Origin of the sequence: Labilibacter marinus, from assembly GCF_001659685.2 — a bacterium.
In the GTDB taxonomy this organism is placed as follows: Bacteria; Bacteroidota; Bacteroidia; order Bacteroidales; family Marinilabiliaceae; genus Saccharicrinis; species Saccharicrinis marinus.
Genome location: NZ_LXYE02000034.1, coordinates 1 through 57,671 on the forward strand (window position 1 = coordinate 1; position 57,671 = coordinate 57,671).

38 protein-coding genes (1 of these 38 running past the window's edge) are annotated in these 57,671 nt (G+C 36.4%); 28 read left to right on the plus strand and 10 right to left on the minus strand.

Annotated features, from left to right (window positions below; all coding sequences use genetic code 11):
* Positions 1–95: 95 nt before the first annotated feature.
* Positions 96–497, minus strand: coding sequence for a response regulator (locus A8L32_RS13730; protein WP_066631295.1), 402 nt, complete (start codon positions 495–497; stop codon positions 96–98).
* 216 nt (positions 498–713) lie between these two features.
* Here A8L32_RS13730 and A8L32_RS13735 point away from each other — a divergent pair, with 216 nt between their 5' ends.
* Positions 714–3,404: a serine hydrolase domain-containing protein gene (locus A8L32_RS13735; RefSeq protein WP_066631298.1), complete on the plus strand. Its 2,691-nt coding sequence runs from the start codon at positions 714–716 to the stop codon at positions 3,402–3,404.
* 38 nt (positions 3,405–3,442) lie between these two features.
* Here the strand turns inward: A8L32_RS13735 and A8L32_RS13740 are convergent, their stop codons facing one another.
* Positions 3,443–4,747 (minus strand): M18 family aminopeptidase, encoded by a 1,305-nt coding sequence (locus A8L32_RS13740; RefSeq protein WP_066631300.1) that lies wholly within the window; start codon positions 4,745–4,747, stop codon positions 3,443–3,445.
* 351 nt (positions 4,748–5,098) lie between these two features.
* Here A8L32_RS13740 and A8L32_RS13745 point away from each other — a divergent pair, with 351 nt between their 5' ends.
* The 3 genes from A8L32_RS13745 (at position 5,099) to A8L32_RS13755 (ending at position 10,029) form a co-directional block, all read left to right on the plus strand.
* Positions 5,099–7,531, plus strand: coding sequence for a TonB-dependent receptor plug domain-containing protein (locus A8L32_RS13745; protein WP_158027247.1), 2,433 nt, complete (start codon positions 5,099–5,101; stop codon positions 7,529–7,531).
* Positions 7,532–7,589: 58 nt separating this feature from the next.
* Positions 7,590–9,314, plus strand: a complete 1,725-nt coding sequence (locus tag A8L32_RS13750; RefSeq protein WP_143525104.1) for a hypothetical protein — start codon at positions 7,590–7,592, stop codon at positions 9,312–9,314.
* 127 nt (positions 9,315–9,441) lie between these two features.
* Positions 9,442–10,029 carry a Crp/Fnr family transcriptional regulator gene (locus tag A8L32_RS13755; RefSeq protein ID WP_066631309.1) on the plus strand — a complete coding sequence of 196 codons (588 nt, stop codon included), beginning with the start codon at positions 9,442–9,444 and terminating at the stop codon, positions 10,027–10,029.
* Positions 10,030–10,096: 67 nt separating this feature from the next.
* On the opposite strand, the gene A8L32_RS13760 is transcribed toward A8L32_RS13755, so the two are convergent.
* A complete protein-coding gene (locus A8L32_RS13760) occupies positions 10,097–11,071 on the minus strand; it encodes an NAD(P)-dependent alcohol dehydrogenase (protein WP_066631316.1) in 975 nt (324 codons plus the stop codon).
* Between the two features lie 174 nt (positions 11,072–11,245).
* Between A8L32_RS13760 and A8L32_RS13765 the strand changes: the two genes are divergently transcribed.
* From A8L32_RS13765 to A8L32_RS13790, 6 genes are all read left to right on the plus strand, one after another.
* Positions 11,246–11,629: an ISAon1 family transposase N-terminal region protein gene (locus A8L32_RS13765; protein WP_066631317.1), complete on the plus strand. Its 384-nt coding sequence runs from the start codon at positions 11,246–11,248 to the stop codon at positions 11,627–11,629.
* The gene (locus A8L32_RS13770; protein WP_066631318.1) at positions 11,619–12,605 is read left to right on the plus strand and encodes an ISAon1 family transposase; all 987 of its coding nucleotides are present in this window, start codon (positions 11,619–11,621) and stop codon (positions 12,603–12,605) included. Before A8L32_RS13765 ends, A8L32_RS13770 begins: the two co-directional genes overlap by 11 nt.
* A 709-nt stretch (positions 12,606–13,314) precedes the next feature.
* Positions 13,315–13,710 carry a hypothetical protein gene (locus A8L32_RS13775; protein ID WP_066631323.1) on the plus strand — a complete coding sequence of 132 codons (396 nt, stop codon included), beginning with the start codon at positions 13,315–13,317 and terminating at the stop codon, positions 13,708–13,710.
* A 203-nt stretch (positions 13,711–13,913) separates the two neighbouring features.
* Positions 13,914–14,078, plus strand: a complete 165-nt coding sequence (locus tag A8L32_RS23320; protein WP_083631338.1) for a putative signal transducing protein — start codon at positions 13,914–13,916, stop codon at positions 14,076–14,078.
* A gap of 226 nt (positions 14,079–14,304) precedes the next feature.
* Positions 14,305–14,937, plus strand: coding sequence for a hypothetical protein (locus tag A8L32_RS13785; RefSeq protein WP_066631324.1), 633 nt, complete (start codon positions 14,305–14,307; stop codon positions 14,935–14,937).
* Positions 14,938–15,193: 256 nt separating this feature from the next.
* Entirely contained in the window at positions 15,194–17,560 is a 2,367-nt protein-coding gene (locus tag A8L32_RS13790) for a type IA DNA topoisomerase (protein WP_066631326.1), read from the plus strand.
* A gap of 56 nt (positions 17,561–17,616) precedes the next feature.
* On the opposite strand, the gene A8L32_RS13795 is transcribed toward A8L32_RS13790, so the two are convergent.
* Together A8L32_RS13795 and A8L32_RS13800 are read right to left on the minus strand one after the other, a co-directional pair.
* Positions 17,617–18,663: an energy transducer TonB gene (locus tag A8L32_RS13795; RefSeq protein WP_066631329.1), complete on the minus strand. Its 1,047-nt coding sequence runs from the start codon at positions 18,661–18,663 to the stop codon at positions 17,617–17,619.
* A gap of 45 nt (positions 18,664–18,708) precedes the next feature.
* Entirely contained in the window at positions 18,709–19,866 is a 1,158-nt protein-coding gene (locus tag A8L32_RS13800; RefSeq protein ID WP_066631330.1) for a helix-turn-helix domain-containing protein, read from the minus strand.
* Positions 19,867–20,191: 325 nt separating this feature from the next.
* On the opposite strand from A8L32_RS13800, the gene A8L32_RS13805 reads away from it, so the two are divergent.
* The 5 genes from A8L32_RS13805 to A8L32_RS13825 all read left to right on the plus strand — a co-directional run bounded on the left by A8L32_RS13805 (position 20,192) and on the right by A8L32_RS13825 (position 30,429).
* Positions 20,192–21,640 (plus strand): arylsulfatase, encoded by a 1,449-nt coding sequence (locus A8L32_RS13805; protein ID WP_066631332.1) that lies wholly within the window; start codon positions 20,192–20,194, stop codon positions 21,638–21,640.
* 194 nt (positions 21,641–21,834) lie between these two features.
* On the plus strand, positions 21,835–23,256 hold the full coding sequence (locus A8L32_RS13810; RefSeq protein ID WP_066631336.1) for an arylsulfatase: 1,422 nt from the start codon (positions 21,835–21,837) through the stop codon (positions 23,254–23,256).
* A gap of 331 nt (positions 23,257–23,587) precedes the next feature.
* Positions 23,588–26,614 carry a glycoside hydrolase family 2 TIM barrel-domain containing protein gene (locus A8L32_RS13815; protein ID WP_066631337.1) on the plus strand — a complete coding sequence of 1,009 codons (3,027 nt, stop codon included), beginning with the start codon at positions 23,588–23,590 and terminating at the stop codon, positions 26,612–26,614.
* 220 nt (positions 26,615–26,834) lie between these two features.
* Positions 26,835–28,220, plus strand: coding sequence for an arylsulfatase (locus A8L32_RS13820; RefSeq protein ID WP_066631338.1), 1,386 nt, complete (start codon positions 26,835–26,837; stop codon positions 28,218–28,220).
* Between the two features lie 727 nt (positions 28,221–28,947).
* Positions 28,948–30,429 carry a T9SS type A sorting domain-containing protein gene (locus tag A8L32_RS13825; protein ID WP_066631344.1) on the plus strand — a complete coding sequence of 494 codons (1,482 nt, stop codon included), beginning with the start codon at positions 28,948–28,950 and terminating at the stop codon, positions 30,427–30,429.
* A 175-nt stretch (positions 30,430–30,604) separates the two neighbouring features.
* On the opposite strand, the gene A8L32_RS13830 is transcribed toward A8L32_RS13825, so the two are convergent.
* Both A8L32_RS13830 and A8L32_RS13835 read right to left on the minus strand, forming a co-directional pair.
* Complete coding sequence (locus tag A8L32_RS13830) at positions 30,605–31,105, minus strand: hypothetical protein (RefSeq protein ID WP_066631346.1); 501 nt, start codon at positions 31,103–31,105, stop codon at positions 30,605–30,607.
* 47 nt (positions 31,106–31,152) lie between these two features.
* The gene (locus A8L32_RS13835) at positions 31,153–32,295 is read right to left on the minus strand and encodes a hypothetical protein (protein WP_066631348.1); all 1,143 of its coding nucleotides are present in this window, start codon (positions 32,293–32,295) and stop codon (positions 31,153–31,155) included.
* 265 nt (positions 32,296–32,560) lie between these two features.
* On the opposite strand from A8L32_RS13835, the gene A8L32_RS13840 reads away from it, so the two are divergent.
* The 13 genes from A8L32_RS13840 to A8L32_RS13895 all read left to right on the plus strand — a co-directional run bounded on the left by A8L32_RS13840 (position 32,561) and on the right by A8L32_RS13895 (position 51,391).
* The gene (locus A8L32_RS13840) at positions 32,561–34,972 is read left to right on the plus strand and encodes a glycoside hydrolase family 88 protein (protein ID WP_071797471.1); all 2,412 of its coding nucleotides are present in this window, start codon (positions 32,561–32,563) and stop codon (positions 34,970–34,972) included.
* 348 nt (positions 34,973–35,320) lie between these two features.
* A complete protein-coding gene (locus A8L32_RS13845) occupies positions 35,321–36,787 on the plus strand; it encodes an alpha-galactosidase (RefSeq protein ID WP_066631350.1) in 1,467 nt (488 codons plus the stop codon).
* A 237-nt stretch (positions 36,788–37,024) separates the two neighbouring features.
* Positions 37,025–37,981 carry an SGNH/GDSL hydrolase family protein gene (locus tag A8L32_RS13850; protein ID WP_066631352.1) on the plus strand — a complete coding sequence of 319 codons (957 nt, stop codon included), beginning with the start codon at positions 37,025–37,027 and terminating at the stop codon, positions 37,979–37,981.
* Positions 37,982–38,048: 67 nt separating this feature from the next.
* Complete coding sequence (locus A8L32_RS13855) at positions 38,049–39,473, plus strand: sulfatase (RefSeq protein ID WP_066631354.1); 1,425 nt, start codon at positions 38,049–38,051, stop codon at positions 39,471–39,473.
* A gap of 413 nt (positions 39,474–39,886) precedes the next feature.
* Complete coding sequence (locus A8L32_RS13860; protein WP_083631339.1) at positions 39,887–42,289, plus strand: TonB-dependent receptor; 2,403 nt, start codon at positions 39,887–39,889, stop codon at positions 42,287–42,289.
* Positions 42,290–42,304: 15 nt separating this feature from the next.
* Positions 42,305–43,627, plus strand: a complete 1,323-nt coding sequence (locus tag A8L32_RS13865) for a hypothetical protein (protein ID WP_066631356.1) — start codon at positions 42,305–42,307, stop codon at positions 43,625–43,627.
* Positions 43,628–43,727: 100 nt separating this feature from the next.
* The gene (locus A8L32_RS13870) at positions 43,728–44,339 is read left to right on the plus strand and encodes a hypothetical protein (RefSeq protein ID WP_066631357.1); all 612 of its coding nucleotides are present in this window, start codon (positions 43,728–43,730) and stop codon (positions 44,337–44,339) included.
* Between the two features lie 163 nt (positions 44,340–44,502).
* Positions 44,503–47,250, plus strand: coding sequence for a sulfite reductase flavoprotein subunit alpha (locus tag A8L32_RS13875; protein WP_071797475.1), 2,748 nt, complete (start codon positions 44,503–44,505; stop codon positions 47,248–47,250).
* A 163-nt stretch (positions 47,251–47,413) separates the two neighbouring features.
* On the plus strand, positions 47,414–48,289 hold the full coding sequence (locus A8L32_RS13880; protein ID WP_066631360.1) for a DMT family transporter: 876 nt from the start codon (positions 47,414–47,416) through the stop codon (positions 48,287–48,289).
* A 151-nt stretch (positions 48,290–48,440) separates the two neighbouring features.
* Positions 48,441–48,767: a hypothetical protein gene (locus A8L32_RS13885; RefSeq protein ID WP_143525105.1), complete on the plus strand. Its 327-nt coding sequence runs from the start codon at positions 48,441–48,443 to the stop codon at positions 48,765–48,767.
* Between the two features lie 54 nt (positions 48,768–48,821).
* Positions 48,822–49,409, plus strand: coding sequence for a hypothetical protein (locus A8L32_RS13890; RefSeq protein ID WP_066631364.1), 588 nt, complete (start codon positions 48,822–48,824; stop codon positions 49,407–49,409).
* Between the two features lie 476 nt (positions 49,410–49,885).
* Complete coding sequence (locus A8L32_RS23785; protein WP_262495119.1) at positions 49,886–50,017, plus strand: hypothetical protein; 132 nt, start codon at positions 49,886–49,888, stop codon at positions 50,015–50,017.
* Positions 50,018–50,020: 3 nt separating this feature from the next.
* Positions 50,021–51,391: a T9SS type A sorting domain-containing protein gene (locus tag A8L32_RS13895; protein ID WP_066631369.1), complete on the plus strand. Its 1,371-nt coding sequence runs from the start codon at positions 50,021–50,023 to the stop codon at positions 51,389–51,391.
* Between the two features lie 198 nt (positions 51,392–51,589).
* On the opposite strand, the gene A8L32_RS13900 is transcribed toward A8L32_RS13895, so the two are convergent.
* From A8L32_RS13900 to A8L32_RS13910, 3 genes are all read right to left on the minus strand, one after another.
* Positions 51,590–53,854 carry a family 43 glycosylhydrolase gene (locus A8L32_RS13900; protein WP_066631371.1) on the minus strand — a complete coding sequence of 755 codons (2,265 nt, stop codon included), beginning with the start codon at positions 53,852–53,854 and terminating at the stop codon, positions 51,590–51,592.
* Between the two features lie 74 nt (positions 53,855–53,928).
* A complete protein-coding gene (locus tag A8L32_RS13905; RefSeq protein ID WP_066631373.1) occupies positions 53,929–55,716 on the minus strand; it encodes an arylsulfatase in 1,788 nt (595 codons plus the stop codon).
* A 225-nt stretch (positions 55,717–55,941) separates the two neighbouring features.
* Positions 55,942–57,671, minus strand: the 3' portion of a protein-coding gene (locus A8L32_RS13910; protein WP_066631571.1) for a sulfatase-like hydrolase/transferase. The gene runs 103 nt beyond the window's last position; the window shows 1,730 of its 1,833 coding nt (coding positions 104–1,833); its start codon lies off the right edge, out of view; it ends in the stop codon at positions 55,942–55,944.

The following is a 57,671-nucleotide window of genomic DNA, read 5'->3' on the forward strand; positions in this document are numbered from 1 at the left end:
TAGAATTGGTATAACTTAAGGTTTCTGTAAAAAAAAATGTATAAAAAAAGGCCTCAATAAAAATTGAAGCCTTCATATCTTGTTAAAACTTGTTTTTACTTATTTAAGTATTTAGACAAGGTTTCCATTAAAATCTGTAAACGAATTGGCTTAGCTAAGTAATCATCGCATCCTGCTTCAAGGCATTTTTCTCTCTCTCCAGACATTACATGAGCAGTTTGCGCAATAATAGGTACTTCGCTATCTATCTTTTTTATCTCTCTAGTGGCTGTGTAGCCATCCATAATAGGTAGCTGTAAATCCATCAATACCAAATCTATATCGTTATCTTTATACATAACAACGGCTTCCTGACCGTCCTTTGCCCAAAGAATTTTGGCATTCGTTTTTCTGAGGGCGGCGTCAAAAAATATTTTGTTGGTATCCACATCCTCAACAACAAGGATTACTTTGTCTCCCCAATTTTGATTTAGAGAACTGCTTATATTTTCACTCATAATGCGTCAGTAATCAAACTTTGATTGTTTATTAGTATGGCTAAAATAAGCTTTGTTAGGGGATTTACCAAATAATTCAAAAATAAAAATAGATACATTTTTAAAGCATTAAGCTGAAAAAACTATAGGAAAATAGAGGGTTATTTAATTCTTTACTCGTAATTTTGGCATAAGTATTATCTGCACAAGGGATAAGAATACTAAAAGAAGAATAACGTGACTAAATATATATACCTACTCCTATTTTTTTCGCTTTGTAAATTACAAGCAGAAATTAAAGATGACTATAGTTTAAAGGATGAGAATATTGATACAATATATCATCAACTTAGTTTAGAGGAGAAAATTAGAACCATATTAATACAACCTACTATCTCGGCAGTTCAGGAGGATGAAGTGCAGAATAAGTGGCTGGATATAGAAAAGCTATATAAAGTTGAAGGGCAATATACGCCTATGTTGTCTGATATGATGATACGGTCTGCATTTATGCGAGGTGATAATGAAGTGTTGCAACAACAATTTATGAACCTTTTACTTCGCAATAAAGGAGATGGGGTTTACTTTCCAATGCAATCGCCTTATTCCTTGTTGTTTCATGGCTTAAATCATAAGCCAGTCGATTTCTTTCTGGAACCAACTGGACGACTAGTGATTCCTTATTTAAATACAGATAGTATTCAGGATTTTTTTCAAACTAACCTTTATAAGATACCTACAAATATATTATCACAACATAAGGGCTATAAAAACGAAGCACCAAGTTATGGGGCTGAATATGTAAAAGCAGCGGATTGGAAAGAAGTGCAGGATATATTAAAAGAATATGATAAACCTTCGCTGGAGGTGTTACTGTCTCATGGTGGATTAATATATTCTGATGACTTCGTAAATGATTATAATACCTTGTTAAGAGTGTTTACGGGAGGAGTATTACCTGAGAAAATTCTGGAACGAAGTTGTAAAAAACGTTTATTAATTGATGAATTTATACAGCAAAAACCAAGTGCTAAAACATATTTTTCTTTGAGAGAAGAAGTATCGCATGTGGTGAGGAATTTACAAAAGAAAGGTGCAGTATTGCTTCAAAATGATGGAATTATACCAGTTAATAATCTTACCAAAAGAAATATAGCAACGGTTCATATTGGTGTAAAAGGAGCTTCTCCTTTTCAACAAACATTAAATAATTATTGTAGTTTGGATAACTATAGTTTTGAAAAGATACCAGATGCAGAACGTTTGGCTAAGATCAAGAAAGAAACGGCCAAATACAATACTATTATTGTCGCTGTTAATGGAGATTGGTTTGAAGATGGTGTTAATCAATCATTGTATTCGTTTTTACATCAGGTTTCATCAACGGCCGATTTAATTCTAGTTCATTTTGGTTCTGGTAATCGACTAAAGAGCTTACCAGATGGGCATCCATTTAAAGCGATCTTATTATCCTTTGAAACCAATCCTATGGCACAGAGTATTGCTGCGCAAATCCTTTTGGGAGGGATAGGAGCTAAGGGTGTTTTACCTAAAAAAATAAATCAGCAATTTACTTTCGGAAGTGGTGAGGAGACATTTAAAACGCGTTTAGGTTTTGCCCCCGAATATACATATGCAATGGCTGATACCTTAAGCGTGATTGATAAAGTGGTTTATAAAGCTATTCGCGAGCGTGCTACTCCTGGCTGCCAGGTATTAGTGGCCAAAGGTGGAGATGTTATTTACAATAAGGCATTCGGGTATCATACTTATAATAAAAAGCGACATGTTAATGCAACTGATTTATACGATATTGCATCAGTAACAAAGATTGTTTCTTCTATACCTTCTATGATGAAATTGTATGATGAAGGAAGGTATGAATTAGATGATACTTTGGGAAGTATCCTACCTCGTTTAGAGGGAAGTAATAAAGGCAGCTTGCATATTAATGATGTCATGATTCATCAGGCGGGTTTGCAGGCTTGGATTCCTTTTTATAGTAGGGCTATAGATAAAGAAAGGTTGAAAGGAGATGTGTATAATAAGCGATATTCTAGTCAGTACAATGTAAAGTTGGATAAGTATTTATACATGAATAAAACGGCTCGCTACAGAACCGATATTTTTAGGCACACCAAAAGTGATGACTTTAATATTAGAGTTTGTGACGATTTATATATGAATAAGTCCTTTGTTGATTCGGTACAAATGGGAATTGATACTTCTGCAGTGAAGGAAGATCCGAGTTATAGATATAGTGATTTGGGTTATTATTATATGAAAGAAATCATTGAAGATAAGACAAAACAGCCTCTGGATAATTTTGTAGAGAATACTTTTTATCGTCCGTTAGGAGCGGAACGAATGTTGTACAAACCTTTAAGAAAATACACTAAAAAGGAAATTGTTCCCACGGAATATGACAAGGCTTTTAGGAAAGAATTGATTCATGGTTATGTGCATGATCCGGGTGCTGCTATGTTGGGTGGAGTAGGCGGACATGCAGGTGTTTTTGCCTCGGCAGAAGACTTAGCGAAAATACTGCAAATGTATTTGAATAAAGGTAGTTATGGAGGAGAAGAATATATAGACTCAACAGTAATTAAAGCGTTTACTTCAATCGTGAAAGAAGGTAATAGGCGAGGACTTGGTTTTGATAAACCAGTGCTCGATCCTGATATTTCAGGGCCATGTAGTAAAGAGGCCTCTCCTTCATCGTATGGGCATTCTGGCTTTACAGGTACTTTAGTTTGGATGGATCCAGAATATGATTTAATGTATATCTTTTTATCCAACAGAATTCATCCAAACCAGTACAATAAGCAATTGATAAGAACCGATGTGCGTACAAAAATACAGTCGGCTATTTATCGTTCACTACCAGAATATTGGGAGAAACAGGGAAAGGTAAATAGTATCCAGTAAACTGTAATAGATACTGCCAACTGAATACTGCCAACTGTCTATTTAAAATTATAAAAAGTAGTAAATGCTTTGGTAACATAGGTCTGATCCAAAACGCCACCTAACTCGCGAACCGAATGCATAGCCAGCATGGGGTTACCAATATCTACTGTTCTAATATCAATTTGTCCTGTAGAAACATTACCTAAAGTGGAACCTCCTGCCATATCCGATCGGTTGACAAACTTTTGGTAAGGAATACCAGCCTTTTTACAAATAGTCTCGAATACTGCTCCAGAATCACCATCGGTAGTGTATTTTTGGTTGGCATGTATTTTAATGACAGGACCACCATTCATGATTGGGTGCAAAATAGGATCGTGCTTCTCCACCAAGTTAGGGTGAATAGAATGCGCCATATCTGCCGATATCATAAACGAATTATATATGGTTTTATAAAAGTCGTCTTGATTATATCCTAAAGCAAAATTAATGCGTTGCAATATGTTGTTTAAAACAGGAGAACCTGCGCCTTGCTTGGTAACGCTGCCTACCTCCTCATTATCGAAGATGCAAAGCATTTGAGTAGTTTCGGTATTGTCTGAAGCCAATAAAGCCTTAAGTCCACCATATACCATGGCTAAATCGTCGAGCTTAGGAGAACTAATCATCTCATTATTCATTCCCATGATGCAACCCTTCTCAAACTCATATAAGGTTAAATCAAAATCAATAATATCATCCTGCTTTACGTCCAGTTCTTGAGCCAATAACGAAAGTAAATAGTTATCCTTTTCAAAGATTTCGTTTACGATTCCCATCAGTGGAAGCATGTCTTTTTGCCTGTTTAAAGCAATACCATCGTTAACTGTACGGTTTAAATGAATAGCTAGGTTAGGTATAATTAATAAAGGGCGTTTAAAATTAACAAAGGCGGACTTTGGAAACAGTGGATTGTCACTCTTCAAACTCACTCTTCCTGAGATTGACAATGGTCGGTCGAGCCAAGTCATTAAAATAGGTCCACCATAAACCTCGGTATTTAGCTTTAGTAGTTTTTGTTCAACTAACATCTCAGGTTGAGGCTTAATTTTAAAACCTGGAGAATCACTATGTGCACAAACCATCTTTATACCTGTATTTGGAAGCTCCTTGGTTCCTATACAAAATGCAAAAATGGCCGAATCATTTTTAGTGGTAAAGTATTTTTTACCTTTTTCTAATTTCCACGAATCAGTTAAAGGAAGCTCATTATATCCAGCCTCCGTTAGTTCAGTTTTAATATTACTAATAACATGGTATGGTGAAGGACTATCGTATATAAAATCAATTAGCTCTTGGGCTATTTCTATTTCTTTGTTCATATCTAATATTTTTCTGCAATTTAAAAATTCCATTTGTATGTGTAACAACAGATAGATATGAGTTTTGTTAGTTGTTGCATTAAGCGTATCGATTCTTACTTTATTATTGAGGTATAAATATCAATAATGAAGGTATTATATGAAGCGTGATTTTTTTGTTACTCTCAAATTATATTAAAAGATGTAAAAGTCTTTTTATTGAATGGGCTATTTTTTGTGCTTTTTAGGGGGAGGTTTTTTTTCTAGAAGGTAATATTATGAAACATCTATTAATGAAAGTTAAAGTGGGTAACCCTTATGAAACTACCTCGTTATAGATCACTTGAAATGGAAAACAATAAAAAACTGATAATGAAAAAAGTAACGCTATTAACTATTGTGCTTTTTGTTGCAATGGTTATAAATGTACGTGCTCAGGAGAATGAAGCAAATCTTCAGATGGATGATATGTTTGAAATGAGCCTTGAGGATTTAATGAACCTGGAAGTAAAAGTAGGTACTATTTCTGGTACTTCAAATATGAAACTTCCGTTGAGTGTAACTACTATTGGTGAAGAAGAAATTGAGCTATCAAATGCTCAAAATATTCTTCATCTTTTACAAGTTTATGTTCCTGGAGCATCTTTTTGGAGACATAATGAAGGAGCGATGTTAGGTTTACGTGGTATAACATCCGACCGTAATGATAAGATTCTATTATTGGTAAATGGTTTTGTGGTAAATCAAAAAGCACATGCTGGTATCGTATCTGAGTTACAAAACTGGGATATGGAAGATATCAAAAGTGTTGAAATCATTAGAGGGCCTGGTTCTGTGACTTATGGCCCCGGTGCTATTGCTGGTGTAATTAACATTACTACCAAAAGTGCTGGCGATTTAGATGGTGTTAAAATATCTGCTTCATATGCTACTGCATATAAAAACAAAACAGTATCTGCATCTTACGGTTTCGAGGAAGAAAAGGTAAGTGGTTATTTTCATGCCAGTGTTGCTAGTACTGAAGGTTTAGTTCCTGATGGGCAATGGATGAGTGAAATTGGTAACGATTTGTCCATAGCACCACGCGGAGATGCAACGAATTTGCCTGAAGCATATGCTGCTCCTGCACTTTCGTATATGAAAGACTTTGAAAATAAGCCTCAACTAAAGTTTTTGGGTAGCATTAACTTCTTAAACGAATTTACCTTTAATGCACGTTATAACAGAACTGCTTATTCTGCACCAGGCTATGCTTATACACAAGATCAAAAAATTATTGGTTTTGATGAAAATGGTGAAGCTCTTTTAAGTGGGTATGAAGATCGTATGTATCAATCTCAGCAACAGTTAATCGTTAGTTTAAAAAATAACCATACGTTTGGCGCAGTAGATGTGCAAACCGAAGTGGGTTTTGTTGGAGGAGATTACCAACGTACTAATGGTACTTCAAAGAATTACTTACAGGAAGATTATGAAACCTTGAGTAAAGACTTCGATGTAAATGGTTATGATTTTATTTTTAATAACAGATCTAAATTCTCTGAAAATGCTTTTGTAGCCAAGTCTATGGGAGTACATAAAATAAATGATAAATATAAAGTTGCTGCAGGAGTTGAGTATATCAGAACTCGTTTTGGTAAGGGATGGGGTGATGATGCAAGAAATCTAAAGATGGCCAATAACCCAGTATTTTTAAATGGTCCAGATTCTTATTTGGTTCATGATGATTTAGTTGCTCCAGTATGGAGGTATGGTTATAAACACCCTGATACTAGTGTTGAAGGTGAAGATGTACTTTATGTTGGAGATGGATGGAATACCGATGATTTAGGTTTTGTTGCAGAGGCTAATTTAGAGTTTTCTCCGTTGGCTAGTGTGGTATTGTCAGCTAGGTTAGATAAAAACACCTATTCAGATTGGTTGTTTTCTCCTAGAGTAGCTTTTATTTCTGAAATTAATAAAAGTAATATCGCCAAGCTTATATTTCAGCAATCAAAAAGAATTAACAATGCAGAAGTAAACTACTTAAGTAACTTCCTAGATGCAGCGAACACGCAAGAATCTATTTCAAATATAGAGTTGATTTATACTTCTTTATTAGGTGATCATAGCATGTTAAATGTGGCTGGGTACTATAATAATCAGGAAGCTTTAGGGTGGAATAGTTCAATTAATGGAACGAGTAAAGTAGCTGATTTAAAAATGGCAGGGTTCGAAGTTGAATATAAACTTCAGTACAATAACCTGAGAGCAGGAATTAATCATTCGTTTAATAAATTATTAGACTATGAACTGGCAGATGGAGTAAATGAGACTATTCTATCGTACTCAGATTACCTGATTCCTACTGAAACAGGAACTATTAATGTTGGTAATGGAGATGATTTAAGAAATATGCCTAACAATATGAGTAAAATGTATTTAGATAGATATTTCAAAAATAAGAAATATGTGTTTCATACTGAGTTTGCTGTAGTTTGGGGATATCCTGGTGATAAAGATGCACAGAATGTTGCAGCAAGTATGCAAGAGTCGCAAGCAGAAGCTATAGCTATTTACGATTTATATCAAACAGCATTTGATGATCACAACATGTTTGGAAATAACTACTTCTGGAATGCAACAGCATCAGCTAAAATATTTGAAGGTGCTTTGTTAACTGTAGGTGTTAATAATATCTTGGGTGGAAAATCAACAAAATCATATAACCTAAGTAGAGCAAAATCTACAAGTTGGGATCCAACTTTATCTACTTATTTTGTTGAACCAAGATCATATACCGTTAAATTACGTTATGAATTTTAAGCTTGTTAGTAGGTTTAATGGGCTTGTTATTTTTAATATTCAGAATAAATTGAAGAAGATGAAAAACAATAATATATTAAAATTCACTTTCGTTGCGATAGTGTTTTCCTTAATCATGTCTGCTTGCGAAGAGGATGAGGCATTTGATTTCTCAAAACCATTTAATAATACTTTAACTGGCGACATTATTGCTGATATGCACTTGGTTGAAGGTGATTATCAAATGAAATCGGTGACTAGAGTAAAAGATGGTGCTACTTTAACCATTGAAGCAGGTTCAATAATAACTGCAAGTGAAAAAATTATCGATGATAATGGTACTGTTCATTACACCAATTTAATTATTGAACGAGGTGGGAAATTAGTGATTAACGGAACTTCGGATAAACCCGTTACTTTTACTTGTGCCAATGAAGAAGCTGGATCGTGGGGCGGAATTATCATTAATGGTAAGGCACCTGTTGATAATGCTACTGGTGAAGAATTAGAGTATGGTGGCGATATGGCAGATGATAATAGCGGTATGATTAAGCATCTGAAAATTGAATATGCTGGTGAATCTAGCGAAATGTTTGCTTTAACCATGAATGCGGTAGGTAGTGAAACGGTGATCGAAAATGTGCAAGTAATGAATTCTTTAGGTACTGGTTTTGGACTTAATGAAAGCACAGTTGTGCCGAGCAATTTATCTGTAATAGGGAGTTATATTGGAGGCAATATTACTAAGGATATGTACTTAGCTACTGGAAGTTACTTTATGCAAGGAAGTGTTAATGTAAAAGAAGGAGCCACTTTAACTATACATGCTGGAGCTGTTATTACCGTTATTAAAGGTGAATGGCCTGCTTCATTAATAATTGAAAAAGGGGGAAAGCTAAATGTTAACGGAACTCAAACTAATCCAATAGTATTCACCTCAGCTGAGCAAGAAGCAGGATCATGGGGTGGTATTGTTTTAAACGGTATGGCGCCAGTTAGTAAAGTGCATAATGCATACGGTGGAGATGACGAATCGGATAATAGTGGTTCTATACAGTACCTAAGAATAGAATATGCAGGTTTGGATACTGAAAATGCCTTTGCAGCAAATGCTGTAGGTAGCGAAACTATCATTGAAAATGTGGAGGTGTATTACTGTGGTAGAAGTGCTTTTGGTTTTACAGGAGGTACTGTGAATGCCAGATATTTAATGGCCAGTGGCGTAGGAAATACCATGTTTAAATGGGATTTTGGATGGCAAGGTAAAGGTCAGTTTTGGCTTGGGTATAGAAACTCTGCTGATGTTACCCTTGGTGAATGGGCTGGCGGAATAGTTGGTGATGGTGGTTTGGATGATAATGGAGAGGCCATATTGCCTTTGTCTAATCCAACACTTTCAAACATTACTATCGTGAACAATGATGATACATATGGTATTGTTTCATTCCGATATGGAACAAAGGGACTTTTGAGGAACCTTGTTTTAGTAGATAATCCTAAAAAAGGCTTTCAGGTATGGGATGACTTAGCTGCTGGAAATATTAACAGTGGTCTTTTAGATATTGATTATGCATCAACAATGAACCTTGGAAATCATGGATATAATGGCATTGTATTGCCTGAAAATAGATTTGAAGCAAGTGAGAACTTTATTCAAGATGATGCTGAAATAAGTTTAAATGGTTTTGTTGGAACAACAGCAAACGGTACTGACATGAGTTTAGTTGATGCTTGGTTTGAAAGCACAAACTATAAAGGAGCAGTTGCTAGCGATAATAACTGGACTGAAGGATGGACTAAATAATATATTACACAACAATCATAATTAAAAGGTCATCTGAAAAGGTGACCTTTTTTAGTTTGTAAAAATCTCTTTGTAAAACTTTATTTTTAGCTGTATGTTTATTCTATAGCTTGTAAGAAGTAAAACTATGAAAGAAGAACTTAAAAAAATGCTACTTGGCTTTCCGATGCTAACAGAAGAGGAAATGCAACTAATATTAGATAGCTCGGATGTAAGAGCATATAAAAAAGGAAGTATGCTATTAAGAGAAGGAGAGGTAGCAAAAAATTGTTACTCTGTATTAAAAGGGATGGTGCGTGAGTATGTTGTTGTTGATGGAGAGGAGAAAACTACCAATTTTTACACCGAAGGTCAGCCTGTGAATGCGTTTACCAGCGCAACTAGCCAAACCTCTTCTAAAGTAAATTGGGTTTGTTCAGAAAGGTGTGTTTTAGCAGTAGGAACGGAAAGTTTGGAGGAAGAAATGTGCCGGCTTATTCCCAAGCTCGAAGGAATTATTCGAAAAGAAGTGGAGCGTTATACGGGCGAGACTCAAGATGAGCTTGCTTTCTTTATGACTTCTACACCCGAACAGCGCTACCTGCGGTTAATAGAAAAACGTCCTGATTTATACCATCGAGCTCCACAACATCAAATAGCCAGTTATTTAGGTATTACACCCGAATCCTTAAGTAGAATCCGAAAACGTATTTTTAGTAAGAAGGCGGTGAATTAGTCTTCGGTTAATAGTCAGTAGGCACTTGTTGATAGTATTCCAATGACTATTAACCAATAGCTAATAACTACTTATGCACCAACACCACATTGGCTTTTTTGTGGCCAGTATCAATATAACGATGCGCTTCTGCAATTTGATTCATGGGGTACGATTTATCTATTACCTGATTAACTATACCTTGCTCGGTCCATTGCACTAACTCTTGCAACATTGGCTTTAGCTCTTTTACCGGGCGTAGACCTGTAGCACAAAAATCAGCTTTTTTCGAAAGGAATAACTTACTTATCATCATCTGAAACAATAATCCTAAACTTAAAACAGGCGAAATATAAAGTCCGCTTTTTTTCAAGGTTTTTCTGCAATCACAGTAGCTAGAACTCCCTATAGTATCAAAAACAACATCGTACTTATTTTTATCTGAGGTAAAATCATGAGCTGTGTAATCGATAATATGATGTGCTCCCAGCGATTTTACAAAATCGATTTTACCCGTACTGCACACCCCAGTTATATGTGCTCCCATTTGCCGTGCAATTTGAACCGCACTACTACCAATACTTCCTGCGGCACCATTTATTAAAATGCTTTGTCCTGCTTTTAATTTTCCCACTTTCGTTAAAAAGTTTTGAGCTGTTAGAGCGCCATCACACATACATGCGGCCTGCTCATAGCTTATGCTTTCTGGTTTGGGGAGGATTAAATGTGTTTCATTGGTGCAGATATAATCGGCATTGGTTCCAAAGCCCAAGCCCGTTTCTCCAAATACCTGATCGCCCACTTTAAACTGGGTTACCTGATTACCTACAGATTCCACTATTCCCGCATAACCTGTACCTGTAATGGCTGCCTTGGGTTTGGAAAAACCTAAAAATAAGCGAGCAAAACGAGGCGTACCTTGTCGCATCATCGATTCCGCCGTGGTAACGCTCGACGCTTTTACTTTTACAATTATTTCACACTCTTTAGCTCTTGGTTTCTCCACTTCCTGAACCTGTAATACCTCAGGACCACCATACTTTGTACATATAACTGCTTTCATCTTATTGTAGTTTTAAGTTTTTATCTGAAGCAAAGTTACGCTGCAGTTAAGGCTTAAAACGTTGACTTAAGTTAAGAAAAGAAGGAGTGGTATTTATTTCAACTTTTTATAAACAAGAATATGGGATCAGCGGCACAAATTGGGTCTGAGTAAAAAAGTGCTTAGTTTTGCGATATGTCAGAATTAAGCACACAACTATTAGAACTTATCCTCCCAGAAGGTATACTTGATTACTTTATTATTACTGATTTTAAGCAAGAAAAGAGTGGTCAGGAATTATATACAAAACACTTAACTATCTATCTGGAAGAAAAACAAGAAATCCCGCAAGAATACTCGCATTATAAGCATAAGGCCAGTGGCTTTATGAATCCTAAGGAAATACGAGACTGTCCTATTCGTCGCAATTTAGTTACTTTAAATGTGAAGCGTAGACGTTGGGATATTGAGATTGATGGCAAACAAAAGAAAGTAAGTCGTGATTGGGAAAGCGTAGCTAAAGGCACCAGGTTAGATCCTGAGTATGCTTCTTTTTTAAAAGCAATTGGTGGACTGTAATGCCGTAAGCATAAAAAGCCTAGGATTATATTTTGGCGTTAATTCAGATTTATTTAGTCGTCAATATAAAAATAAATTAAGCGATTACCGAGCTTGGGATCAATATTCTCATGCTTGCGAGTATCTTGTTTTCCCCCAGAATATGGGTAAATTTCTCTCCATTGATGAAACTTCTCTTTCTAATGGAGAATTGTATACCATCCTAACAAACAAAAGTGCTTCCGGAAAGAAAGGCACTATCATAGGCATCTTTAAAGGTGTGGAAGCTTATTCGATTATAAGTAGAATACGAGAGCATATTCCCAAGCAGCTTTTACGACAAGTGGAAGAAATTACCTTAGACTTATCTCCAACCATGAATGCTATAGCTAAAAGCTGCTTTGCCAATGCCAAACGAGTTGCGGATAGGTTTCATGTACAAAGTTTAACCTACGATGCTGTGCAACAGATCAGGATAGAGTATCGCTGGGAAGCTATAGAGCAAGAAAATAATGAAATTAAACATGCTCGTGAAACAGATTCCGAATATAGTCCTGAGATACTAAGCAATGGGGATAGTCCTAAACAACTGCTTGCCCGAAGTAGATATCTGCTGTTTAAATCACCAAATGCATGGACTTCATCTCAAAAAGAGAGAGCTAGTATATTGTTTCAAAAGTATCCTAAAATTGCTCAGGCATATGAGTTAGCTATGGAGTTGAAAGAAGCTTACAATCATCGTTGCCAGAAAGAAGTGGATTGGTTAAAGCTAGCACACTGGGCAGAAAAAGTACGTCAAACTGGTTTTAAATCATTCAATACAATTGCTAATACCTTCTTTAATTACTACGACAACATATCTAACTATTACACAAACAGAAGTACCAATGCTGCTGCAGAATCATTTAATGCCAAAATAAAAGACTTTAGAAGACAATTCAGGGGTGTGGTAGATGTAAGGTTTTTCCTTTACAGACTAACCAAAATATATGCTTAGACTTATATAGACCCAACTTTGTACATTGATCCAGAATATGTTTTGGTAAGTTTTTGAATAATAATGTTTTGATTTAGATGATAGAATAGATTTATTTAAATATATAATAGTGTTTGTCTTAAATATTGTGATTATGTTTTTAGATTTTTTTATCTACACATAGATACTTCGATCTTTAAATTGAATATCAAATTTCATATGATAGAAAGATAAAATCTGTATTTGTTTATTGAAATATAATAGTTAGGAATAGTTTTACTTTTAATAAAATATGGTATAATATATAGGAAATGATGTATCTAATTAATAAATGTAGTACTACAAATAAAAATAAGAAACCATAAAAACAAATAAAGAAAACAGAAAATATAAAACAGAAAAAAGATATATAAAGTTAGAGATACACATATGAAATATAGAATACATAGATTAAAAAATAGATAACATTAACTACTAATTAGAGAGGGTATTTATAATGATATATCTATATATTAATGATTTATGGTCAATAGTTAACTATTTTTAATCTCAGTCTATATATAAATAAAGCATTAACTGATATGCAAGAAAATAAACTATTGTTCTATCTTAGATATGCTTCCTATACCTTAAAGCATGAATTTGTCTCCAAACAAAGCTGTGCGCCCACTTTCTCCCTTGATTAGGAAATTATTGCATGTTTATTTATCATTGCATAAAATCACAAAAAATGAGTATAAACAAACCTTTTTCAAAACGCTGGATGTGGATTAGCTTCACCATCTTTATTATTACAGAGTTAATTCTTGGTGGACTAATAGGTGGAGTAGTTATTGGAAGTTATATGTCCATCAACCTACGCTTTTTATTGCAAGGAATATTAAACCTATTGGCCTTTTTTATAGGTGGTTTTATCGTTGGATTAATCACGCCAGGAGTCAGAGTCTACGAACCAGCTGTCGGCGCCTTTCTATCGGTATTAGTCACCCTTTTGCTTACTTTTTTCACGCCATTCTCCTTTCTTCAATTTAGCATGACCAAAGTTCTGATAGGTGGAGGTATTGCTTTCTTTTTAGCCATGACAGGTGCCAAAATGGGAGAAAGAGCTTCAGGGAATAAAGTGTGAGTTAGTGATTAGTTGCTAGGTTTTGGCCTTTAGTTCGGTATGAAAATCAAGCCCCAACGGGGCGTAGTCAATAGCCCAGTCCTTTAGGGCTGGGTAAACCAATGTATATCAAACCGACGCATCGCCTATTGCTTTATTGGGTGAAATTATTTGCGTCGGAAATTGTACAATTAGTTTTTATTAGCTTGAAATAATATATAATCATGGCCAAACGATTAATCACATGCGATAATGCTTTTGAAGCAAACCTTATTAAAGGTAGGTTAGAAAGCGAAGACATCCCATGCATTCTAACCAATGAAAATATCTCGAACCTATTGCCTAGTTATAATCATCTTATGGGTTCTGGAGTGCAAGTATTAGTTTGAGAAGAGGATTTTTCAAAAGCAATAAATCTACTACAAGACGAAAGGAAGGAAAAGGGAATTTACTGCCCCAATTGCGACTCAACTAACATTCAAACAGGATTAGGAAGTAATAAATTTAAAAAGGTGTTCGCTATTTTTGTTTCCTTACTTGTAGTTATACCTTTTAGTAATGTTGGTGTTTCTTATTTATGCAAGGATTGTAAAACAGAGTTTAAATAGATTGAACATGCTCGTAAGGATATATTATACTGTATTTGCTGTGGTATTACTTTTTAGTTCATGTAATAAACGTGATGACCTGATAATAACAACGGTGAATATGTATAATCATTATCGCCTGCATGGAACAAATCAGAATAGAGGAGAGTTTGAGATTAAATATTCAGTTCATAATCTTAATGATTCGGTTATTTGGCTTAAGGTGTTTGAATATTGTGGGCTTCAGGAAAGGTCTATTGAGGTAAGTAAAGAGTTGGGTAAAGAGATTTATGATACTTTAGATTATCAAAATTATTTTTTACAGCTAAAAGGGGACTCTTTTATAGATAGCTTGATAGAAACTAACGATGAGCATTTTGTTTTAGAAATGGAACGTGATTATTTAATTGATAACGATTCATTGAAAGTTATATCGTTTTACAGAATGCATGATGATTTGGATGGAGATAGTCGAATTTATTTTTCGCCAAGAGCAGGAATTATTGCCGAATATGCTATTTCAAATTTTCATGCATTAATTAGCACACGAGTTAATGATATTAAGTTAGAGAAGTATAGAATTGCACTAACGGAAAAGATGATTTCTGATACTACTTTTTTTCCAATTCCATCCGATCGAACTAAAACCTTTAAGAATTAGCCTTTATTAATTAAAGAAGTAAATCAAGCCCCAAAGGGTCGCAGTCAATAGCCCAGTCCTTTAGGGCTGGGTAAATCAATGTATATCAAACCGGCGCATCACATATTACTTTATTGGATGAAATTATTTGCGTCGAAAATTCTATAAACTTGAATCAAACAACTATTGATTTTTTTCGATTAGTAAGCTGGTAGAACTCATCCCTAACAATCATTTTTTATTATCTTCGTGCTTCCACAAAAAACAGGAATAAAGAATGCGCGTTTGTATTGCAGAGAAACCGAGTGTTGCAGGAGAAATAGCCAAAATTGTTGGTGCCACCGATAGAAAAGATGGATATTACGAAGGTAATAACTATCAGGTAACATGGACTTTTGGTCATTTATGCACACTCAAAGAACCGCATGATTACTTACCTGAATGGAAACGTTGGAACCTAGGAACGCTTCCTATTATACCTTCACAATTTGGCATTAAAGTCATCCCTAATAAAGGGGTAGAAAAACAGTTTAAAACCATTGAAACCCTAATGAAGACCGCCACCGAGGTGATAAACTGTGGTGATGCTGGGCAAGAGGGGGAAGTGATTCAGCGATGGGTTCTTCAAAAAGCAGGATGCAAAGCGCCATTGAAACGTTTATGGATTTCTTCCTTAACAGAAGAAGCAATTCGCGAAGGATTTCAGAAGTTATACGACAATGCTAAGTTCGACCCGTTATATGCTGCAGGTAGTTCGCGTGCCATTGGCGACTGGCTGTTAGGCATCAATGCTACTCGACTTTATACCATCAAATATAGTCAGCCCGGAACGGTATTATCTATCGGAAGGGTGCAAACGCCAAGTTTAGCCCTCATTGTAAACCGATATTTAGAGATTGAGAATTTTGTTCCGCAACCTTACTGGGAATTAAAAACGTTATATAAAGAGGTAACTTTTAACTCTACCAAAGGTAAATTTTCGAGTAAAGAGGAGGGAAGTTCAGCCTTAGAAAAGATAAAAGATAAACCTTTTGAGGTAACCGATTTTAGTCGTAAACCTGGAAAGGAAGCACCACCACGTTTGTACGATTTAACATCGCTGCAGGTAGAGTGCAATAAAAAGTTTGGCTTATCAGCCGATGAAACCTTAAAAGGAATTCAGTCGCTTTACGAGAAAAAGTTGACTACTTATCCGCGTGTAGATACCACTTATTTAAGTAATGATATTTATCCTAAAATAGAAGCTACATTAAAGGGCTTAAAGCAGTACAGTCAATTAGTTGAACCTTTGTTAGGAAAGAAAATACGTAAATCGAAAAAAGTATTTGATGATAAAAAGGTAACGGATCACCATGCAATTATTCCAACAGGGATGACTGCGCCGGAGCATCTTTCGAGGGATGAGAAGATTATTTACGATACGGTTGCACGTAGGTTTATAGCCAACTTTTATCCCGATTGTGAAGTTTCTACAACCACCATTTTAGGAAAGGTGGATGATGTAAATTTTAAAACATCAGGTAAGCAAGTATTAAAAGAAAATTGGCGTGAAGTATACAAGTCGGTATCTGGCAGAAAGGATACGGAGGACAACATATTACCTGAGTTTGTAAAAGGAGAGAGCGGTCCGCACGAACCAGATTTTCAGGAAAAGGAAACGCAGCCACCCAAGTATTACACCGAGGCAACCTTATTGCGAGCCATGGAAACGGCCGGCAAGCAAGTGGATGATGAGGAGTTAAGGGAGCTGATGAAGGAAAATGGAATTGGCCGACCTTCAACGCGTGCGAATATTATTGAAACCTTATTTAAGCGAAAGTATATTTATAAGGTTCGAAAAAATATATTACCTACGGCTATGGGCGTTAAGTTGATGGAATTTATCACCAACGATCTGCTAAAATCAGCCGAGCTAACGGGACTTTGGGAAAAGAAACTTCGAGATATCGAGAATGGAGAATACCAGGCTGGCGATTTTATGACGGAGCTTAAGCAGATGGTTTCTGACCTTGTTTTTCAGGTACGAAATGACTACACCAAAGGCAAAATCATTATAGAAGAAAACGACGAAAAAGAAATAAAACCCAAGCCCAAAGCTAAACCTAAAAAGGAGGTAGAGTTAAAATGTCCTAGATGTAAAGATGGTACGATGCTAAAAGGTAAATCTGCCTGGGGCTGTTCAGCTTATGCTACAGGCTGTAAAACTTTAATTCCGTTTGAGTTTTTAGGTAAAAAGATGACGGATAAGCAGGTAGAAGCCTTAATCTTAAAAGGTAAATCTCCAGCTATTAAGGGTTTTACTTTGGAAGGTAAAAAGGTAAACGGACAAGTCTGTTTTGATGATAATTTTGCCTTAAAACTTGAGGAAGAAGCGGCTAAAGAACTACTCTGCCCTAAATGTAAAACAGGTCATATCTTGGAAGGAAAATCTGCTTGGGGTTGCTCTAATTACAAAAACGGCTGTCGTGTATTAATTCCATTTGAATTTCTTAAAAAGAAGATTACCAAAGCCAATATGGAAGCACTTGTCTTCAAGGGCAAAACGAGTAAACTAAAAGGCTTTAGTCTATCGGAGGAAGAAACCGATATTGCTGGTTTTATCGATTGGGATGAAAATCATAATTTGAGGTTTAATAAAGGGTAAAATAGTGGGCAGTCTTCAGAAGGCAGTTCTCAACCCTTTAAAATATTATTTAATGCTTATTGGAAATTAAGATGAATGGGGATAAGGTAAAGCTGTTTGACCGGTTCTCCGTATAGGTAAGCAGGTTTCCACTTTGGCATCTGACTAACTATTTCAAGTACCTTTTTATCAATGCTAGGACTAATACCTTTTCTAATAATAGGATTTTCAACAGTACCATTATGCATAATCATGACCTGAACTAAAAGTTTTGTTCTAGTATTTTCAGAATCAATCGAATTAATGTTGAGTCGTTCTAGTATAAACTTCATTAGTTCTTGCTGTCCTCCAATATACTCAGCGTGAGAATTCCAGTTGTCAGTATTCTCTAAACTATCAGCAATAGATTTTGCTTCATCAAGAAAGTCGATACCATATTTTTTGTTAAGATTAAATATCATCACAGAATCATAGCATTCGTAAAACGCTGTAGAATCGGTAAAATACCAATCGATGTTGTAATATTTCTTTAATACATGTAGATAACTGTTTTCTGTTGGATAGAATGCAACTGAATGAAATGAATATTTCGATTCGAAGAAATCCAATTCAGCTATGGTAGATGCTTTCTCACAATCTTCCATTTCATGAATGTTCAAATTCTCAACTTTTCCATTAACAATATTACAATTCCATGATTTCGAGTAAATGTTGTTCCAATTTTTAACATTAAAACCTATATAAGTACCAAACTTTGCAATTATTTTACTAGTGTACCAACCTGCATAAACTTTCCCATTAATAACATTTTCTTTCCCAAAGATATCCTCTAGTTCATAATAATATTCTTCGCAACCGTTCATTAATTTAATTAAAAAAAGACTGTCTTTTTCAATTCTCCAAGTTCCAACATGGCCTCGCCAACAATCGCTTGACGTACAAAAATCATTATCAAAGCTAAAAATTCGACTTTTAATTACGGAATCAGTTTCCATTAAAGCCTCAAGAGGATAATAATCGATGAATAAAGTATCGGATTCATAGATTAATATATCAGCGCTTTGCTCTGTAGCATAAATAGAAAATGTAAAGAAGACTAGTAAGCAGGTAAATATGACTTTCATGATGGTTTGATAAAGTAGGGTAATCTAAAAACTAATAGCTAACAACTAATTACTTACAATTTCAATATCCACCAATTCACATTGTAAATCGGTTCGGCCAATACCTTCAACTTTAAAAAGGGCATTAAAATAGGAATGGCTATTGGGGAGGTTCTTATCGAACTCTTTTAGCCAGTCTTGGTTGGTGAAGTTCTTAACAGCTGCCAAAACCCCAATATCGTTGTTGCTGGCGAAGTAAATGATATGTTGTCCGCTATCTGTAAGCTTATTATAAGATACCATCACATAATCTTGACGTGAATTTTCGGTATGTGTTCCTCTAATACTTTTTCCTGTAAGGGCATTTACAATTTTGCTTCCATCGTATTTAAATTTCTCCGAATCCTTAAGGAAAATTCCACTTAGCACATCCATTGTTCTAAACGGACCAATGTAAATGATGTTATTATTCTTTAAATTATTGATGGTGGTTTCCGATTCCACTACCACCTTTAAATCTTTTTTATGCGAAGAGAACCATTGAGCTAGTTGAGCAGAACATACGGGTCCCATTTTAGTCATAAAGCTAAAAGGAGCTTTTTCGTAATTCGCTTCGATATTATCTTTTGTTTTTACAAAATCATCAAAATCCTTATCTGAATTTACTTCGTTGTGATATGTCACTATCCTTTCTTTGTTTTTCCCTTTACTTACCACCATAAAGTGGTCGCCAACACAACAAATGGTCGCTGTGTTACTCTTAAAAAAACTATCCCAGAAAAAGCTCTGTTTAAACTGTGGTTTAATCAATAAAAACAGCAAGATTAAAATGATGGGTACTGTAATATACAATCCTAGAAAGTGATGTAGTTTATTCGTTTTAGCAAGTGTATTATTCTTTTCAACGGAAAGATTATATTGTCCTTTTTTGATGGTAAAAACAATCTTGTCTTCAGCGCCTTCAGTTCTATAGTATTCCTCTAGTTTCTTCCTCAGGTTAAACATATAAACCCTAACCTTGCCATCGTATGAAACTGGCTGGTTTTTATCTCCAAACAACTCAAGCTCAAGCACAGATTCTTTTACATGCTCACCTTTTAGATAACATTCAACCAGAAATTTTAAGATTCGTATATTTCTTTCAGACCCAGCAAAAACCTTGCTTTCATCCATCGTTTTAATAGCTTCCCAAAGAATTTCTTCCGATATATTATTTGCCTGCATAATGCCTTCCTAGTTTGAAAATCAAATATAATATTTTTATCCATGGCTATAGAGAAGTTTGCTTTTAGGCAGGTTTTAAATACAAATAATACAACATCGTTTACACAGAGACACAAGATTTGAACCAAGGAGAACAAATGCAGGATGCTATTCTTAATGAAAAGTAAATCAATTAAATAAACACGTTATGATACCGTTTTTAACGGGGTGGTAAGGCGTTAATATCAATAACAATAGGTATTTTTGAATAAAGCAATTACGAAAAGAGTTGAAAGGATTATAGTATCCATTCATTAACCTAAAATATACTTAATACATATTAGTTATGAAATATACACTTTTATCAGTTTTAGCTGTTGTTTTGTTTTCGTGTGCAAGCAAAGGCGATAAATCAGAATCTACAAAGGAAATTAGCAAACCTAATATCATCTATATCTTGGCCGATGATTTAGGATATGGAGACTTAAGCTGTTATGGTCAAACAAAGTTTAATACGCCTAATATTGACAAACTAGCAGCTGCAGGAATGAAATTCACGCAGCATTATACGGGTTCTGCGGTTTGTGCTCCTTCGCGTTCTTCTTTAATGACAGGGCAGCACACAGGTCATACGCCAATTAGAGGAAATAAAGAACTAGAAGGCAGAGAGGGACAAACACCTATGCCTGCTTCTTCGGTTACCGTGGCTGAGTTATTAAAAGATGCGGGTTATGTAACGGGTGCTTTTGGTAAGTGGGGACTAGGTTTTATAGGCTCAGAAGGTGATGCAATAAATCAAGGATTTGATGTTTTTTTCGGGTATAACTGTCAGCGTATGGCGCATCGTTATTACCCAACTCATTTATGGAGTAATGATGAAAAGGTGATGTTAGAAGGTAATAATTGGACAAATACAGTTACCTACGCACCGGATGTTATTCAAGATGAAACCTTAAAGTTTATTGAGGACAATAAGGATAAGCCATTTTTTGCCTATGTACCATTAGTATTACCACATGCAGAATTAATCTCACCAGATGATTCATTATTAGCCAAGTTTAAAGGCAAATTTGAGGAAGTTCCAAAACTAGTTACCGATAGTTATACTTCTGATTATGGTCCTGATATTAATACCAAAGAGTATTGCTCACAAGAAACTCCTTATGCAGCTTTTGCTTCAATGGTGGTTCGTATGGATGTATATACAGGTCAGATTATGGATAAGTTAGAAGAGTTAGGCATTGCAGATAATACCATCATCATGTTTGCTAGCGATAACGGACCACATACTGAAGGAGGAGCTAATCCGGCATATTTTAATAGTGGTGGTGGTCTGCGAGGCGTTAAACGTGATTTATATGAAGGTGGTGTTCGTACTCCATTTGTGGTTTCGTGGCCTAATAAAATTAAAGCAGGAACTGTATCTGATCATATTTCTGCTTTTTGGGATGTACTACCAACCTGTGCTGATATTGTAGGAGTTGAAACTCCAAAGTCGGAAGTTGATGGTATTTCATTTTTACCAGAATTATTAGGAGAAAACAATCAGAAGGAACATGAGCATTTATACTGGGAGTTTAATACTCGTGGAGGTCGTAAAGCGGTAAGAATGGGAGACTGGAAAGGTGTTTTGTATGATATTAATAGCAAAAAACCACGAGCCATGGAGCTTTATAATTTAGCCGAAGATGTAGCTGAAACAAATAACATTGCAGATCAACATCCAGAAATCATTCAGCAAATGAAAGAAATTATGGAGAAAGAGCATGTTGATTCAGAGTTATTTCCAATTTAAGGAACTGTAAAAATGTAAATCAAGCCCCAAAGGGGCGAAAGCTAATAGCCTAGGGCATCGCCCTAGGTATATAAAAATGTAAATCGGGACAAGCACAAAACTCAGTTTTATGCAAAGGTATTTTGTGCCGTACATATCTGAAGTGTTAAGAGTAAGAACCTTGTGTAAATATTGGGATACAAAACATCTGTCAAATGAAAACACTACTAATAATAAGTCTGTTGGCAATAGCAACATGCCTTTCTGCAGGTAATAAAAAGAATCAAAGACCAAATATCATCTATATGTTAGCAGATGATGCTGGTTACGGAGATTTTAGTTGTTACGGACAAACGGCTTTTCAAACGCCTAACATTGATAAGTTAGCTGAGCAAGGCATGAAGTTTACTCAGCACTACAGTGGTTCTACAGTATGTGCGCCATCACGTTCTACTTTGCTAACGGGATTACATACAGGACATAGTCCAATTAGAGGAAATAAAGAATTGGATGGCGAAGGACAAACGCCTGTGCCAGCTGAGTATGTAACATTAGCTGAAATCCTGAAGGATAAAGGTTATGCAACAGGAGTCTTTGGTAAATGGGGTTTAGGTTATCCGGGTTCCGAAGGCGATGCCAATATGCAAGGTTTCGATGAGTTTTATGGTTATAACTGCCAGCGTTTGGCGCACCGTTATTATCCTCCTTATCTAAATCATAATCAAGATAAAGTTGATCTACCGGGTAATGATTGGACAAAAGCAATCACTTATGCGCCAGATTTAATTCAAGATCAAACGATTCAGTTTATTGAGGATAATGCCAAGAAACCATTCTTTGCTTACGTACCGTTTATTATGCCTCATGCCGAGTTAATTGCTCCAGATGATTCCATTTTACAAAGTTTTAAAGGAAAGTTTGAAGAGACACCTTATAGAGTAGAAGATGGATATGCATCAGATTATGGTCCAGATATTATTCCTAAAAAATACTGCTCGCAAGAATATCCTAAGGCGACTTTTGCGGCTATGATGGTTCGTATGGATTTTTACGTGGGGCAGATTGTTGAAAAGTTAGAAGAGCTAGGCATTACAGATAACACGATTATCATGTTTGCCAGCGATAACGGTCCACATGGAGCAGGAGGAGCAGACCCTGCCAACTTTAATAGTGCTGCTGGTTTTAAAGGCATGAAGCGTGATTTATACGAAGGTGGAATACGTACAGCTTTTATTGTAAAGTGGCCGGCTAAAATAAAAGCGGGTTCAAATTCCGATCATGTTTCGGCATTTTGGGATGTACTACCAACATGTGCTGAAGTTGTTGGAGCAGAAGTAAAATCAGAAACGGATGGTATTTCTTTCTTACCTGAATTGCTCGGCAAAAAAGGACAAAAACAACACGAATACTTGTATTGGGAGTTCAATAATAAAGGAGGTAAGAAAGCTGTGAGAATGGGAGATTGGAAAGGCGTGATATATAAACTCAATAAAGGCAATGCTAAGCTTGAGTTGTATAATCTTGCTACAGATAAGGAAGAAAAGAATAACGTTGCCAAACAGCACCCCGAAGTTGTCGATCAAATTTTACAAATTATGAAAGAGGCGCATGTCGATAATGAGCTGTTCCCAATATAATATTTGCTTTTAAAGCCCGATTTCTGCGTTATTTTTGCAACGAAAACAGTCATTTACAAATAGTAAACTCCTTTATTTTCGTTGCTTCGAAAGCCTTGAACTCGAACTTTAGAATTCAAATACACTTATTTTTAGATGTAAATAATGCCCTGTAGGGGATAAATAAATTAGCCTAGGGCAAGGCCTTAGGTATAAGAAAGGCGCAAAGCGGCACAATCACATAGTTCAAAATATAGCTATAGTTCATTTTGTGCCGAAACTAACTAAACAAAAAGAAATAATCACTCAAGTTTCACTCCAAGTAAAGCTTTGAGTATTGTACTTATAAGAAATGAAAAATCTACTATTATTAATTGCTCTTGTGTTGTCTTTCAACGCTGTGGCTAGAGAAAGAATTAGCTTTAACCAAAGCTGGAAATTCAAACTTGGTGATCATCCAGGAGCGGAGGCTGTAAAGTATAACGATGCGGATTGGCGGGTATTAAATGTGCCGCACGATTGGAGTATTGAAGGAGAATACAGCGAGGATAATGCCATGGGCGATCAGTGTGGATATTTACCTGCTGGTATTGGGTGGTATAGAAAAACCATTGAGGTGCCTGCAAGTTGGAAAGGGAAACATGTTGAGGTAGCCTTCGATGGGGTATTTATGAATAGCGAAGTATATGCCAACGGTAAAAAACTAGGACTAAGACCTTATGGTTGGATATCGTTTGCCTACGATATTAGCGAAGAAGTCAAAAACGCTGATAAAATCACCTTTGCCGTAAAAGTGGATAACGACAAACAACCTTCTGCACGTTGGTATACCGGAAGCGGAATTTATGCCAATACATGGATTGATATAAAAGAGAATACGTTTATTGCTAGAGATGGTATTTTCGTCAGAACAGAAGGAAATAAAGTTACTATCGATACCGAAGTATTTAATAAGCAAGCAAAATCTGCAAAGTCTTCAGTAGTATCTTCTATTAAAGATGCGGATGGAAATGTTGTAGAAACTGCAACAAGCAAGGTAAAAATTGAAGGAGATCAATTGGTTCAGCAAATGATAACCTTATCTAATCCACACCTTTGGTCTGTAGAGAATCCGTATTTATACACGCTAGTTACAGAATTAAAAGTTGGTAAGAAAACACTCGATAAAGTAGAAACACGTTTTGGTGTACGCGATGTAGAGTGGAAGCCAGAAACGGGTATGTGGATCAACGGTAAAAACGTAAAGATGCAAGGAATCTGTAATCATCAGGATGCAGGAGCATTAGGAGCTGCAGTGCCTGATAAGATTTTGCGTTTTCGTATTCAGCAATTAAAGGATATGGGTGTAAATGCCATTCGTACTGCACATAATCCGCAAACGCCGCAGTTTTACGATATGTGTGATGAGATGGGGATGTTAGTGATGGATGAAATCTTTGATGGTTGGATGAAGAAAGCAGCTAACGATTATGGGGCGCATTCATTTGATGAGTGGTGGAAGACAGATGTAAAAGATTGGATCAAACGCGATCGTAATCATCCTTCTATAATAATTTATAGTGTGGGTAATGAAACGCGTGGAGAAGTAGGTAAGGATTTAGTAGCACAATGTCATAAGTATGATAATACACGTCCGGTTACCTCTGGTCACTCAGCATCGGAATATATGGATGTACACGGTGTAAATGGTAGTAGCGAGAAGATGGGCTGGTTCGATGAAATGGAGAAAGACCGTGTTTTTATTGGAACGGAGAATACACACACTTGGCAGGTTCGTGGTTTTTATCGTACCCAAACTTGGTATAGAGATGGATATCCTAATAAACGCCAAAAACCATATTATTATCCTGACTTAACAGAGGAAGAAATATTTACTTACGATTGGACAAATGCTGCTGGAAGAAAAAACTTTAAACAGATTTTTAATTCGAGTTACGATAATGCGATGGTTCGTTTAACCTCGCGCCAGAATATTGAGCAGTTACGCGATATACCGTATTATGCTGGTTCGTTCCGTTGGACGGGGCACGATTATATTGGAGAAGCAGGTTATGTGCATGGTGGTTGGCCTTTTAAATCGTTTATGGGCGGAGCTATTGATATGGCCAACTTCGAAAAGGATTTATTTTACCTATACCAAAGCCAATGGACTAGCAAACCAATGGTTCATATATTGCCACACTGGACACATCCTACTTTAAAAGAAGGAACGGAGATTCCTGTTTGGGTATATTCTAATTGTGAGGAAGTGGAGTTGTTCTTTAACGATAAGTCGTTGGGTAAACAAAAGCCAGGTAAGTCGTGGGATAAAATGCAATGCCAATGGATGGTGGGGTATAAGCCCGGAACGTTAAAGGCTGTAGCTTATAATAATGGCAAGGTAATCGCCGAAAAAGTGATTAGAACAGCTGATGCGCCAACTCAAAACTTACTTTCTATCGATGGTGAGGGAATGGCCAACAAAACTGGAGATATCGTTCAGGTGCGCGCGACTGCAGCGGATGCAAAGGGTGAGTTTTATCCTTACGGAGAAAACAGAACGCACTTTTACGTGATAGGAGCAGGATATATTAGAGCGTTGGATAACGGAAGTCCTATAGATGTTGAGAAGCATTTTGAGGCAAAGGATAGAATTGCCTTCTATGGATTAACCCGTGCTTATGTAGAATCGACTGATGATAATGGTGATATAAATCTATTGGCCAGTTGCATTTTGGGTGAGAAAAAACAAGAGACTTCAAATAAAGTAAGTATCGATACTAAAATATTAAACCTACGAGGAGCTAAAGCTAAAGCAGATATCAAAGTATATTATACTACCGATGGAAGTAAGGCAACACAATCATCTAAACTTTATAAAGGAGCCTTTGAGGTGGAGTTAGGATGCACGGTAAAAGCCTTGGTGGTTTTAAATGGCAAGCCAGTTCAAAGCATGGAAGAGCGCTTTGCCATGGACGAAGGATTTGTGTTTGATGGCGTTGCGGTTGCGGCTAACTTAGGCGGTAATCAAGCCGAAGATGCTTCATACGCCATCGCAAATGTGAATAATCTCGGAAAGGGTTTTAATGGTAAAGGATATCTCGATTTTGGTAGAAATGCCGGAGGTTGGGTTGAGTGGTATCAGGAAAATGATGGTAGCCCAGGCGAGTTCGAATTGAAGATAAGATATAGCGCCTTTGATAAGATCAGGCCTACATACAAAGTTAAGTTGAGTATCAATGGCAAGGATCAGATAATTGCTTTACCCGCCAATGGTGCTTACAGAAAAACTTGGCAAGTATATAGTGTTAAAGCCAACTTAGGCTTTGGAGCCAATACCATTAAAATAACAGCCCTAGAAGATGATGGCTTATGTATTGATGAGTTGGTAGTGGAGTAAATGTCTATATATTATTCTCCTCTTTTTAAAGAAGAGAGCTGGTTGCTATTTATTAAAGATGTAAATATGCCCTGAAAGGGCTACATATAATAGCCTAGGGCATCGCCCTAGGGGGTGAAAAAAGGATATATCGACGCATCAATAATGTAAGATTTATACAAAAAAGCTTTGCGTCGGAAACTAAATAACAATATTAAAAACCGTATAAATTTAATTCAATATGAAGGTGTACAAAAGAATATCAGTTTTGCTTTTGCTATCTGTGACATTATTTAGCTGTCAGCAAAAAGCAGAAAAGAAGGAAGTAAAAAAGCCCAATATCCTGTTTTTGTTAGCAGATGATTTAGGTTACGGCGAATTAGGCTGTTACGGACAAAAAGTTATTAAAACACCTGTATTGGATAATATGGCTGCCGAGGGAATTCGTTTTACTAACTTTTACGCTGGTAACCCGGTTTGTTCACCTTCCAGAGCAGTATTGATGACAGGAATTCATTCAGGTAACAATGCTATTAGAGGCAATAAAGGCGAGTTTGACAGAGGTTTTGATAGGGTAGCCCTGCGCAAAACCGATGTTACTTTGGCGGAGATGTTAAAAGGAGCTGGTTATCAAACAGGTTTTGTGGGTAAATGGCACATGGAAGATCCTAACGACTTAAGCACATGGGCTTATAACCGAGGTTTCGATTATGCGGCTCAGGAGCAATGGAGTTCGCCATTTGGAGGTGCAAAATACACGGTCGATTGGGAATATATCAATGGATTACAGGATTCTGTATTTTATAATATGGATGATTTTAACTGTAAGGATGAATTCCGAACAAACCTTGCTTTCGACTATCTGGATAAGATCAATAAAGACGAACCGTTCTTTTTATTTATGAGTTATAGAGCGCCACATGCTCACGAGTATGACTTAGGTAACAAAACTTTATATGCCGATAAAGGTTGGCCCGATGTAGAGCGTCGTCATGCAGCAAAAATTACTTTGCTAGATAAACAAATCGGTCGTATGCTTAAAAAACTGGAAGAGATGGGCGAGTTAGATAATACGCTAATCCTATTTACCAGCGATAACGGACCAACAGGAGAAGGCGGTCACGATTATGAGTTCTTTAATAGTAATGGCGATTTACAAGGATACAAACGCGATACTTATGAAGGAGGTATTCGCGTTCCTACCATGGCTTGGTGGAAAGGAAAAATTAAAGCTGGAACGGTTTCTGACTTTATTGGAAGCGGACAAGATTTTATGGCTACATTAGCTGAGGTAGTAGGTGTCGAAAAACCAAAACAGGCCAATGGGATTTCTATTTTGCCTGTTCTTACGGGCGGAGAGGAACCTAAGAGAGAGTTCTTAAATTGGGAGTTTTTTAAGCCTTCGCATGCCGCTGATGGTTTTCGTCAGGCGGTACGTATTGACAATATGAAGGCCGTTCGTTACGGAGTAGATAATCCTATTGAGTTGTACGATTTAGATAAGGATATCTCGGAAGCAAATAACGTAGCATCGCAGTACCCAGAGTTGATTAAGCGAGTGGATAAAATCTTTAAAGAGGAAAGAACAGCCAATGAGCACTTCCCATATGGAGGTTATAAAAAATAGTTTGTAAATATCGTTTGCCCGGTAGATATTGAAATGCGATAAGTGTATCAGTATAAGATATGTTTATGGCATTTCTTGTAAATAATAGAATCACCCATGATACATATGTTCATGATCGGAAAAACCATTTTTTTTAAGTGATAAACATCTGCAAAAACCATCAAAATCAAAAAAATATCACACGAGCATACAGGGAATTCGCCTGTAAACAAAATAAAGTTGCAAGTCGAGCTCCCGACATCAGCAACGTAGCTTGGGACCCACATTTCTTGATATTGAGAAGACAGAATTGGAACGAAGTGGAAATCATGAACTCCAAAAATATAGCTTTGTGAACTAAAGTTGTTTGAGCGTTAGCGAGTTCTTTCTGTCTCAAAAGCAAGAAAATTGTGGGTAAGCGAGTGCTGCAGTCGGCGGACTTTTTGTCCACTTTTTTGACTGCAGAAAAAAGTGGAAGCCTTGCGGCTCGAGCCTAGAAAAGCATTGTTTCATAGAAAAATGTATTTTCTATTTTAAAAGCAATTTCCCTGCACGAACATATGTTTAAAGCTTCTCCAAGCTAATTTTTACCCAATAAACATCTGTTAACGAGTACAGGAAGGTATGTATGTCGGCTCTATCTGTTAATGTGTAGTGGTTTTTCCTGTAACGAACATTGTACAAACCCATAGGAACATAGTAGTCCTGCGCTTTTATTTCCTTTATATCAAACAATTAAAACAGAGTGATGATACAAAAATATACATTTATATTATTAATAGCTGCAAGTTTGGGTTTGCAAGCTATGGCTCAAAATGAAGCCGATTTTTACACCGAACCTAGCACTTATGGGGTAGTTAAAAATCTGGTTGATGATTACCATGCCGATGGCTCGGATGACGAAGATGACAGCGCGGCGCTTCGTAGTGCAATTGCTGATGTTACGGCTACTACCAATGGAGGTAAAATTATAATTCCGGCTGGTACTTATTATTTCACAGATGTCCAGATGAACTCCAATGTTCATATCGAAATAAATAAGGATGCTATTATTAAACCAGCACCTGTATCAGACACCAAAAACCACCGTATTTTCGATTTTACCAACAGTAGCAAAGTAATTAAAAACGTGAGTATACAAGGTGTAGACGGCAGTTTTACCGTAGATTTACGAAACCTAAGCAATAAGAATTTTGCGGTAGTACGTTTTAATAATGCGGAGAATTTTCTGCTTTCAAATTTTATTGTTCAGGATGATATTACCAAATTTTCGTGTGTAACGTTTGGATATGGAAAAATTGGAGATACCTATTATTCTCCCACCAATGGTGTAATTAAAAATCTAACCGCTTACAATCAGCATTATGGTTACGGAGTAATTCAGTCGCAGGCTTCGGTTAATGTGTTGTTTAAAAACTTATGGGGCGATGGAGGTGTAACACTGCGTTTAGAAACAGGCTACGATAAAATGAATGAGCTACAAGTGGGCGGAAATTTTGATACCTACGGGCGCGATATTTACTGTGAAAATGGAAATGCTGCTTATATGATGTCGCCACATGCCATTCAAAACGGACATGTAGATATTGATGGAGTTACTGCGGTTAATTGTGGTTTTGCTGTGCGAATTGGCGATGGTTATGTAAAAAAAGATCAGGAAGAAATACCCGGTATTCAACCCGGAACCTACGCCAGTACAAGCGTTGTTAAAAACGTTACGGCCACCTATGGAGCCACTGCTCAGGTAAAAAGCAAACACTTTAAATACATGCCTTGTGTTTTGCGTTCTTTAATTGCGGAGGATTATAATCCAGATGGAGAGAGTTATTCTGCACCTGCTATTTCTGCCGTAATAAATACCGCAGAACATGCCGCAGAAGGGACTTATCATGTTGAAACAACTAATGTAAGCAATATCGGTTTTGCCGAGCAGCCACATGCTATCGTATACTATGAAGTAGATTGCGATGAAAACAGCATAGCAAACAACCAATATTCAAAAAGCATTAAGGTTTTTCCTAATCCCTTTAAGCAGTCATTTACAGTTGATGTTGAGCATGACTTCGATTTTAATGAAATTCAGATATTGAATATGCATGGCAAAATTGTGCATTCAGAATCCTTTGTAGGCAGCACACAAAATCTTCAGGTTGACTTAGCCAAAGGAATGTACTGTGTAAAACTAATAGGCAAAAACAAAGTGGGCGTAAAAACAATCATTAAAAATTAAATTTCCTACGCTACTCGTTAGGTGAATATGTACATGTAGTGGATATTCACTTTATGAGTAGTTCAATATAAACATCTATTTCGCTTTCAGATTTATTCTAAATATTGAATTAATTGTTGTGTGTTCGAAGAGTACAAAAGATGTAAATTTATATTGATTACTCATAGGATAATAGTTATAAAACTCGGTCTAGATAATTCCATGAATGAAAGAGTATATTAATCAATAGTACAATGGAAATTCCTATAAGAATACTGACTTTTTCTAACTTTAAGATGTTGATATTCTTTTCAGGGAATCTGTATTTCTTTTGAAGTATAAAAAAATATAAAAATAAACCCAGCGGAGCAATCAAGAATAGATAAAGGTTCTGGTCAGTCCATAATACTTCATATCTTGTTAGTAAGTATTGATTTGCTGGATACAACATGATTAATGTTCCAGTAAGCTTGTAGAGTAAAACGGAACGCCTATCATGTTTGAATAAATAATACCCGGATGAGATTAAAAGAATGCCCATAATAAATTGATAAATTAAAGATATCATGGGTGTCATAACAAGGAATAGAATACTTGAGAAATTATAGGCATAAATATACCATGCTGACTCAAGTAATAACTTTATTCCTATAATGATTGAAAAGAAAGCAGTAAATATTTCAATTCTACTTCTCATATGCTTAATCTCCTATTAATTATTTCGCTCCCCATCGCATGGGGAGATTAAAAAGGTACTACCCATAATAACTCCATTTTTAAGCTGGTTCTTTCTCTCCCATGAGCTTTAAATAAAGCAGTGAAGTATTTGTGATTTTCCAGATACTGATTGGTAAAATACTTTACAGAATCCTTATTGGTGAAGTATTCTATGGAAGCTGATACGCCCATATCATGATTAGAGAAAAATACAAAATGCTTAGTACCCATTGGGCCTGGATATTTTGATACGATGGCGTAATCTGTTATTTTCTCTGTAGACGAAATATTCAATATGGTGTCATTCTTATTAGGTAAACCTTTAACTTCTAAGGTATATCTGCCTACATTAAAATGTTCATTGGCATCATTAAACAAAGGAATAAATTTGTTTTTTGTAAGTAGTGGACCTGCATAAATAGCGTTTCCATTTTTAATATCGTCTAATGAGGTGTTTGAATTAAACTTGATATCAAACTCTTTATTGTATGGAGTAAATAGTTGCGAAATGTTGCGAGAGGCAAATACGCCCATGCCAGTAAAGTATTGGTAATGTGCAGGAAATAGCTCTTCTTTTAACTCAGGTTTTTGCTCTAACAAAGAATAATACTCTTCTATGGAGTTAACCGTATAATCTCTGGTAAAACCATCGCTTCCCGTGATGGTTTTACCCTTCATACCAAAGGCATCACCAATAAATAGCGTTACAGATTTATCTTTATAGAGAAAATCTTTCCATATCCTGGGTTTTCTAGGTGGAATTTTATCAATGAGCAAGAGTAAAATAATCAAGGATAGTAATGCATAACCACCTACGTCCTTTAAGTTAAAGGTATTGGTTTTAGGCTTTACCTTTTTCTCAAACCTAATGCTATATTGCCCTTTATCAATTTTAACTATCCAAGTATTGTCTTTACCATCATCTTCGTAATAACTACTCAGCTTTTTTCGAAGATTGTACATACTCACTCTCACACGAGTATTCGACTTGTCTGATTTTCCTTTTTTACCGAAAAATTCCAAATCAATAATATCCTCTTTTAAAAAAGTATCTTCTATTTCGGCCTTTACTAAGTATTTTAAAAGTGCCGAGCTAGTTGTTGCTTTCTGAAAAGTTTTACTTTTTATAATATCATTAATTAAGGCCAGTTTCTCTTCTTTTGATAGCATTCTATTCTGTTTGTCTGTCTGCTTAGTTTAAATATGCTAAGATGCCATTGTTTTTAGCTTCTGTTTTGTAACTTAAACTATTTTAGCTTTTTAAGTAATTTATTAACCGTTACAAGTACCGTTACAGCAAGGTTAAAGATAGTATGATTTATCTGATTTAGCTTTATTTGTTCAGAGATTAAATAATGAGGACCTTATCCAATATGGATTAACCCCAATATAATATTATACATAAAAGCCTATTTAGTAATTATATATTAAGTCTATGAAATTGAAATTATCTTTATTACTACTGTCTGTTGTGGCACTTTTTTCGTGCAGCAATAAACAAGAAGTTCCATCCTCTCAAGAGGTATTTGATTTAACCAAAAAAGTAGCCAATTGGCAATTAGAAACTTGGGAAGATCAAGGTAAGTACAGGGCTTTACCTCCCAAAGAAGACCGTAAAAAGTGGCATCATCGTAACCAATATCACGATTTAGAATGGTTAGGGGGAGCATTCTATGCAGGTCTATACCAGTTCTCAGAAATTGATGATAGTAACAAATACGAAGATTGGTTGACGGAATTGGGTATGAAGTATCAATGGAAACTGCACGACAGAAAGTATCATGCAGATGACCATACAGTGGGGCAGTTTTATTTGAGTATGTATAACCTCACTCATAAAGGTTTTATGTTACGTCCTACCATGAAGCAGTTCAATCAGATTATGACTGGTGATAAAAAAGATGATTATCATTGGGATTGGTGCGATGCATTGTTTATGGCTCCACCTGTTTGGGCTCGTTTAGCCAAGGTAACAAGTTTAAAAAAGTATTTGAATTACATGGATAAGCAGTATCACATGACTTATGATGAATTATGGGATGCGGAAGAGCAATTATTTTTTAGAGACAAAAGTTATTTTGATAAGAAAGAAAAAAATGGAGAAAAAATATTCTGGTCGCGTGGTAATGGCTGGGTGTTTGGTGGATTGGCATTGATGATTCCTGATTTACCTAAAACTTGGGATGGAAGAGATTTCTACGTTGATATTTTCCAGAAAATGGCAGAGACCTTAAAAAGAACTCAACGCGCAGATGGAACTTGGTCAGCAGGATTGTTAGGCGATGTGAAGGATTATCCGAATATTGAAACCAGCGGAACGGGATTTTTTACTTTTGGACTAGCATGGGGAATTAATAATGGTATTCTGGATAAAGAAATCTATGAACCTGTGTTATTGAAAGCATGGAGTACTTTGGCAAGTGCAGTTACCGAAGAGGGAATGGTAGGCTATGTTCAACCCGTTGGAGCTGCTCCAGGTTTAAGTTACCCAGATTATACCGAAGTTTATGGTACAGGAGCTTTTTTAGCTGCAGGAACAGAAATGTATAAGTATATAGAACAGTTTTACCCTTCGCAAGATAAGGAAGAGACGGTGGTAGACTATACTACTTTTATGACCAATGGCGGTTGGTGTTGGTACCAGGATCCACGTGCTATCATCAATGATGGAAAACTAATTATTGCTGGATTAGATGGACAAAACGGAGATGTAAATTTAGGGGTTTACGATTTATTGGGTGATAGTGTGCAAGGTCAAGTTACTTTGCACAAAGAGCTTCAGGTGGACGATCATGATGTTCCTGCTTTATATGCTCGCAGCGACAATAGTATTTTGGCGGTTTGGGCTAAGCATGGGAATGAAAAAATCCATTATTACAATATTTCATCTTCTGATGATTATTTGCAGTGGGGCGAAAGAATGCAACATAATCATGAGTACGATGACCATAGAGGGGTGACTTATATGAACCTTTATTATTTAAAAAATGAAGGCAAGTTATATAACTTATATCGTGATGGGGAAACCTATAATCCAGCATTTATTACTTCTGATGATGAAGGAAAAACTTGGGGTAACAGAACTCATTTTATAGCCAATGATGTAACTGGTCGTCAGCGTCCTTATTGTAGATATGCTCAACCAGATGAAAATACGATTGGTATTTCATATACCGATGCGCATCCGCGTCAGTACGGAAATAGCGTTTATTATGCGCAGTATAGAGATAGTGCATTTTACACTGTGGATGGAACTAAGATAAAGGATTTAAAGGATGGTCCATTGCGCACATCTGAAGGAGAAAAAATTTATAAGGGAAGCGAAACTAAATTGAAACCAGCTGGTTGCGAAAGTGTACCTAATAGTGGTTGGACTTGTGCCATGGGACAAGACGCAAATGGAAATCCTCATATTGGATATTCTTTGTATTTAAGCAATAGTGACCATCGTTACAGAATTGCCTCATGGGATGGAGAAAAATGGAACGATAGAGAAATTGCCTATGCAGGAAACTGCTTGTATTATGTAGAAAGCTCGTATACTGGCCTCATGGCTTTTGACCCAGAAGATCCTACTAAAGTGTATATTTCAACGGATGTAAATCCTTCAACGGGAGAAGATTTGGGAGGTAAACACGAAATTTATGGTGCCACTATTGGTGCAAGCGACGATATTTCAAACATTCCATGGGAAGCTATTACATCAGGTTCAACACAACGTAATATCCGACCAATCGTTGTGGCCAAGGAAGGTTATAAAGCTTTATTGTGGTTACATGGAGACTGGAACACTTTTGTTAATTATGATGTAAATGTTGTTGGTAAGGTTTTAGAATTTCCTAAATAAGGGATAGTAGAACTCTCATAAACGAAGTTGATTTATTGGAGAATAGTAATTTCTATTCGCTCCAAAAAAAAAGTTTAGTTATAGCGCATTTTTTTAACTTCTAGAGTTGAAAAATGCGCTATTTTTTTTGGGGTTTATATTTTACTTTTTTACTGATTGATCTTAGCGTAAAATCCGACTTGTCAAAAGACGATAAATCAAGAAGCTTTTGCACAATGAGTTTTTATAGGGTTCTAGAAGTTGTATTTTTTAAAATTGTACGCAAACACACATGTAATGTACTCCCATATATCTAAAAAATCTTCTTAACTACCATCTTTAGCTAAGTAAATACATGAAAAGTTAAAGATGACAAATAGACGAAGTTTTATAAAAAAAGCAGGTTTAGGAATGGCAGGAATTGGAATGGCAAATGCTGTTTCGGCTCAAACGCCACAAAAATCTAAAATAGAAAAGTCGGAAGATGGTTATGCTACAGGAAGCATTGCAAAAGCCAAACGCGATATTGAGAAGGTTCAAATAAAGGTTCAGGCACCATTGCTAGTTCCGTATAACAGCTCTGGCAAACCCGAAGAAAAAGGGACAGGTTATAACTTTTTGCGGAGTGAGGCCTTTGCGCACAATCCCTTTACTATTAATTGTGGTGGAATTTCAGGTTCACCTGTTGTAATGGATGCCAACGGGAAGTTTGTTGGGTTTATGACCACCTTTGGTTTAGAGCATTCTGTATTTGAGTTTGATGGCAAGGAAACGTTAACCATTTATGTTCCTGAGGGGCAAGAATTGTATATAGACGAAAGTGGAAAAGGAGATGAAGCCTGGAAAGAATACAATACCCTGATGTTTGAAAAGCTCAGGTTTATGCCCCTTAAAACTGTTCCTAAATTTTGGGAAGATGTTGAATATTGCACTTGGGTAGAACAGAAAATACAATCCAAAGTACGGAGAGGTCATTTTAAATTATTAACCCACGATTTTGTAAAGGATTATTTGGATAAAGTCATCGCTTTGGGATATCCTAAAGGTAAGATGACGTTGGATCACGGTTGGGGTTTATTTCCTGATGGCAGCATTGAATCAGGTTTTGGTTCATGGGTTCCAGACCCAAAGACCTTTCCAAATTTTGCGAAGACTATGGGGATGATTCAGGAGAAAGGTTTTACACCTGGGTTATGGATTGCTTTTCCGAAGATTCATCACAACTCTACCTATGCGAAAAAGTATCCCGATATGTTGGGCGATTGGCGTTCAACCAAAGCATCCGATCCTAAAGCAGAACGTTGGTTAAATCCTCGAGCAGATATTTATGAATTTGCCGCAGAAGTGATTTATCGTTATTATAAAATGGGCGTGATGAAGTTTAAAATCGATATGTCTTATAACACCAAGTCCGACATGATTTTTATTCATAAAGAGCTTTATCGAGCAGCCAAAGATATTGACAAGAATATTGAGATGGAGTTTCATGTACCTGATATCTTCTTTGCCAAACATGCCGATGTTATCAGAACCAATGATATTTGGATTAATAACAAGTATGACTGGCCATCCCGCGTAAAAATGCACTACGAAGTAAGTTTAAAATCGTGCCCTGGCCGTGGTATTAATCTCGACCATATTGGAGGAAACGATACAGCAGGGATTACGGAAGAAAAGTGGTTACAACATTTAGCCATGTATAAAGGAAAAACTGGATATCCTTTGGTCTCTGTTTTACCACATCATTTCGGTCAAAAATGTATCGATAAAACTGGTGAGTACCTATGGGATTATCATAAAAATGGAAGAAAGATAATTTCTGATTTTTATAAATAAGCAACGAAGAAGCTACTTTAAGTGTTTAAGAGTATTAAGGTTAAAGACACGAAAATACGAATGGGAAGAGTGTAAAGCATCTTTTAATACGTCTTATTTTCGTGTCTTACCTAGATATAAAAAATAATTTTGATGTTGAATAAGCTAACATACTTGCCTTACTATTTTTTATTAGACTATAATATTCAAAATCTTATTGTTAATATTACGGATTAAACCCTTGAAAAGTAAAATCTAATGAAATTATTGCCGCTTATTCTATTCGCTTTTATACTGGCTTCTTGTACTTCTACTAAAAAAGAGGTGGGACCTCTACACCATAAAAAAGTAATGATTCTTGGAAATAGTATTACTCAAAACGGTCAGTATGTTGGTTTTATAGAGTATTACTTACGAAAGAATTACCCTCACGAAAAACTTGATATTATCAGTATTGGCTTGTCTAGCGAAACGGTTAACGGGGCATCTGAAGACGACCATCCTTTTCCACGTCCTTGCATACATAGTCGTATTGATTCGGCTTTAGCCAAAATAAAGCCAGATGTGGTGATGGCTTGTTATGGAATGAACGACGGTTTGTTTTCTAATTGGGATGAAGGACGTTTTGATGCTTACAAAAAAGGCATTCAAGAATTAAAAATGAAAGTAGAGAATAGTGGAGCTAGTCTAATTTTATCTACGCCTACCATTTTCGATTCTGAAATAGTTAAGTATAAAACATCGAAAGACGGTGAGAGGCATTCTTATAAAGCTCCTTATTACAAATACAACGAAGTGTTGGGCAAATTTGCAGATTGGTTGTTGAGTCAGAAAAGCGAGCAGGTTCCGGTCATTGATTTGCACCACTATTTGAATCCTATACTGGCTAAAACAAAAGCTTTACGTGAGGATTCAACTTTTATTCCAGATGGTGTGCATCCCGATAAGGCAGGACATTTTTTAATGGCTAAAAAAATATTGATGGATTTGTACCCTGAAGTAGAAGTTGGAGAGCCTTACCCAACTATTCATCAGCTAAAAAAAGATTCCTTATATCTATATGTCTCAGAACGAAGAAAATTAAGGTCGAAAGGTTGGATGGAGTATGTTGGTTATACGAGAGGTAAAGTAGTTAAGCTAGATGATATTGAACCCACTCAATTAAGAGTAGAAGAGTTAGATATCAAAATTAAAGAATGGCTTAAAAACAACTAAAACAGACATAGTCTGAGTGTATGTTCTTGTTTAAATCAGAATATTAAGATTTTGAATTTTTTCTATTATGAAAGTATTATTCCCTTTTATAGCACTTGCTATTATCATTTTGTCTTCCTGTACTGCAAAATCAAAAAGTAAGCAGCAAAAGCCAAATGTTTTATTGTTATGCATTGATGATTTGCGTCCTGAACTGAAATCTTTTGGTAAGGACTATGTGCATTCTCCAAATATAGATGCTTTAGCAGAAAAAGGCAGGTCTTTTCAGCATCACTATGTAAATGCACCCAGTTGTGGCCCTTCAAGATATACCTTGCTGACTGGCACATACGGACCAGGAGGTAACAATGCCTTATTTTTACGAGCTAAGGATATTGCTCAGGGAAAAGAAGTGACACCTTCTATGCCAGAGTGGTTTAAGCAAAATGGTTATACCACAGTTTCTGTGGGTAAGGTTTCACACCACCCTGGAGGTAGAGGTGGAGTTGACTGGAATGATAGTACGCAAATTGAGATACCAAATGCTTGGGATAAGCATTTGATACCAGTGGCCGAATGGCAGCATCCACGAGGTGTTATGCATGGTTTGGCGCATGGAGAAATAAGGGTGAAAGCCAACGAAATGGATGTTTACCAAAGTACTGAAGGTGATGATAATATTTATCCGGATGGAGCTATAGCGCAAGAAGGAATCGAGCAATTAAAGAGTTTGACTGCTGGGGATAAACCTTTCTTTTTAGCCATAGGACTTATAAAACCGCACTTGCCATTTGGTGCTCCTGCAAAATATATGGAGTATTACAAAAATGCCAAACTTCCTGCCATTGAAAACCCGATAAAGCCTAAAGGAAAAACCACTTGGCATAAATCAGGCGAATTTATGAAGTATAATCGTTGGGGTAAGAACCCTAATGATGATGCAGAATTTGCCGATGAGCTTAGACGTCATTATGCAGCTTGCGTGAGTTATGCCGATATGCATGTGGGTTTAATTATGGATGAACTTAAAAAGACAGGGGCGGATAAAAATACCATTATTGTACTTTGGGGCGACCATGGCTGGCATTTGGGTGAGCACGCCATTTGGGGTAAGCATAGTTTGTTTGAAGAGTCCTTGCGTTCGCCATTGATTGTGTATACACCCAATGAAAAAATGCTTGGAGGAAAAACGGATGCAGTAGTTTCTACATTGGATATATTTCCAACGCTATGTGAGCTAACAGGAATTAATAAACCCGAATTTGTGGATGGTACTTCTTTAAAGCCATTCTTGTCCAATGCTAGTCAACAGGGACATTATGCCATTGCCTATAAAGGTAGTTTTACTACCATTCGAACAGCCACGCATCGACTAACCGTTCACAAAGATGGAGCTCTTGAGTTATACAATCACCAGTCAGTAGAAAAAGAAACTCAAAATATTGCCGAAGAAAATCCAGCGTTGGTAGCGGAGTTAAAATTATTATTAGCCAAAGAAGGGTTTACGAAGTAGTTTGTTCCCTGTTTATAAAAGGGGCACGGTACAGTTTATACGGTTTAAAAGGCTGCAAGTATTGGTGAAATTTATTGTCCAGGATCGAGTAGGGAAATTGTAAGCGTATTTATCTTGAGATACTTAGTTTTGTGGAGGTGTGCGATAGTAATACCTCAATAATGCGAAATAATAATGAATCATCAATTTTATAATTTTCGTATGCTTCTCCCTATATATAGTTATCAATAAAAATATTTAAAGACACTCTTAGTGAGCTTCTTACTGTGTCTTTTTATTAATTTCTTGCATTCGAATAACTCATTTAACCAACTTAATTACCTATAAGTAGGTATTGTCCTCGCTTTGTCTCTCATCTACATTTGTCCAATATTTATTTAGATTAATTCTAAGGAAGAGGGACGAACGAAAAGATGAAGAAACTATTTTGTTATCGCATTATGCTTGTTGTGGTTTGTGGCATAGTCAGTAATACTGCATGGGCTCAAAACAATTCTTGCACAATAAGAGGAACAATTAAAAACACTAAGGGACTTCCCGTTTCTTTTGCTACCGTAGCCATTAATAATTCTGAAGATGGTACTGTTACTGATATTGATGGCGCATTTTTACTCGTTACAAAGCATTCAGGAAAAGCCGATTTAACCATCCGAAGTATAGGTTACCTGCAAAAAACGGTTGATATAAACTTAGTTAATGGAAAAAGTTTAAATATTCGTCAAACGCTTGAAGAAAGCTCGCAAGATTTAGATGAAGTAGTAGTTAGTGCCAACAGTAAATCTACCCTGATTAAACAAAAAGGTTTTGCCGTAAATACTGTTGAAACTAAAGGAGCTTCGTTACAAAATGTGCAGTCCAATGAGCTGTTGGATCGAATGGCGGGTATTCAGGTAAAGCAAACGGGAGGACTTGGTTCGCGTATTTCATATAACCTGAACGGATTAACAGGTAATGCTATCCGTTTTTTTATCGATGGTATTCCAATGGATTATTATGGAGCGTCTTATTCCCTAAATAGCATTCCTCCTTCTTCCATCGAACGTATTGAGGTGTACAAAGGTGTGGTTCCCGTTAATTTGGGTAATGATGCACTTGGTGGAGCGGTTAATGTTGTTACGCATGGAGGGACTAAAAATGATATGGATTTTTCATACTCCCTAGGTTCGTTTAACACACATCAGGCTTCAGTAAATGGTTTATGGCGAGATGAAAAAACAGGTTTTACCCTCAAGGGAAATGCTTTTTACAATTATTCCGATAACAATTATAAAGTAAGAGATGTAGGTGCCTATGATGGCGACCCAGCGTTGGGAAGAATTAAATATATTGATGCGGAAAGATTTAATGACGCTTATGAATCATATGGAACCAAAGTAGATATTGGTTTTACAGAAAAAAGCTGGGCAGATATATTTTTGCTGAGTTTGGTTTATTCGGATATGGATAAGGAGATTCAAACAGGATCTACCATGGAAGTGGTTTATGGTGAGCGTAAGTACGAATCGTCAACATTGGCACCCAGTCTTAATTATATCAAATCCGACTTTTTAACAGAGGGCTTGGATGTGAATTTATTTGGTATGTATTCTCATTTAAATCGTCAGATTATTGATACTACCTCCAATGAGTACGATTGGACTGGCTTAATTAAAAGTGATATTATCGATTTTACCAATCCTGGCGAAGCTGGTGACCCTACTTTGAATGAAGATATAGAAACATCACTTATAAACCGCTTCAATGTTAGCTATCAGATAAATAGTAAGTTGCATGTAGGCGGCAATTACATCAGAACCGATTTTAATAGAACGAGTGATGATGTGCTTTTAACTCCCAAAGAAAGAGAACTTTTAGACGATAAAGGATATATTAAAAATGTGGCAGGATTAACGCTTGAAATGAATGAGCTTGTTCCGAATGTTAAGTCTTCTTTTTTTGTGAAGTATTATGCTCAAAATGTAAATGCCTTATTTCGAAACTCAAGCACTAGCTCTATTGAGCAAGAGCAGGTTACCAATAAATATCAGAACACAGGGTTTGGTTTTGCCAGTTCGTACAAGTTTGCCGAGAAACTTAGATTACAGATTTCGGCAGAGAATGGAGTAAGACTGCCAGAATCTCAAGAAATATTCGGGAACAATGCGGAGAATATTAGCACCAATTACAATCTAAAGCCAGAGCGCAGCATTAATGCTAATGTTGGTCTTAATTATTCCACTTCGCCATTTGTAAAGCATCACTTAGCTGTAAATACAAATTTCTTTTATCGTGATACAAAAGATATGATTCGTCAAGCTAATTCTGTGAGTGATGAAGATTATGCCTTTGAAAATTTAGAAGATGTATTGAGCACTGGTGTGGATGTAGATATGAATTATACCTACGATAAAAACCTCCATTTGCGAATGTCTGTTTCTGTGTTAAATGCCAGATTTAATACCCAGTTTGATGAAAATGGAGCAGAGTACGCCTATTACAGAGACCGATTAAGAAACGAGCCCTACTTTTACTTTAATTACGGGGTAAATTATCGCTTTAACGATTTATTATTTAACCAGTCGATAACACAATTATCCTACTCAGCCAAATACATACACGAGTACTATAGAAACTATGCCAGCTTCGGTTCGGCCAATAAGGATATTATACCTACGCAATTTTCGCATGATGTTGGCATAACAATAAGGTTTCCACAGAATCATTATTCCATTAGTCTGGATGCAAAAAATATTTTCAACCAAACCCTATACGACAATTTTGCCCTGCAAAAACCAGGTAGGGCTATCTATTTAAAAATCAATTATTCAATTCATTAATAATAAATAATAATCATGAATACAAAACTATTTAAGCCCTTTGTAGTAGCTGCCTTTTTAGGGAGTCTGTTTTTAAATATCGCATGTAGCGATGATAATGATGATACACCTTCAGGAGAGAATCCTGACCCAACAAAGATATATACTCTAGCCCAGGAAATTAACAATGGAGATAGAACAGCAACAGCCTATATTCAAGGATTTACCGATTTAACCACAGGAACGGATATAAATGTGGCAGCCAATGGATATGAAATTCAATCGACTGTTGCGGCACGTTTATTTTCGGTAAACGACGGACATATATTCAATATGGATTATGGTAGTGCTGATTTGGCTAAGTTTTCGGTGGGCGAAAATACCAACTTTAAAATGACGAATGAAGCAGCTGCCGAATATGCCATTGGTACAGTGCACCCTAGGTGGAAACCGGTGAACAACACAACCGCATTATTGCATAATGTATCTACCGAAACTATTACAGATGCAGCAGGTAATTATGTGGAGGAAAAAGCGACCGCTAGAATTATGTCGGTGGACCTAGAGGATCTTTCTTTTGGTGCTATTCAGGAATTTACTATTCCTAAAAGTCAAACAGACATAGATAATGATTTTTATACATTCAGAATTGATGCACCAGTAGTTGCAGGTAGTAAGGTATACTACGGTTTACAAAAGTTTGAGTATAACGAAGATGGTTTGCGAATTGGAGGAAACCATTTAAATATACAAACGCTAGTGGTAGATTATCCATCTTTAGAAAATCCGGTTCTTGTAGAATCAGGAGTAAGTGGTGTAGTAGGAGCAACCAATGGTTACAGAACACCTTCGATGCATATTAATGAGGATGGAGATGTGTATCAATTAACAGGTTCTGGTCCTTTGGTGCATGCAGTACAGGATAAGGATACTTATTTTTTAAAGCTGAGTAATGGAAGTTATGACGATAGTTATTCATTTAACCTGAGTCAAGCTTTGGGACAAAATATTGCATCAACAGGCTGGTTTTATGTAGCAGACGGCATAGGTTATGTAACGTATTACGATGTAGATGAATATATTTCAACTGATGGTGATTATCAGAATATTTACTGGGGAGTTGCTCGAGTTGATTTAGTTAATAAAACTGCCGTTGCCTTAAATGTTCCTGCCGACCTTTATTTATTAGAATATCAAAATGTTGTTATTGAAGATGGTAAAATGTTTATGGTTCTAGCTCCAGTTGGGGGAGATGGTAATGTATACATCTTTAATTCTTCTTCGGAAAGTGCCGATGGATTTGAAATAGGTGCATCGGTAAAAACAGGCGCAAGCTCATTTTATATTGGTGTGTATTAATAAAAGCTTAAATATTAATAATATAACTATTAAAAGATACCTCTGGAAGACAAACCAGAGGTATTTCATCATTTATACAAAATAGTAAAAACAAAATATCATGAAGAAGATAATAATAGCATCATTCCTTATAATTGGCATGTTAGGATGTAGCTCGGAGCAAAGGAAACGAAAAGGACCAGATTACGCTAAACTAAAACAAGAGCTTAACTTAAGTAAACAACAAGAAAGTCAGTTTGATAAAATAACAGCCTCACATCAAGCCAAGTTGGAAGAAGCGTTTGCAGCAGCACGTTCGGCGGGAACCATGAGCAAAGAAACTATGTTGCCAAAGATGAATCAGATTTATGCCGCTCAAGAAAAAAAAATGAGTCAGTTTTTAAATGCAGAACAGATTCTAGTTTATGCCGATTTTATGGAGAAAAACATACCTGGTAAAGCGGGGTATACTTCTAAAATTATGGCGCAATTAAAATCGGAACTTCAATTAACAGATAAAAAGTATGATATGGTGGTTGCCATTAATCAAGCTTTTGAAAAATCGTATAATGGAGCACACGATAAATACCATGGTGACCACGAGGCAGCAAAAGCATACTGGCAACAGTTTGATAAAAGCCGTAAGGAAGCCATCAAAACCATATTATCGGATGAAGAATACCAGCAATATTTAAATGTGGTAAAAGATGTAGTTTTTAGAAGCGAACATTAAAATAAGACATATCTAATCATCAACTTAATTGGCACCTCAATAAGTTACTCTGACATTATTTAAAGCTTTTGAGGGCTGATTAAATTCTTTGGATTCTACTTTAATAACTTCCTATAACAGTAGCTAATTATTAGTAATAATTCTTCAAATAAATCCTTTCTTAGTGTTTAAAAGAATAATAAGTAAACTGCATTTATATCTTGGTCTGTTTGCAGGTATCGTCATTTTTATGGTTTGCCTAACGGGCGCATTATATACCTTTCGTACACAAATTGAAAATGGCATCAATTACAATAAGGTATTTGTAAAAGCTCAGGAACAAGAGCGTTTACCTCTGAATGTTATAGCCGATAAATTAGAGCAACAAGGACTTGAAATGACCAGTCTTACCTATTATGATGCCAAAAACAGAAGTATAGAGCTTTATTATAAAGATATAGAGGGAACTAGTTCCGGTTTTTTATATATAAACCCATATACAGGAGAATCGTTAGGTGGAAGGAACACTGTATTAAGCGGCTTTTTTAATGTGGTATTATCCTTACATAAAAATTTGCTGCTAAGTAATATTGGGCGCACATTGGTAGGGTATTCCATTTTAATATTTGTATTTATGCTGCTTTCTGGCTTTATATTATGGTTGCCTCAAAGGTGGAAAGCCATAAAAAGAGCTTTATGGATTAAAAGAAAAGAAGGGACTTCTCGATTTATACTAGACTTACATAATGTATTGGGCTTTTATTCCATCCCTATTTTATTATTGATTTCAGTAATGGGTTTGTATGTGGCATTCCCGTGGGTAAAAAGTGCGCTTATTGTAAGTATGGGAGGAAGTCCTGTAATATCGCAGGGGTCATCAGATGATAATACAGAAGTCAATGATGAATTATCCGCTTCGTTTGCTGCCTCATTGGCCAAAATAATCGAGCAAAAGGAGGATGAGACAAAGGAGTTAAATCAGCATGTTTTATCTTTAGATAGCATAGTATTGGTTTGTAACGAGCTACTTCCTTACTCAGCTATCACTACCATAAACCTACCTGATTCAGAAAATAATTGGATAAAAGTAAGTAAGATTAACCGCGAAAATTTTTTAAGAGCTTTACTACCGGATGTGGTGGAATTAAACAAAAAAGGGGAGCTTAAACACCTGGAGTTATTTAAAGATAAAAGTCTTAGTGAGCAGTTTATTGCTTTGTCGCTGCCTTTGCATACAGGTGAAATTTTGGGATGGCCAAGTCTTATATTGTATTTTATAGCTTGTTTAATAGCCACTTCCTTGCCTGTAACCGGTACGTTGTTGTGGTATAGGCGACAAAAAGCCCAGACTAAGTTTAAATTGCCTAGGCAAGGTAAAGCAAACAGCAAAGGGCAAGCAGGTACTATTCAAAAGAATTGGTTGATTGTGTACGCTACCAAATCGGGTAATTCAAAGCTAGTAGCACAAAAGGCACAGCATTATCTACAAAAACATCATATTCAGGTTAGATGCGAGAATATGGCGCAGATGGATTTGAGTCAACTGACGGTGTTGAGTAAGTTAATGGTGGTGATGAGTACCGATGGGGAAGGTGTTCCTCCTTCTTCGGCGAATGCTTTTTTCAATTACTTGGATAAAGAAGCATCGCAGCTAGGGCATCTAGAGTATGCCATTTGTGCATTGGGCGATTCTTCTTACGAGCACTTTTGTGAGGCAGGTAAATTGTTAGAATCCAAGCTGACCCAACTTGAGGCTAAAGCCTTTGTTCCTTCGGTACATTGTGATGCTGATTTTGGAGAGTATGCTTCAGAATGGATCAAAACAGTTACACAGGCGCTTTTACCAAAGCATTCAGAAAATAGCCACTTAGCGGATATGCATATGGATATCGCGCAGGAGTACAGAGCAAGGGTTCATCGGGTAGAACGCTTGTCAAAGACATCGGATAAACCGTGTTATCATCTGGTTATAAAATCGGATGAGCCAATCAATGAAATTAAGCCTGGCGACTCCATTGAAATTAAGCCTGAAAACCCTGATTGGATTGTACAAGACTTATATATGAAGTTGGGCGATGAGTTGCAACCCGACTTATATCCGTATTTAAAAAAAGAAGTAGAGTTGACTTCCTTAACCAGAAAAACGGCCTCACAATATCAGTTGCTTACTGCGGATAAAAAGTTAAAAGCCATGATGGATGATAAAATAAAAGCCAAGGAATATTTTTCAAAGGCTAATTTTATCGACCTGTTAAATGATTTTCCTACTGAGCTAGAAACATATCAGATAAAACAAGTATTACCACGCATTAAAAGTCGATTTTATTCTGTTGCTTCATGTACCGATGCGCATCCCAACGAAATTCATCTCACCGTTAAGGCCATTCGCTTTTTATTTAATAATAGTCAACACGAAGGTGCTGGTTCCATCCAGATAACCGAGAAATTAAAGGAAGGAAGCGCTTTGTCGTTCAAGCATTATTCAAACCTAGAATTCAGACTTCCTGAAAGTATAAAGCCTATTATTATGATTGGGGTGGGAACAGGAATAGCACCAATCATGGCTTTTTTGCAGAACTATAAACATCGTAATATTAAAAATAAATGCTGGTTGATTTGGGGTGATAAAAACAGCCAAAGCGATTATTTGTACGAAAAAGAGTTGGCTGCTTATAAACTGGATAATACCCTGAAAAACCTAGATGTTGTATTTTCTCGTGATGGAGATAAAAGGCTGCATGTACAAGATATATTGCCCAATTATAAGGGAGAAATAAGCAACTGGCTACAACAGGATGCGCACATTTACGTATGTGGTTCTATTGATATGGCTACAGAAGTAAAAAGCACCTTATCGGCCATGCTCAGTTCAAATGCCACCAGCATGGGTAAGCTGTTAAAAGAGCAGCGTTATCATGAGGATGCGTATTGATGGGGTTTAATGGCCAAAGGTCTTAATGCAATAGTCCAGTGCGAAGCACTGGGAAAAAATCAATAAAAACTAGGAGTCTGAAGGACTCAAAGTATAAATTCATACCCTTCACCACGCAAACCATATAAAATGCTATTTTTGATCCTGAAAAAATGGTGCTAGCATGACTAAAAATACGAATATAAAAAACCTGATTGAACTCAATATTGCAGTTCTTCTCATCAGTACTTCGGGTCCTTTGGGGCGTTATATTGATATGCCAGTAACCATTACCATTGGCATCAGAGCATTAATAGCGGGTATATTGCTTTTTTTATTTTGTAAGTGGAAAGGTTTTAATCTTCGTATAGAAAAGAAGGATAGAGGAATATTAGCTTTAAGCGGTCTGTTGATGGGGTTGCATTGGCTCACCTATTTTTATGCTTTGCGACTTTCAAACGTGGCTATCGGAATGCTTTCTATGTTTACCTTCCCCGTTATTACTTCCTTTCTGGAACCGCTGATTCTGAAAACTCGATTTCAGAAAATACAGATATTATTAGGTGCTTTGGTACTGTTGGGCGTGTACTTTTTAGTGCCCGAATTCGATTTTGAAAATGACTATTTTAAGGCCATTGGCATGGGGGTATTATCGGCACTGCTGTATTCATTGCGTAATATCATCACCAAAAATAAAGTGAGTAATTATAACGGCTCCATTGTTATGATGTACCAGTTAGCCGTAATTGCCATTTGTCTTTTGCCCTTTTATGCTGTGTTCGATATCCAAATTATCGCAGGCCAGTTAGCGCCTTTAATTGCGTTGGCTTTGGTAACTACCGCTATTGGGCATACCTTGTTTTTATATACTTTCAATAACTTCTCGGTGGCATCGGCCAGTATTATGAGCAGTTCTCAGCCTATCTACGGAATTCTGGTGGGTATTTTCTTTTTAAATGAATATCCTGATATGAGTTCTATAATTGGAGGTTCGCTTATTCTTACTTCGGTTTTATTAGAAAGCTTAAGAGCTTATAAGAAAGGGGCGAAAAAGGTATAAAAATTAAAGGGACAGAGGAATGTTTCGCATAGGGCGGAGAGCTTTTTTATTGTTTTCTCTCTATTGGCATCGTTATATTTCTGGTCTAATTACTTAACCCCTGCCATATTAAAGATGTATGAAGCATTCTACAATACCTAAAACTAATGTAATGAGAAAAACAATATTAACAGGCCTAATCCTCTTTACTGTAATTTTTAATTCATCGACTCAGCAATTCTACGAGGGAGAAAGTTACAAAAGGCAGCATGAAGTTTCTGATGCTAAGGTTGTATGTGGAATTATTGATACACAACATGATGTGGGTGGGTGGCCTCAACTAAAAAGTATGCCTGCTCCAAAAGATACAGACCATGACGGCATGCCTGACAAATGGGAGGATAAAAATAACATGGATAAGTTAAATCCTGATGATAGAAATAAAGTTTCATCGGATGGATATACCATGTTGGAAGTATATTTAAATAGTATTAGATAATAGCACGGCAGCATATCCAATTTATCGTCACATATAAACTTGAAAAAAAGGAAAATGAATAATATAACATTTGTAATACTAATGATTGGGCTGTCTTTTAGCTATGCTGTAAATGGACAATCGAATAATAAATATGAGAAAATTTGGAGTTCAACAGACAGGTTAACAGAATCAGATTTTCAACTTGATATTGAGTCTTCAGATTCAAATCCCTGTTTCGCTCAGTTTTCTATGAATTACTCTGTAACGGGTTTAGATTTTATGACTAAAAACTTCAATAAGAAAGTTGAAAACATAATGTATATGAATGCTTCCTGGTTAAACAAAAATGCGACTGACAAGCAAAATTTCATTCGGTTTCAACAAATATTATTCGACCTCTCAGAAGTATATGCGAGAAAATTCAGGAAACAATTACTCGTTAATAGAAAGAAAATTACGCAAGGAATTCAAATTGTTGAAGAAATAAATAGTCAAATAACAAAAGAACTTACCGAAGAACGAGCCCAGTTTCAGAATGAAAGTAATGGGGGCAGAAAGATTGAAGTTTATGACCAATGGGAAAAGAAAATTGAAAGTGAACTTAATGCTTTAATGGAGTTTAGACATGAAAATAGTAAAAAGATTAAAATTGAAAAATAGAATAGCCTACATATAATAAATTACCTAGAACCTTTTAAAGTCAATAACTCACAACAAAGCCGTTGAATTGGTAGCGCATCACTTATAGTGGAATTTTGGTTTCAAATTACATTTAATATGAAGAAGGAAATTCCTGGACGAAATGATTCAGGCCTTTACGAGAATTATGAAAATTGAGTGGCGCGTTTACAAAATACTGCAAGTGATATAATCAGAATTAAGGTGCGTAAAAAAAAATACCTGAAAGACTTATAGAGGGTGTTTGATAACTATATTTTTTCCCCTGCTTCTTTTATCAAAACACCCCCTAATATTGCACCTCTCTCCAATTATTTTTGTTTTCAAGAATTATAATAAGGGCTGTTCATCATGTTGTATTAAAATTCATTATTTCAAAATTACATCTCTTATAGTATAAGTATAAAACCTGCATGGATTAATTTCTGTGAGATACCGTGTAACAAATAATTATATCAATGAGAGCTACTTTCTATAACGGAAATAAAACATTTTCTGCAGAGCCAGCAGAAAAGCAGGATCCTAAATCAGATGAGGTAAGAATTAAAGTTGCCTATTGTGGTGTAGTTTGTAAAAACCTTAAATTTTAAAAAATGAAATACAAAATATTTACAATAGCTACATTGTTATTTGTTACAACAGTTGTGCTCTCTCAAACAAAAAGCGCAGCTACATTAAGGTTAGAAGCGCATCAATCAAGCGGTAATTGTGATGTTGATATTCCAACAGATAATCCAGATTGGAATTTAGAATTTGAGGTAAGAGATTTAACCGGTGATTTAGCTCCGAATGATTATTATACAAGACGTGATCCAAGTTCAGTATTAAAAGTAAATGGTAAATACTATGTCTGGTATTCTTATAGTTTAACTAACGGAGTCGGTAAGGTATCGGCATGGGATTTAAACGACTTGTATTTTGCTACCTCAACAGATGGTTATCATTGGACGGAACAAGGTGTAGCGGTTGCACGCGGACCAGAAGGTTCATACGACCACAGGTCAGCTTTTACTACTGAAGTTTTTTACCACGATAATATATTTTATCTAGTTTATCAAGCTTCAGATACTGAAGAAAACCTAAATAGCAATAATACCGTTGCTATGGCTTATTCAAGCTCAGCAGATGGACCTTGGACTAAACTGGAGGACCCTATCCTTTCTCCATCATCTGAACAATCAGTAGCATTTGATAAAAATACGGTACACGACCCATGTATTATTTATTTTAAAGGTAAATTTTATATGTATTACAAAGGTGAAGGTAATGAATCAGCCGTTTGTAGTTACGATACTCAAATTTGGGGAACGAGTAATAAACAAGTTAAATGGGGTGTTGCTATTGCGGATAATGTTACCGGACCGTATGTTAAGTCAGCCTATAACCCTATTACAAATACTGGACATGAAGTTTGTGTTTGGCATTCTGGAGAAGGCTTGGGTATTATGTTACACCAAGATGGACCTGAATACGGTACAACACAATATTCTTCGGATGGTATAAATTTTGAAATCATGGGTAAAGTTGATTTTCCTTTAAAAAATCCGCGTAACTCTACCTATCCTGAAGCTGCAGGTTTGTATAGATCAGAAACATCTAATAATTCTCCAGTGTCTGGAGTTTCTTGGGGTGTGAGTCATGTTTTAAACTGGGGAGGTACATATGGATCGTGGATGTACATACGACGTTTTGACCTTAAAAATCCTCCTGCTAGTATAGAAGATATTAAAAAGATATACGGCGTAAATATTTATCCAAATCCAGCAACTGACACTATTAATATAGGTAATTTTAACGGTGGAACAGTGGTGTTATATAGTATTAATGGCGCGATATTAAAAGAACTTGATGCTTCTCAAATAAAAGATGGTATTGATGTGAGTGCTTTTACTTCAGGAATTTATTATTTGTTATTTAAAACAGAGAAGGGAAATTATGGAACAAAAGTGATTATAAAATCATAGATGTTTTTTTTATACAAAAAGGGTTCAAATATCCATGGGTATAAAGGTACAATGGTAATGAGCTGCACAAAGGGTCTAGAGGTTTTAGGATTATAAAGGCCAAAGGTCAAATAAAAATAGAGACAGGATTTAAAATAAAACCTGTCTCTTACTTATCAATTAATCTTATGTTCAGTTTCAACTGTTATAACTGAGCCTTTACTCCACTATTACTTCATCTATTTCCCAGGTGCCGTTATAGGTATTTACGGCTGGTTGAATTGCTATTTGCATTAGCTTTTCGTTCACCTGCTTAAACTTGGATAAAGAGATGGTGTAGGTTTGATATTCCGTATCGTTGGAAGAAATAGGAACACTAATCCATTCTTGGGTGCTCCAATCAACAGGATCTGTGGCATTTCTCCAAAAATCGCCATCCATATTTCTGGAGTAAACCGCCAATTTTAAATGATTTGCATAACTGTTATTACGTATTTTAATGGTTATTTTCGACAGACCTTCGGTATTGGTAAACAACCAAGGAGCACTCTGAATAAGCGCTTTGGGTTCTGTAATTTTACCTGCTAAAACACCATTGTTCATATATACATTGGATCCTCTTAGCGCTTTCCAGCCCATGGTGCTATTGTCAAATTTAAACGGACGGCCAGGTCCTGGATACCAACTATCGCTTTTAGGAATACGGATAGTTCCATCTGGGTTAAAGAATACCGGCTTTAAGCTGGCTCCTCTAAAGAACGCACATATATCGTGGTTTTCCTGCAATACATACTTTTGTCCGTGCCAATCGAAAAAGCTGGTATGTCCACCGCTTAAAAAAGCTCCCTTAAAGGTATAAGGGCCATATAAATCATCCGACATAGCATAACGAGCACCAAATACCAAGTAGTACTTTTCCTTCCGCTTAAATAAAGTAGGTTTATCTTCCGATCTAAACTCCTTGCCGTCTTCGTATTGAATAGGAACTAGTTTAGGTTCCGATTCTAAACTCTTCATATCTTCGGCTAAAGTGCTCATATAATATTTACCCACACCAAAAATAATATGGTATTGACCATCTTCAGCCTCAAAAATTTCAGGATCGTATGGATGTTCAGGAACAATATCTTTAGGTAGTAAAGGTTTGCCAAGTAAATCTTTATACTCTCCATTAATCCTATCCGCGATTGCTACACCTGTATTAATATTTCTGTTGGAGAAAAACCAATAGTATTTTCCATTTCGCTTGGTAATATCGCCAGCCCAGCAGTTGGGTTTATCCCCAATATACAGGTCTTTAGGATGAATACTGTTGTGGTATTTAAAGGTGCGTAAATCGGATGACGACCATATTTCCCATCTATCCATAGGGAAAGATCCTTGCGGTTCCCAACTTTTATCGTGACCACAAATAAACCATAAGGTATCATTTTCGACCCAGGCATGCGGATCGGCCATACCATGTTCAGGCACCATAATATCTACCTTGATGGCGCTTGGGTCGTATCCTGCAGCAGCATTAGATCGGCGTAATAATTCGTTGCGCATTTCTTTGGCATGAAGCGCAAAAGCTGCTTCGTTACGCTGTTCAACTTCGGGGTAGTTTAGTCCGTTGTCGGCCATGTCGTTTAATGAAACGCCGTAGTTACCCAATAGTGCCCAATAGGTTGCACAGTCTGAATCGTCAACACGGTTTTTATTGAATTTACCATTGCGGAATATGGTTCCCAGCTGGCTCTCGGTAAACAGATCGTAATAAGCTTTTCCTTTTTGTGCCTGCTCCACAATACCATACTGGCCAATGCCTCCGCATTCGTAAAACTTAAAGCGACCATTTAAAGCCATTTTTTTAATGTAATCGCAGGCAATAGGATCGCCAAAACAGTTGTGCGTATGTTCTGGATTTTTAATGGTTCCCACATGAAAGTTAGAACTCGTCCAATGGCTGATAAAACGAATTTTATTCAAAATATCAGTCCTGTTATGTGCTACACAATAGCTGACTAAAATAGCCTGTTCCGTTAGTGGCCCAAAACATAATACGTTGATGATTTCGTTGCTTTTATCCAGCTCTTTATATAAAGCTAAAATGCTTGGGTAGTTCTTTAAATCGTAGGATTTATCCCATCTAAAATTTTCGCCCTGGCCTTTTACCGATGATTCCATAAAACGAATTTCTTTTTGGTATCCACCGATGTATTTATTTAAGTTGGGCAAATCGGCAGCGTATGCCTTGCCGTAAGTTTCCTGTGCCCATTTACCTTGGTCGGGCGTATCCTTATTCCAATGATGCGATGTGCTCGCCATTACAATAGCGCGGGTATCAAAATTATTAGACATCAGCAGGTAACTGGCAATGGCAGAAATATCATCAGGATCGTTGATGTTTTCACCACCATCACTAATAACCCAAACTACAGGTTTTTGAGCACTTAGAGGCAAGAGTATGGTGAATAGGATTAACGTTAGAATTTTTTTCATCATGTTTTATATTCGTATTAGGATTATTTATCTAATATTTATGTTTCTCGGTTTCTATCAAATGTGTAAACTCATCACTATTCACCATTGTAAGTGATATAGGTATAATACACACCGTATTGCTTTTTACCTTCAATAAAATCGTTTACTAATAGTGTTTTACCTTTTTCCAGAAAGACATTAAAAGTTACTTCTACATCTTCTTCTTTGATGTCTTTTTCAAGGATTTGATTGGCAATTTTAATACGCACCTTTTGGGGTTGAATCGTTTTATACGTAAACCAATCTTTAGGATTCTGTGCTGGTACACCCCATATTTTACCAGGGCATTCTATCGGCCATCTTCTGCATGAAATGGTATATTGTCCGGCTCTATCCACTTTAAGTGCGTGGGTGTTATTTACATTTTTCATTCCTGCTGCAACCTGCTCGCTTTTCCAAATGCCGCGCCCTTCGCCAATGGCATGCTGAATAGTGAGGTTAATCGGGTTTTGTTTAGGGTTACCAATAATGTTTAAGGGTAACTCATTGTATTCCGGATTGGCCTTGCTTACTTTTAAAAAATCATCGTTGTCTTGTAATAATTCTTGAACTTGAGTGGGGTGTTGACTAGCCAGGTTATTCAACTGCATTCTATCCGTTTCAATATTATAATATTCGTTGCCGTTTACTAATCGCCATTTGTTGTTAACAATACAGGTTTGATTAACATCCATCGGAGGGCGCCAATCTTGTCTGCTATGTACATAAATGTTACGCTTGGGTAATTTTTCTGTTTTCTTTAACAGGAGAGGAGAAAAATCAAGACCGTCTAGCTTCATGCTTTCCGGAATATTCAGTTGGCACAAACTGGCCAGGGTAGGAATTAAATCTACATGTGCAGTAGCTTCAGCTATATCACGGCCTCCTTTTACTTTGCCATCTTTCCAACGAATAAAGAAAGGAACGCGGTGGCCACCTTCTGTGCGATAACCTTTACTACCACGCAGTCCCATATTATAACCAACTTTTCCGTCTTTACTCACTCCATAGGAGCTTCCATTATCGGTCATGTAAATTAAAATAGTGTTGTCGGCAATTTTATTCTTTTTTAAAAAGGCCTCTAGTTTGCCAAAATTTTCATCAATATTGGTAATCATACCATAAAACTCGGCACTCACTATTTTGTCTCCCACTAAATGTTTGTATGGCTTGGCATATTTTTCATCTACATATAACGGACCGTGTGGTGCATTGGTAGGTAAGTAAATAAAAAATGGTTTAGCTTCATCTTTTGCATCCGAAATGTAGTTCATCGCTTCCTGAAACCAAATATCGGTGCAGTATCCTTTAAACTGAGTGGGCTTATTGTTTACCAAATAAACATCATCAAAATAATTGTTTCCCCAATAATCGGATAGCTCGCCCACGCCACCAGCTAAATGTCGAACCACATGTTCAAAGCCACAATCATCGGGCCTTACGGGATAGTTATCGCCCAAATGCCATTTACCAAAAATAGCCGTTTTATAGCCGTTTTGTTTAAATACGTTGGCCATTGTTGGCGCATCTTCCGATAAGGCATCTCGTCCTTTGTAAGTAGCCCATGCACCATTGTTTATCGGATAACGGCCGGTCATAATAGCTCCTCTGGTAGGCGTACAAACCGGACTTACATGAAAGTCGGTCATTCTAACCGCATCTTTATAAAACTTATCAATGTTAGGCGTTTTAATCCAAGGATTTCCATGACAAGCTAATTCTCCAATTCCCTGGTCGTCGGTAAGTATTAGAATAACATTGGGTGCTTTTTCATTTTTTGAGGGTCTATTGGAATAGGCATTTATAGAAACGATAGCCAATAGAAGTAAGATTTTTATTTTCATGATTTAATATTTAATACAAGCTAATTCTAATTTTCAAAAGTAGGCGTGTATATCTCCAAGTTCGATATTTTTCACTATACAAAAAATCTACAAAGGTTATTTTTGTTATCGTTAAGCTTAAAAAATGCACAATTATTAATTAATATCTTATTAATTTGCCTATAAACAGAAAGCCCTGACTAATTAATCACTAGTCAGGGCCTTTTTAGAATTTTATTTAAAACATTATTTTTTCGGAATAATCTTCGTTGGTATTTTCAGTGTTTTGTCATCAGCACCAAGAGCAAATTCGCTTCGTGTCCATTCATTTTCTTTTTTCCAGTCACATTCCACTCTGCCATCGCCTAAAACAATATTACCTAATTTTTTTCTGAGGAACTCGGCCAAAGCTTTGTACTCTTTTTTATAAGCCACATTAGTCTGTTCGTTGGCATCTACTCTTAAATCATATAAGGCCATCTCAGCTTTTTCGGGTGTTGTTTCCATGGCCCATTTAATATCCTTACCCATGGTTTTTACCGATGGCTTAGCGTTACTTTCTCTAACTCTCATAGAAAAGGCAAAATCCTTAGAGCGTATATAAGCTCTGCCGCCATATACATGGTTCATTTCTCCAAGTACATAAGCTCTAGGTTTTTGTTTTCCACTGATGATATCAGCTAAGTTAAAGCCATCTAAATACGCATAGGCCTGATTGGAGATATCCATATTAGCAGCTGCAAAAAAGGTAGGTGCAAAGTCAACAAACTCTACATAATCATCCACTACTTTTCCTTCAGGAAACTTCTTTTTATCCGAAGAAACAGCAATGACGGTAGTGTGATTTGATTTATCGTAAGGGCCAAACTTAGCACTGATACCATTTTCGCCCAAGTGCCAACCATGATCGCCACAAGCCAATATAATCAAGTATTCTTGCTGATTGCTTTGGCAGTAGTTTTTAAAGGCCTTAATACTTTCTCCAATTAATGAATCGCCAAAGGCACAAAATGCATAATAATCGCGGATGAGCTGTTGTTTCTCATCGTAATTCATAGCATCTACTTTCATTTTACTATATAAGCTTTGTAGTTGCTTGGGTAATTTTTCCAATTCCGATTTATCAAATTCAGGAATGTTATACACCTTGCCCTTAAACCTATCTCTGAATGATTTAGGCGGTAAAACCGGCGAATGGGGGAAGTGATGGCCCAAATGAATAAACTGCGGTTCTGATGTTTTGGGTCCTTCTAATTTTCTTCCATCAACTGAAGTATAGGATTTATTGGCGTTACTTAAATAGTTTTGAAAGGATTGACAAATTCGAGCATCAATAGTTTTAGAAGCAGACTGTGGACTTTCGCCACCTAAAATCATATTGGTTTGCGAACGTGTGTACGCTCGTAATATATCTTGTTCTTGGTCAAACTTCTTTTTAACAACTTTATCTTCCTCAGTCAAATCGGCTCCTTTTCTATCGGTATAATAACTAAGTTTTGATCCATCTGGATAATGCCAAACTTCTTGTTTTCCAGGGCCTAATTTTTTATTGTAAATGGTATTCGGGTAGTAATCGGTAAAACCATTTTTTTGTAGGTTGTTTTTAGTGTCTACCACCACATTGTACAAGTTAGGATCGTTCCAGGTTAAGCCAGGGCCCCACTCAAAAACACGAACCCCTATTTTTCCCATACGGGCTGTATTGTAACCTTGCTCGCGCAATACTTCAGGAACCAAGGGGTTGTAATGAGTCGCTACATTATGCGTTTGCTCAAAACCATATATACCCGAATGATGAGGGTATTTACCCGTGTGCATAGATGCCCTGGAAGGAGCACAAGCTGGGGAATTGCAATAGGCATTAGAGAATAAAACACCTTCTTTGGCAAAGGCATCAATATTTGGAGATAGTACATAGCCTAAAGTGCTTTCTTTAGAGCCTGTAGTAGCTTCGTTAAAACAAGCCAAGGCATCAG

What these genes read in the sequence shown, in the direction of transcription:
- A8L32_RS13880 (WP_066631360.1), top strand. Translation starts at nt 47,414, where the DNA reads ATGACTAAAAATACGAATATAAAAAACCTGATTGAACTCAATATTGCA.
- A8L32_RS13755 (WP_066631309.1), top strand. Translation starts at nt 9,442, where the DNA reads ATGAAAGAAGAACTTAAAAAAATGCTACTTGGCTTTCCGATGCTAACA.
- A8L32_RS13830 (WP_066631346.1), bottom strand. Translation starts at nt 31,105, where the DNA reads ATGAGAAGTAGAATTGAAATATTTACTGCTTTCTTTTCAATCATTATA.
- A8L32_RS13805 (WP_066631332.1), top strand. Translation starts at nt 20,192, where the DNA reads ATGAAATATACACTTTTATCAGTTTTAGCTGTTGTTTTGTTTTCGTGT.
- A8L32_RS13745 (WP_158027247.1), top strand. Translation starts at nt 5,099, where the DNA reads ATGAAAAAAGTAACGCTATTAACTATTGTGCTTTTTGTTGCAATGGTT.
- A8L32_RS13845 (WP_066631350.1), top strand. Translation starts at nt 35,321, where the DNA reads ATGACAAATAGACGAAGTTTTATAAAAAAAGCAGGTTTAGGAATGGCA.
- A8L32_RS13820 (WP_066631338.1), top strand. Translation starts at nt 26,835, where the DNA reads ATGAAGGTGTACAAAAGAATATCAGTTTTGCTTTTGCTATCTGTGACA.
- A8L32_RS13860 (WP_083631339.1), top strand. Translation starts at nt 39,887, where the DNA reads ATGAAGAAACTATTTTGTTATCGCATTATGCTTGTTGTGGTTTGTGGC.
- A8L32_RS13800 (WP_066631330.1), bottom strand. Translation starts at nt 19,866, where the DNA reads ATGCAGGCAAATAATATATCGGAAGAAATTCTTTGGGAAGCTATTAAA.
- A8L32_RS13765 (WP_066631317.1), top strand. Translation starts at nt 11,246, where the DNA reads ATGTCAGAATTAAGCACACAACTATTAGAACTTATCCTCCCAGAAGGT.
- A8L32_RS13905 (WP_066631373.1), bottom strand. Translation starts at nt 55,716, where the DNA reads ATGAAAATAAAAATCTTACTTCTATTGGCTATCGTTTCTATAAATGCC.
- A8L32_RS13750 (WP_143525104.1), top strand. Translation starts at nt 7,590, where the DNA reads ATGAAAAACAATAATATATTAAAATTCACTTTCGTTGCGATAGTGTTT.
- A8L32_RS23785 (WP_262495119.1), top strand. Translation starts at nt 49,886, where the DNA reads ATGAGAGCTACTTTCTATAACGGAAATAAAACATTTTCTGCAGAGCCA.
- A8L32_RS13865 (WP_066631356.1), top strand. Translation starts at nt 42,305, where the DNA reads ATGAATACAAAACTATTTAAGCCCTTTGTAGTAGCTGCCTTTTTAGGG.
- A8L32_RS23320 (WP_083631338.1), top strand. Translation starts at nt 13,914, where the DNA reads ATGGCCAAACGATTAATCACATGCGATAATGCTTTTGAAGCAAACCTT.
- A8L32_RS13775 (WP_066631323.1), top strand. Translation starts at nt 13,315, where the DNA reads ATGAGTATAAACAAACCTTTTTCAAAACGCTGGATGTGGATTAGCTTC.
- A8L32_RS13740 (WP_066631300.1), bottom strand. Translation starts at nt 4,747, where the DNA reads ATGAACAAAGAAATAGAAATAGCCCAAGAGCTAATTGATTTTATATAC.
- A8L32_RS13900 (WP_066631371.1), bottom strand. Translation starts at nt 53,854, where the DNA reads ATGATGAAAAAAATTCTAACGTTAATCCTATTCACCATACTCTTGCCT.
- A8L32_RS13795 (WP_066631329.1), bottom strand. Translation starts at nt 18,663, where the DNA reads ATGAAAGTCATATTTACCTGCTTACTAGTCTTCTTTACATTTTCTATT.
- A8L32_RS13810 (WP_066631336.1), top strand. Translation starts at nt 21,835, where the DNA reads ATGAAAACACTACTAATAATAAGTCTGTTGGCAATAGCAACATGCCTT.
- A8L32_RS13840 (WP_071797471.1), top strand. Translation starts at nt 32,561, where the DNA reads ATGAAATTGAAATTATCTTTATTACTACTGTCTGTTGTGGCACTTTTT.
- A8L32_RS13835 (WP_066631348.1), bottom strand. Translation starts at nt 32,295, where the DNA reads ATGCTATCAAAAGAAGAGAAACTGGCCTTAATTAATGATATTATAAAA.
- A8L32_RS13730 (WP_066631295.1), bottom strand. Translation starts at nt 497, where the DNA reads ATGAGTGAAAATATAAGCAGTTCTCTAAATCAAAATTGGGGAGACAAA.
- A8L32_RS13760 (WP_066631316.1), bottom strand. Translation starts at nt 11,071, where the DNA reads ATGAAAGCAGTTATATGTACAAAGTATGGTGGTCCTGAGGTATTACAG.
- A8L32_RS13815 (WP_066631337.1), top strand. Translation starts at nt 23,588, where the DNA reads ATGAAAAATCTACTATTATTAATTGCTCTTGTGTTGTCTTTCAACGCT.
- A8L32_RS13885 (WP_143525105.1), top strand. Translation starts at nt 48,441, where the DNA reads ATGAGAAAAACAATATTAACAGGCCTAATCCTCTTTACTGTAATTTTT.
- A8L32_RS13790 (WP_066631326.1), top strand. Translation starts at nt 15,194, where the DNA reads ATGCGCGTTTGTATTGCAGAGAAACCGAGTGTTGCAGGAGAAATAGCC.
- A8L32_RS13855 (WP_066631354.1), top strand. Translation starts at nt 38,049, where the DNA reads ATGAAAGTATTATTCCCTTTTATAGCACTTGCTATTATCATTTTGTCT.
- A8L32_RS13870 (WP_066631357.1), top strand. Translation starts at nt 43,728, where the DNA reads ATGAAGAAGATAATAATAGCATCATTCCTTATAATTGGCATGTTAGGA.
- A8L32_RS13785 (WP_066631324.1), top strand. Translation starts at nt 14,305, where the DNA reads ATGCTCGTAAGGATATATTATACTGTATTTGCTGTGGTATTACTTTTT.
- A8L32_RS13895 (WP_066631369.1), top strand. Translation starts at nt 50,021, where the DNA reads ATGAAATACAAAATATTTACAATAGCTACATTGTTATTTGTTACAACA.
- A8L32_RS13850 (WP_066631352.1), top strand. Translation starts at nt 37,025, where the DNA reads ATGAAATTATTGCCGCTTATTCTATTCGCTTTTATACTGGCTTCTTGT.
- A8L32_RS13890 (WP_066631364.1), top strand. Translation starts at nt 48,822, where the DNA reads ATGAATAATATAACATTTGTAATACTAATGATTGGGCTGTCTTTTAGC.
- A8L32_RS13825 (WP_066631344.1), top strand. Translation starts at nt 28,948, where the DNA reads ATGATACAAAAATATACATTTATATTATTAATAGCTGCAAGTTTGGGT.